Here is a 57,671-nt window from a genome sequence, read left to right as displayed (position 1 = left end):
CAGAGCGTCGAACCGAGGCGGAGCGTGAGTGAAGTCGTCGCAGACGCTTCGGCCGTACTCGCCTTTGCTCTCGGCGAGAACGGTGAGCGCAAGGTGGCGAAGGTTCGCGAGCAGTGCATCGTGGCGACGCCGAACCTCCTTGAGGCCGTATCAAAACTGCTGCGGGCGAATTTTCCGGCCGATCGGGTGCAAATTTTCCTGAAGCAGTTCTTTCCCAGGGTTGCCCATCTCGACCGCGACCTTGCCGAAGCGTCCGGCGCATTGCATGCGACGACCCGTGGACATGGCCTGTCGTATGCCGATTGCGTGTGCCTGATGCTTGGCATGCAACTCAAGGCGACGGTCCTTACTGCGGATCGACGTTGGGAAAAAGTCGGGTTGGATGTAAAGCTGGAGTTAATTCGATGATTTTGGGCTTGGGAACTGCATCGTGGAAATTGTGGGTCATCAAGATGGATGGCCGTGGCCGGATCACGCTGCCTTTGGATGTGAGGGAACACTTGGATGTCCGGCCGGGAGATACGCTTGTCATGCGCGAGGTCGAAGGTGGATTGCGTATCGAGCCAAACAAGAACTGGGTTCGCTCGGGCGAGGGAGAGGCTTCCCGCACAGGTCACACGGCGACGAAGCCGCCGACGGAGGATTGAGCACCGTCTATGCAGGAAGCAGAAGGCGAGCCACTAGCAATTCTCGACAAGCCGGATGATCGCGAGCACGCCGTCCCCCTGCTAATTGTCGAGGCTGGCCACGCGGCAGAATTTGTTTGGGAAGAATTCTTCATTGGTCGCATTCGCAATATCCACACTCGGCGTGCGTATTTGCACGCGGTGCGGCGATTCCTGGAATGGACTGAGCGGCGCAAGGTCGATCTCGCGCGAATCACTCCTGGTCTGGTCGGGCAGTATTTCGATGAGGTAGAGGGAAGTACGCCTACTAAGAAACTTTACTTGGCGGCAATCCGGGCATTCTTCGACGCACTGGTTCAGCGCCACGTTGTTGTGCTGAATCCGGCTCTCTCAGTGAGAAACGAGCGCTATTCAGTAGTCGAGGGGCGCACCCCGGAGATCACAGTGGATCAAGCACGAAAGCTTCTGGCTTCGATCGAGCCGAAGTCCGTTGTCGACCTTCGCGATCGCGCGCTGATCGCCACGCTCATCTATACCGCAGCACGGGCTGGCGCCGTCGCCAAGTTGCGGCTCAAAGACTTTGCAGATGAAGGGACGCAGTGTTTGCTGAAATTCGCCGAGAAGGGAGGCAAGGCCCGCTCGATCCCGGTCCGCGCCGATTTACAGGATTACTTGGATCGGTATGTCCTCGCCGGAAATCTGGAAGGCGATTCAAAGGACGCCCCGCTTTTCCGCACAGCCGCCGGCCGAAGCGCCAAGCTGTCAGTTCGAGCATTGAATGGCGTCGATATTTGCCGTTTATTCAAGCGGCGGCTTCGCGCAGCAGGGCTTCCTCCAAGCCTTTCACCGCACTCGGCGCGGTCCTGCGCTGCGACAGACTTGCTGCTCCAAGGTGTCGCCCTGGAGGATGTCCAGTATCTCCTCGGCCATTCGGACAGCCGGGTTACCAAGCTTTACGATCGGCGCCAAAAGCGCGTGACTCGGAACATCGTCGAGCGGATTTCGGTTTAGCCTTCGAACCGATTTTAGGGGTTCGAAACTGCTGGGACGCCCGTCGTGATTCGTATTTGGGTGGGCGGCGGTCTTTCGCACTTCGATATGTACGACTTCTAAGTCGACCGCTTTGCAAGCGCACGCTCCAGCGCGGTGCCGCGTCAAACGATTTCATCCGTCCAGCGAATGAAGCGTAACGTACTTCTGCAACGTAGTTTGCGCCTGATCTCTACTAGCGTAAGGCTCGCACCGCGGACGCCGGTACCAATGCGACTTTTTTGCATGCTAACGCGATTAGAAGTGCGAATTGGGAATTCAATTGAACCGACGTTGAATCGGCCCTTATTCTTGCAGTCATCATTGGAAACGAACTGGGGCAACACAACGAATTGACGGGTCAAACGGAGGAAACTATGGGTTCGCCTAAGGACTCCCGCCGCGAACAAAACGCTGAGGGATTGGGAAATTCAGATCTCCGGATATCGGAAGTCGGACAAGAAATTATCCATTTGGAACGGCTCCGGCTGCTAGGTCCCACCATGTGGGAAGACGGCCATCTATTCAGGATCTTTTTCGAAGTCGGTAAAGCGTATGCCGAGGGGGCAAAGTCGATGCGACAAGTCGCAGATAGCTTCGATAATCGTATTCGACGAAAGAAACTCCCGGTCGGGATTCCGGCTTCGAAGTCTCGCCTTTCCACGCTGTGCAGCAAAACGTGCGTCGTTGTTGGTCGGCAACTTGAACTAGGGCGCGCAGCCGGCCTATTCATTCATCGGGGATGCGGACGCGAAATATCGGACCTCAGCCCCTTGGGATGGGACGTATGGAGGCGAATACGCTTGGTCTTGCTCACGCACCAACTTATTTCCGAAACAGATTGACATTGCGCTTGAACTCCTTCCAAGTAATTTTCTTGCTTGGAGGGGGCGGAGGAATGATTTCATTGATCACGGGGTCCGATGACTCAGATCAAAGATTTAGGTCGCTCGATTTTGGGAAAGTGTCGTTTCCGAGCGATAATCTTAGCGTTGGCGCGATACGCGCAATGCATGCGGATCTATTTGACAAAGGATTCGCTGAAGAACATGACGCCGCGCAGCCGCAATTCTTCATTGCCTCGGATAAAGCTGGTCACGCCGGCGACGTGATAGGCAACATGCTTTTTATCGAACGGCTCCTAGCGACCGCTGCGTTCGCGCGTGCTCGCGGCATGAACGGCCCTCATGCGGACATCGAGGATTACAAACGCGAGCTAGCCTCGCTCTATCAACGCTATTCGCTCGCCAAGGGCGATAAGCACGCGGCGCAGCTAATTCGGGATATCGAACGCCAAGGCGCTGTCCTCGCTCAAGAGAAAAGCCCGTAAGGCTCTTTTCTTGTCTCCACTATTTTCGTCGCGACACCTTTGCACGCATGCGCCAGGTGTCCCATTTCGCGAACTCGTTGAATCATCTGTATCGCTGCATACAGTGGAGCATGTGAGCACGTAAGTGATGCAAGTAGGCGTGAAGCACCTCTGCTCGCGGGAACCACAAACAAGAGATCCCTCATTTAAGAAAGGAGCCAGCGATGTTGACAGCAGTGTTGGCCCACATAGTGGGCGCGCTGATTGTACTGTGGCTGACTGGGTGTCCGTGTCTGTGATCGACTGTTGCCCGATGGCTTGCGGGCCGGAGGCGGACGCAGTGTCCGCCTCGGCCCGCGGCCCTCTTTCAGGCAAAACGATCAGCGACTGAAATTCATTTTCACACTCCCCTCAGTTTTTGAAGGAGATGGCCATGACTGATCTTGCCAAGGCACTATACGCGGCACTCATCTGGGTGATTTTCGTTTTGAAGAAAAAGTGATGATCTCAGGAGAGAAAACGTGAGTGTGCGGATTCGCGTACGCCTGGATGGTTTCAGCATTAGCGGTAGATGATTTGAGAGGTGACAAATGACGTTCCTTGGACTGATTGGTGTCCTGCTTATTTGCTGCACTGTGCTGCTGGTGACATTGCTGGTACTGGCATGCCTACCCCATAGCCCGATACGCGACCTCCTATTCCAGCTATTTGCGTGGCTCTTTGCCGGATCGTGTGGTGCTTATTTTTTACTGCCGTGCGACCTTTGTCCTGAACTCATACTCGGACCCCTGGGCCTCTTTGACGACGTAATAGCCGTCCTAATGGGAATCGTGTCACTCGTCGCGGCGATCAAGTCGGCGCGAGAAGCAAGATCGCACGCGAGAGCGCGACGGTGGGAAGCTGAGGAGGCAGCGAAGCAGCCGAGCCGGCGGCAGAAGACAATCACGGCTCGAAGCCGGCCTGCGAGACTTAAGGCGTCACGGAAGACATGAGGAGTCGTGCAATGCTGGCGGGGGTTTCTTTGTTGGCCGGAATTGGGATGCTCGGCGCAATAGTGCTAGGCGTCTGCCGATTGAAATTAGCCAACAAGGCACTGGTGAACCGCGAGGAGCAGGCCATGAAATTCGCACAGCGGCTGTTTCACAAGGAATCGGTCGATGAGCTGACGTCAGACGAGGCTGTGCAAGTAAAGCGATTGACGGAGCAGTTCTACTTGTAAGTGAAGCTCTCTGCGATGGGATCAGGACGGACACGTTCAGAGGTGAGAGGTCATGGCAAGAAAACTGGTTGAGCGGCGGCTTGATGAAATAGTCTCCGACATGGGCCTGCGAGGGGAAGTCAACGACGAATCGTTGATCCCGATGGCGCGATCCATTCAAGAGTGCGGCCTGCAAAATCCGGCGACGGTTCACCCTGATGGCCACGTCATCACAGGCCACAGGCGGTTGAAAGCAATGCGGCTGCTGAAAGCGCAGTCGATGCTTGTGATTGAGGACGACGGCGAACTGAGTGAAGCGACCGTCATCCAGCGGGAAGTGGTCGAAAACCGAATGCGCGAGGGTCTCCCGCCGAGCCGGGAGGCTGCCGGTATCCGCCGTTATCTGGAGCTAACTGGCCTGTCACAAAAGGAAGCCGCTGGCAAGTTTGGCATGTCGGGCACTGCGTTGATTCACACGATCGCCATTGCCGCGCTCCCGCCGGCGATGCAAGAAGCGATTGACTCGGGAGCGATTCCTAAAAGTGCAGCTTATTCGCTTGCTCGTATTCCAGACCCAGGTGAGCAAGAGGCGCAAGCCAAGCGGATTATGGAGGGCACGCTCACTCGCGACGGACTCATCGGCGCTCTAAAGAATCGGGGCGGAGGTTCCCCGAATCGACCTGGGCGGAAACTCGCTCGCGGTGTTGCGGTGCTGGGGGACGGCCGGTCGGTAACGGTGAGTGGTGCGGATCTTACTCTTGAGACATTTATCGAGACGATCGAGGCAGTGCTTGGGAAGGCACGGCGCGTTCGTGCTCGCGGGATCGAACTGCGGAGGTTCCTGAAGACGCTGCGAACGGAGTCGAGGGCAGCCGTTGCCACGAGCTAGGTGGACCAACGATGTATCTCGACAACTGGATTATCGGGGTTGGCATTACCGCCATTCTAGTACTCCTGCTGCTGGCACTCCGATTGTTTCGTCGCGCTTCGCAGCACGACGAGCTGGATCGGGTCTTGCTGTACTGGACTCCGAAGGACGGGCTTTCGGTTCGCGACCTGCTCGCCGGAGGCGCCATAATCTTCGGACGCACCAGTAGTGGGAAGACGAGCTCGGCAGGGAGACACATCGGTCGCGCGCTGGTGCGAGACCGCAACACCTACGGCTTAATTCTGGCGGCAAAACCGGAAGACCTGTCCATGTGGCAAGAGTTGTTCCGGTCAGAAGGTCAGAGTCACCGGTTGCTCGTATTTGATGGCGCGGACAGCGCGCTAAGGTTCAACTTCCTTGAAGAGGCGGGGCGGCGCGGCAATGACACAAGGGCCATCACGCAGTGCATTACGACGATTGGCGAAACCCTTCGTTCAGGGAGTCGGCAGAGCAGCACAGACACGGAGGCGTTCTTCGCCACACAAACCGAACGCGCGATTCACAATGCGGTCGAGATTTTAAAGCATGCCCGAGGCAAAGTAACGGCGTCGGATCTACAGCAGTTCATCACGACTTCTGCTGTCTGCAAGCCCCACCTGCTCGCCGACTGCCTATGGCGAAGCGAGAGCGACCATTGCCAGTGGCTCCAGGCGGCGTATGAATCACCGAAGGGACCTCAGGCACAACACGATGTTCAGCAAGCCGTTGATTTCTGGTGCGGCGAATCCCCCAACTGGTCGGGCCGTATGGGGTCGTCGATTTTGGCTGGTGTCTACAGCATTCTGTTTGTGTTCAACAGCGGTCTGGTGCATGAGCGCGTGTCAACGACAAGCAACTTTACGTTTGAGGGCATGCAGCGGAATCGCCAATGGCTGCTCGTCAACTTCCCGCCCTCAGTGTACGGGGATAACGGCCTGTTCATCGGAACAGGCTTTAAGTACCTCATGCAGCGGTTCGTCCTCCGCCAGCACGCGCGGCGCGGCGATCCGATTAATATCTGCTGGTGCGATGAGGCAGCGACTTGGTGGAACACGTTTGATGCCGAGTACAACAGCCAGTCGAGGTCGCATTTCGGAACCACCGTGTTTCTGACGCAGTCGATCGAGAGTTTCTATGCGGGCATGAAAGGGGACGCAGCGAAAGAGCACACGCTTGCGCTCTTGTCGAATTTCTCGCATCGGATCATCCATGCGCTGGGTTCCATCGAAACGGCGGAGTGGGCTAGCCGCACGCTCGGGCTACGGCTGGAAATGCATGTGGGTGGGTCCATGCAGCCGGTGGAAAGCGTCTTCGATGCATTGATGGGGAATTCGGCATTCGCCGGCAGCTTCAGCACCCAATATGAGCCGGTGCTACAACCCGGGGTTTTTCTGACCGGGCTGCGGCGCATGGGCGGCCCCCGTAATGGCTTCATCTGCGACGCCATCCTGATTCGACCTGGTCGGGCGTTCTCAAACGGAGAGAACTGGCTCCGAGTGTCATTTTCACAGAGGTAATCACCATGTTCCACCACCAGCGGAGAGAGGAAGGCGGCTTGGACGTTCGCGGAACCTTCAACATCTTTTACGTACTGGTAAGCGGGTATTCGACCTGTTTCACGGTCTTCACGCGGCGACACTTCGGCAGCGAAGCTCTCGGCATCAACGGTATCGCAGCACTGCTCATTATGTTCGTCTACATGGCGAGAAACCCGGCGAGCGACGGCATGCGGCTGTTGATTCCGTGCTGGCTGGCAATGCTGGTCCTCCAGCGAATCAGCACGGCGATCGCGCGCAGACGTGGCGCAATCATTCATAGTCGATATGTCGGCTATCCCTGGTTCGGTTTCGCGTTTCCGTTCATCAGGGAGTATCGGACCGCGCAGCAGATTGAGGCAGTGGCCTGCATCGCTGTTGGGGGGTTCCTGTGCAAATTCGATCTGCCATTGGGGCAGTTCGTGCTTTTTGGATTCTTCGGCATGATCGCGAAGAACGGGATTGAGGATGAAATCGAGCGGAAGCAATTGCAGCGCATGCACGACGCGGAGATTGAGCAGCAACACCTGATGGATCTGCGGAATCGCCGAGACTTTTAATTACAAAGGAGAATGGTATGGAAAAGAAATCGGAGCAGCCGGCGTTTACTGCGCCGCTGTACGCCACTTTGCGGCAAGGCGACAAAGAGCTTGCCCAAACTCTCCCGGCCACTAAGGAGAGCATCCAGGTTGTTGAGGAGCCGGGCACTATCGCGAACCCGACCCAACAGATGGTTACTGAACAATCGAGATCGCCGGATGGCTTCCATCACGTGATAGATCAGTATTCCAGCCGCTCTCGTGAGCAGAATGAACCTGAGCAGGGAATGGAACGCTAGGCACTTGAACGGTTCGTGGAATTGTGAGGAGATTTGCAATGTCAATTTGGACCCTCCTATGCATCGCGACTTGTTGCGGCATGTACAAGCTGGGCGCGTACAACGCGAGGTGTCCGGGGGAAGCGTGGCGCTTGCTGCGGGAGAACTCCGCCCGAGTCTGGGCTTGGATGCAGACGCACTAAACGAGGATTGGGTCATGAGCACGATTGACGTGCAACAACAACCACCGTTGCTAATCCGGGCTGACGAATTCGCTCGCCTGCTGCAGGTGTCGATGCGGACACTGTGGCGTATGCGAAGCGCAGGAGAGTTGCCGGAGGCGGTCTGTTTGCGAGGTGCCGTACGCTGGCGACGGGACTTAGTTGAAAGTTGGATCACTGAGGGTTGCCCCGCGCCGCAATCGCGCGAAAATGGACGGAGGAGGAAATAACCAATGGCATCGGTATTCAAGCGTACGGACAGAGACGGCAAGACGAGCAAGTATTGGTACTACTGCTACGTCGATGGTGACGGCCGGCGCCGCACGCTGCGCGGCCTCACGGACAAACGCCTGACGGAGCAATTGGCCGCCAAGCGTGAGAATCATGGCGACAGGGTACGTACTGGTCTGGTCGACCGGGCCGAGAAGCAGAGGTCCGAAGCTCGCAAGGCGACAATTTCGTCTCATGTCGGTGCGTACGAGACGCACCTCAACAGCAAGGCGAATACCAACAAGCACAATAAACTGACCCTGAGCCGTATTCGTGCCGTGGTCGAAGAAGCAGGCATGGCTACCCTTGCCGACTTTACGGTTGAGGTGGTCGTCGAAGTTCTTCAGGATTTTCAGCGGGAAGACGATATTGGCAATCGGACGTACAACCACTACGTCCAGGCACTGGATGGATTTGGCCGCTGGCTCGTTGAATCGGACCGGGTGCTAAGTAACCCGCTGAAAGGATTGCCGCGTCTCAACAGCGCCGAGGACGTACGGCACAAGCGACGTGCGCTATCGGCCAAGGATCTGACCTCCCTCGTTTTGTCGGCAGAGACCAGCGACAAGAGCGTCCAGGGTTATCCAGGGTCTTTGCGTGCCCGCCTATATCGCACAGCCTATTTGACGGGTCTGCGTCGCCGGGAACTCGGCAGTTTGTCGGCGGAGAGTTTCGACCTCACGGCCGATCCGCCGACGCTTACCGTCGAAGCCGCATGCTCAAAGCATCGCAAAAAGGACACGCTGCCGATCCATCCGGAGCTATTGCCTTTGCTGAACGAATGGCTGCCCACGTTGGCGCCGGGCGAAGCGCTGTTTCCGCGTCTGGAGCGCAAGAAGACCTGGCGGATGGTCAAGACCGACCTCGAAGCTGCCGGCATCAAGTACGAGACCGCGGAAGGGATCGCCGACTTCCATGCGGCCGGGCGCCACAGCCATGTGAGCGGACTCGTCAACAGCGGCGTTTCGTTGGCCCATGCCCGTCAGCTCGCCCGGCATGGCGACGTTCGCATGACGATGCGATACACCCATGTCGGCCTCGAAGATCAGGCCGAGGCGCTCAAATCGCTGCCCGCTCCTACGGCCGCAGGGCCAACCGTCGAGAGCGGCATAGTGACCAAAGATGCGTCCGTGGCGGAAAACGGTGCTGCGCGCGCGCAGCTCTATTGCAGCACTTCAGAGCCCCCTCAAGGACATTTGGAGTCATCGCCTGTCATCGATGAGCGCGCGGAAGAGGTCGCCACGCCAATAAAAAACCCCTGCGGTAGCAGGGGTTATGACACCGAGGGGCACTCAGTGTCAGCAAGTGGCAATGATGCCACTTTATGGAGGCGGCGGGAATCGAACCCGCGTCCCGTAACATTTCCACGCCTGCTTCTACGTGCGTAGTCGATTCATTTACGCTTTAGCCATTGCGCCCCCAGTCGACAGGGTGCATCGCAGGCAAGCCAGGAACGGTTTTAAGCTCGGACGTACCCGGCAGTGACCCGAGCCGGTTCGGAATTGGTGACTAACTTTTGGGTCTCTCCGACGAAAACCCGCAGTTAGGGCTGTCTATCTCTAGGCAGCCAAAGCAAAGGAATCTTCGGCAATTGAAGATTGTGGTCAGCTATTAACGTGGCCAACTGACCAACCACGGCACGCCGCATGCGCTTCAACCTGTCCGGTCGAACCCTGTTCGCCCCCGGTTGCAGCACGGTCGAATGGCCATTAAGGCATTCGACCCTCGCGACGCTCAATTATACCAGCGCGCATCGCTGGGCAAATGGCTGTTTTTCAGCAGCAGAATACAACGTGAGGCGCATAGTATCTATGCGGCACTGCATCGGTCTGAACGCTGGAACGCCACAGCGGCAATCGTGGCAGAGCCGAGCTGTGGCGATTCTGGCCTGAGTTTTGCCACCCGAGTATCAAAGGACAACACATTCGCCTTGGCCAATTTCGCTGATGCCTGATGCGACCTGCCGCTATCCATGGCTCGTAATGAATTTCAGCCGGCCGAAGCGCAGGATTCACCGCGTTTACCCTAGGTTTTGCCACTTTGAAAGCGCCGGTATTTTTCTTGCTGGCATAGAGTTTGCCGGGTTAGCATAAAAACGTGGTCCTTTAGACACCCCTCTCGTGCGCCAATGTCGAACCTGCAAGTGCGGCCTGTTTCGTCGTGGCTCGATCGGCGCCGCTTCATGCGTTTTCCCTGGTCGTTGTATCGTAACGATCCGCACTGGGTGCCACCGTTGCGATCGTCCCAGGCGCCGCTATTGGGATATCGTGCTCACCCGTTTTTGACCTCCGGCCAGATCCAGACCTTTCTGGCGTGGCGTGACCGGGAAATCGTCGGCCAAATCGCGGCGATCATCAATCACGGACACGATCGAGAATACAACGAGCGGCGTGGCTTCTTCGGCTTTTTCGAGTCGATCAATGATCGCCAAGTGTCGCACGCCTTGTTCGATGCGGCACGCGAGTGGCTCGAAGAGCGCGGCGCCTACGGGCTGCGCGGGCCGGTCAATCCATCGATGAATTACGTCAGCGGTATGCTGGTCAATGGATTCGATAGCCCGCCGACGTTCTCGCTGCCTTATAACCCGGCGTACTATCCCGAGTTGCTTGCCGATTATGGCTTTCGCAAAGCACACGACATGCTGGCCTTTCTGGGCCACAAGGATGAGTTGCCCGAGTTCCAGCACAATCTCGATCCTTTGACGGACCAGGTCGAAGAGCGCTGGCAGCCCGTGATTCGGCCGATGGACACCTCGCGGAATAGCCGCGATATCGATCTATTCCTCGAAGTGTTCAATCGTTCGCTGGAAGGAATGTGGGGGTTCGTGCCACTGGAGCGAACCGAGTTGCAACATCTCGTCGGGTCGTTGCGGCACTTGATCGAACCGCAGTTCGCCCTGATTGCCGAGGTCGAGGGCAAAGTTGCCGGTGCCGTCATCGGCGTGCCGGATTACAACCCACGCATTCGCGAGATTGATGGCCGGTTGTTTCCGTTCGGTTTTCTCAAGCTCTTGTCGCGGCGCGGTCTAAGTCGATTTTGCGTGCTATCGCTGACCGTGGCGCCTGAGTATCAGCGTTGGGGATTAAGCCTGGTATTGCTGCGGGCCTTGTTGCCAAAATCCTTGGAACTTGGCTTCAGCGAAGCGGAATTCTCCTGGATTTCAGAAACCAACACGCTGGCCATTGGCGGCATGCGCAAAGCCGGGCTGCGGCATAGTAAAACCTTCCGCATGTTCGACTTCGGCGAGGCCGCGGTCCAGGAACGCGTGCCGCGAGACCGGCCGATCTCCCTGCCCGACGTTGTTCCCGGGCCTATCGCCGCGCCAGTGCGAGCGAATTGACGGCAGATCCCCGGGGCCGGCATTCTTAGAGCCACGGCGACAACCCTATATAGATGTCGCAAATGGCTTGCCGTGGCAACGGCTGCGGGGCGGGTGCGACGCCCCATCGTGTTGCGAGGCAGTGAGTTACGTCTGATGGCCGCCTCGCGGACGGTTGTCCATCTCTCGGCCAGCCCCATCTCACGGCCAACGCCCTCGCTCTAAATCCCGAAGAACGTCCGCCCCCCGACCACCATTCGCTGTAACAGTTCCCAGCGATTTCCGCTGGTAAGAGCAGACGGGTAACGAATCTGCGGACCTAAGAAAACGGGGAGCACGGCAATGAAGACCGAACTGAAAAACACGAGATGGTTTTTGGCGGTGGTGGCGGCGGCTGGCTTGGCTTTCTCGGCCGCAGAGCCGGCAATGGCTCACGGCGGTGGAGGTGGCGGCGGCGGTGGTGGAATGGGGCACGTAGGCGGCAGTTCATTCGCTCGCTCCTCCTCGAGCGGCATGTCACGAAGCACGTCCAGCTTTAAGGCCAACAACTTTTCGACGAAGAACCTCGGCGCGAGTTCGTTGCATAGCACCAAACTCAATACTACGAAATCGACGAACCTCAATACGCTGAAGAACACCAGTAATCTCACCACCAACAACAATCTCTCAAATTTGAATTCTTCGCTGCTGAAGAACTCGACGTTCAAAGGGCAGGGGACTAACAGCACGATCATCAAACCGGTGAACACCAAGTTCCCAGGCAACGCGTCGTCGATTTCCAAGGTTGGCGTGAATAAGGTATCGCTGCTCAACCCGACGAAAATCAATTCGCCGCCGGGCGGCTTCAAGGCCGGACCGCTGCTTGGTGGAAATGTCCCGCACAAAGGTTGCTTCCCGTACTGCGGGGGCTTCTATCCCTGGTTCGGTTTGTACGGCCTGGGGTTGTGGCCTTACGGCTATGGCAGCTACGGGGCCTTAGGACGGTACTGCGGCAGTAACTACTACGGCGGATACGGCAGCTACTACGGTGGTGGCACAACCTACGTCACCCCCACGACGCTCGTTAGCAGCGTAACGACTCCGGCTGCTTCCCTGGCCTCGACCGTTCCGACTCCGGTGACCGGCGTGGATTTGCAACTGGTCGATGTGCGCCTGCTGGACAACGGTGATGTCGCGAAGCAAATCGGCCCACGGTATCGCGTGACATTCCGCAACGCCGGCCGGTCGCCGGTGGATCGCGACTTCAATGTGGCTTTGGTCGCCGCGGATGACGCGAATTTGACCGCCAATCTGCCGACGATCGAGAGCCGTATCTCCTCGGTACCGACCAGCGACGTCTCCATGGTGGATCTGCGGCTGCCGGCCACGGCCTTCTCGATGGGAGGGGATTCGCACAGCGAATTCGCCAAGCTGTTCGTGTTCGTCGACAGCCACGGCGAGGTGAACGACATCAACCGCGACAACAACGCGACGGGAGTCGACCGCACCGCGGTTCAACCCGCGTCGTGACGAGGAAGAGCCGGACGGAGGTGTGGCCGTCTGGCTCTTCGATTTTGGGGAGTAGGGTGGGATGTGGAAGTAACGCCGCTCCTGTGAAACCCGTTCCACCCGCTCCCGCCTTTTCGCCCCGCGATCGGAGACAATATTCAATAGTGACCGAAGGCGTTGATGATCGAGTAAGAAAAACAAAAGCCTGGTAGGCCGATCTTACGGCTTATCAGGTTTTTGTCTTGCGCGGCGGGCGGATTCGACGACCGATCGCTTCCGCTGCGGCGCGTTCGACGCTCAACTCGCCCGGTCAGCATTAATTCAATGCCGTGCGGTCCAGCGACGCACCCATTTGCTGCAATTTCAGCCGCAAGACGCGCACGGTCTCTTCGGCTTCTTCGATCTCCGCCCGTTGCTGGGCGTCGGCTTTGTGCAGCGAAATGGTATGGAGCAGATCCTTCTTGCTTGCTTGCACGGCCAGCAATTCGGCCAGGTGTCCCTGCCGCACGCACAGTTCCTCGGCAAGGCTCGCCGCATCGCGATCCGTGGCAAGATAGACGCCCACCTGCACCACCGCTGCGCCGGCCGAAACGACGGAAGTCGAAAACGTAGTTTGTTTCGCGCCGCGCGCCGAGCATTCGATCGCACAGACACTGCCTCGCCACGATCGCGGAACGGCGACAGTCAACACGAATTCCTTGCCCCCTTCGAGCGAGGTGGTGCGCGAAGGGCGAATGCGAAAGAAGACTCCATGCTCGCGGTCGATCGTGCCGGCGGCCAGGATAATATCCTTCGCCGCGACCTGCTTGAAATGTGTCGACTCGGATTTTTTCGAGGCCTGATTGTGACCGGCCGTCAACTTCAAAGGCGCCACCACGCCCCCCGCTTCGAGTCCCGTCAATGTCGAGTTCTCGTTGGCGGCGGTGACCTCGATTTGATCGGACGTAACTGCACTTTCCATCGTTGTCTGCGGCGAGTAGTCAACGACCCGCATGCCGGCATCGGTCTTGATCACATAGACGAAGTCGACGATTTCCGTCGGATTGCCGGCCGCGAAGCGAGCTGAAATCGATAGCTTTCCTTGTAGCAACATTGCCTCTGGATGCATCTGCTCGAATTCGCTGGTCGTAACATCGCGGAACTCGATGGCGCTGGGAAAGTCAAAGACAACTTCCGCGCCGTCGCTCGATCGTGCGCTGGCCGTGGTTGCCAAGATCAGAATCGCCGAGGCCCACTTGCGAATGATTGAGTCCTTGTGCAGGTCCATCTGTGACTCTCCCGTCGTGTCCGTGACGTCTATGTAAGAAGTGCCACCGGCGGCGTCACCCCAATGGCTGCTGGCAAGGGACTCGCCCGCGTCAGCGAATAACCTGATAAGCAAAGTGCGGGCCAATCGCGCCGAATCGCAAATCAGGGCGTATGGCTTCACGCCTCTTTCCCAGCTTCCCGAACGAAAGGCAAAATCCATGCTGAAATCGTCGGGATGAGCTAGCGGCCGGCCATCTATGCGCGACCAAAGACAGCCCCGTTGATCGCGCGGCAGCCGGCTTCGGAAATCTCGCGAAACGACTGAAGATTTATCACCGCGCGACCGACGCCAGCACACAGGCGATTCAATCTCAATGACTAGCTGGCCAGGAAATCGACATCCACCCAGTAATTGCTTCCCTGGTACGAATTCGTGGGGAAGCCGGCGCCGTACACGTAGACGCCAGCGTTCGCCGGAGTCTGCAGCAGACCACTTGTCAAAGCGGCTGTGAAGTACGACCGGCTAACGGAATAGTGCCCCGCGGTCGTCGTGTAGCTGGCGACGTAACTTGTGCCTGCCGCGATTGCAATCGGCGTCGCAAACTGCACGTCCTGCCAGCCGCTTCCCGTTTCGCTGGTGAAGGTGGCCGTGCCGAGCAGTTGCCCCGTGCTTGTCCACAAGTTGGCGATGTGCGTCCCCGTGTTCGCGGTGCTCTTATAGAAACGAATCCCTGTGATGTACCCATTCTGCGTGGCCGAAAACGTCACGCCGACCGAAACCGCCTGGGTATCGCCGCTGTCGGCCGTCGCGGGCGTGATCGTCGACGTGAATAGATTGGCCGGGCTAGCGTTCGCCGTGATCGTCGTGAACGACGAGAAAACATTGGACGCCAGCGAATTGCCAGCCAGATCTTTTGCGCCGCTTGCACCACCAACGATGGTCAGCATGTAGGTCATGCCGTTGGCCAGCGCACTAGTGGGCGTTAGCGAGACTGTTTTGTTGGCGGCGTTGTAGCTGACCGTGGCCGCGATCAGATTGCTATTCGAATCGCGCAACTGGAACGTATTGCTTGTAACGCTGGCTACGTTCAAGGGTTCGCTGAACGTCGCGGTGATGCTAGCGCTGGTGGCGACATTCGTCGATGCGCCGGCCGGCGTCACGCCGACGACCGTCGGCGGCGTCGTGTCCGTTGGCGCACTTCCGCTGAACACGACGTCGACCCAGTAGTTGCTCCCCAAGTACGAATTCGTGGGGAAGCCTCCCGAGCCGTAAGAGTAGACGCCGCCGTTCGCCGCGACACTGAGCGAACCGTTGGAATAGCCAGAGCTGAAATAACCGCGCGAAATCGAGTAGTGACCTAGGGTGGCGTGGTAGCTGGCCACATAAGTGACGCCAGCCGAGACAGCCACCGGCGTCGAGAACAAGACCTGCTGCCAACCGCTCCCCGTTTCGCTGGTGAACGTCGCCGTCGCCAACAATTGTCCGGTGCTGCTCCACAGGCTACCGGTATGAGTTCCGCCGTTACCTGCGCTCTTATAGAAGCGGATGCCCGTGATGTAGCCGTCCGTGCTTGTGGTGAATTTCACACCGACTTCGACCGATTGTCCGTCCCCGCCATCGACCGCGGCAGGCGTGTCGCTCGACGACCACAAACTGGACGTCGTCGAGGGAGCCGAGGCCGCGACGGTCGTGAAGGATGAAAAGACGTTCGCGGCCACCGCATTGCCGGCGAGATCTTTCACGCCGCTGGCGCCGCCGACGACGGTCACCATATAGGTCATGCCATTGGCGAGCGCGCTGGTGGGCGTCAGTGTGGCCGTCTTCGTCGAAGCGTTGTAGCTGACCGTGGCGCCGATCAGATTGTTGCTCGAGTCTCGCAACAATACCGTGCTGCTCGTGACGCTCGCGACGCTCAAGGCCTCGCTGAACGTGACCGAAACACTCGCCGTGGTCGAGACCCCCGTCGCGGCGCCGGCCGGGCTAACGCTGACCACCGTCGGCGCCGTCGTATCGGCAGGCGCAATCGAACTGAACAGCGGATCAACCCAATAGTTGCTGCCCTGATACGAGCTGCTGGGGAAACCGCCCGCGCCGTACGAGTAGACGCCGCCATTGGCTGCCACGCTCAACGGGCCATTGGAATAGCCGGAACTGAAGTAGTTAGACGAAACCGAGTAGTGGCCGACATTGGTGTGGTAACTGGCCACATACGTGACGCCGGCCGAAACCGCCACTGGCGTCGAGAACAAGACTTGTTGCCAGCCACTCCCCGTTTCGCTCGTGAAGGTCGCGGTCGCCAATTGCTGGCCGCTGCTGCTCCACAAGCTGCCGGTGTGCGTGCCTCCATTCGCAGCGCTCTTGTAGAATTCAATTCCCGTGATGTAGCCGCTGGTACTGGCGGTGAACTTTACTCCCAGTTCGACCGATTGACCGTCGCCGCTATCGATCGTCGCAGGAGTCGTGGTCGACGGCCACAAGCTGGACGTTGCCGGGGGAAGCGATGCGGCCACGGTCGTGAAGGACGAGAAGACATTCGCAGCCAGGGCATTGCCGGCCACGTCTTTCACACCGCTGGCGCCACCGACGACCGTAATCATGTAGGTCATGCCGTTGGCCAGCGAGCCGGTCGGGTCAAGGACTGCTGTCTTCGTCGAGGCATTGTAGCTGACCGTGGCGGCGACCAGGTTGTTGTTCGAATCACGCAACTGGATCGTGCTGCTGCTGATACTGCCCGCGTTCACTGGTTCGCTAAATGTCACAGTGGCCAGTGCATTGACAGCCACGCCCGTGGACGCCCCGAGCGGTGTAACTACTGTAACCGTGGGGGGCGTCGTATCGGCCGGCGGCAGCACCACGGTCGTGAACGATGAGAAGACGGTGGTTGCCAGAGCGTTGCCGGCCAAGTCCTTAACACCGCTCGCGCCACCGACAATCGCCAGCATGTACGTCATGCTGTTGGCAAGCGGACTGGTTGGGGTGAGCGTTGCTGTCTTTGTCGACGCGTTGTAGCTAACCGTTGCGGCTATCAGGTTGCTATTCACGTCCCGCAGTTGGAAGGTGCTTCCCGAAACACTTGCCGCCGTCAAGGCTTCACTGAATGTCGCGGTGACATTGGCGCTGGTCGCGACTCCTGTCGACGCTCCGGCCGGAGTGACGCTGATTACCGTGGGCGGCGTCGTATCGGTAGGCGGTAACGCCACGGTCGTAAACGACGAGAAGATGTTGGTCGCCAGCGCATTGCCAGCGAGATCTTTGATGCCACCGCTGCCGCCGACGATCGTCAGCATGTACGTCATGCCGTTGGCCAAGGGACTCGTCGGCACGAGCGTCGCGCTTTTTGCCGACGAATCGTAGCTAATCGCGGTGGCTACGAGATTGTTGTTGGAATCTCGTAACTGCAAGGTGCTACTGGTAACGCTGGCCGTATTCAACGGCTCGCTGAACGTGACCGTCACCATGGAGTTGATGGCCACTCCGGTCGAAGCGCCCAATGGCGTGACCGAGACTACGGTCGGCGGCGTCGTGTCGACCTGTGTCGACGCGACCGTCGTAAATGACGAGAACACGTTGGTCGCCAGAGCGTTGCCGGCCAAGTCTTTCAACCCGACGTCACCGCCGACGACCGTCAGCATGTAGGTCATGCCATTGGCCAGCGAACTCGTCGGAGTCAGCGTCGCGGTATCTGTCAGTGGGTTGTAAGTCACCGAGGCCGCGACGAGATTGTTATTTGCGTCGCGCAGCTGCACCGTGCCGCTAGTCACTCGCGCGGCAATCAAGTCTTCACTGAATTGAACCGTGACGACTGAGTTAACCGGGACGCCGGTCGAAGCTCCCCGCGGCGTGACCGAGACCACCGTCGGCGGCGTCGTGTCGGCCTGCGCGATGGCCACGGTCGTAAACGACGAGAACACGTTGGTCCCAAGCGCGTTACCGGCCAAATCCTTCAGTCCGGCGTCACCGCCGACCACGGTCAGCATGTACGTCGTGCCGTTGGCCAGCGGACTCGTGGGGGTTAGCGTCGCGGTATTTGTCGTCGCGTTGTAGGTCACCGAGGCTGCGACCAAATTATTGTTCGAGTCGCGCAGCTGTAAGGTGCTGCCTGTCACCCTCGCGGCAATCAAGGCCTCGCTGAAAGTCACCGTCACGACTGAGTTGACCGACACGCCGGTCGAAGCTCCCACCGGGCTGACGGCGATCACCGTCGGCGGGGTGGTGTCAGGCGGAGGCATGACAAGCGTGGTGAATGACGAGAAGGTATTCGTTGCCAGCGCGTTCCCTGCCAAGTCCTTCACGCCGCTTGAGCCACCGACGATAGTCAGCATATACAGCGTGCTGCCTGCTAACGGACTGGTGGGGGTCAGCGTTGCGGTATTATTCGCGGCGTTGTAGCTAACTGTGGCCGCGACCAGATTGTTGTTCGGATCACGCAATTGCAGCGTGCTACTGGTAACACTGGCAGGGTTCAAGGGTTCGCTGAACGTAACCGTGACAACCGCGGACGTGGAAACCCCCGTCGACGCTCCGAGCGGCGTAACCGCGGTGACGGTCGGCGGGGTCGTGTCGGGCGGAGCCGCAGCGACCGTGGTGAATGACGAGAAAATGTTCGTCGCCAACGCGTTGCCGGCCAGGTCCGTGACGCCCCCCGCACCGCCGACGACCGTCAGCATATAGAACGTGCCATTGGCCAACGGAGCCGTGGGCGTCAACGTCGCCGTCTTGGTCGAGGCGTTGTAGGTAACCGTGGCCGCTACGAGATTGTTATTCGAGTCGCGCAACTGCAGAGTGCTGCTCGTGACGCTGCCCGCGGTCACGGCTTCGCTGAACGTGACCGTCACGGGCGAATTGACCGATACGCCGGTCGAGGCGCCCAGCGGAGTCACAGCGGCGACCGTCGGCGGCGTCAGATCGACGTGCGACAGGTCGATCGTCATTGTCTTGGGCGAAGGATCGGTATCCACCCGGCCGCCGGCCGTCCCACCATTGTCCTGGACCTGGAACGTGAAGCTCGTCGACGCCGCGCCACCGGGAATTGTCGTTACCGAGTACTGCAGCTTGCCGGCTGTAATATCGGTGACCGATACGTATTGCCCAGCGGTTACTGCCACGCCATTGTCCGTCAGATTGCCGATGGCCGGCAGCGTTGTGATCTTGACCGCTTGAAAGCTGTTCGCCGGATTGTCACCGGCATCGCTGAACCCAAAGTCCGCGACGCCGAACGTGTACGGTGCGCCTTGCGATAAAGTGACCGTGTGCGAGGTGCCCGAGGGAGCGTGATTGGCCCCCATCGCGGACAGTATCACATTGCGATAGACCGATAGATCGGCCATGTAAGTAATATCACCGAAAGCCGAGGCGCCGATCGGCTCGCCCGGCAGGGTGCTGATTGAGAACATCAGCCCAACTAATTGCCAATTACCGCTAGCGTCTTTGTGGAACACGCCACCGCCGGAATCCCCCCACGACCCGGTCCCTTCATTGGCGACGTTCGCGGTGAACTGCGTGGCGAAGGCGGTCTCAGAATTGACATCCACCCCTTCCATCATCCCTACGGCGCTGATGATGTTCGTTCCCCAGCGTATATCCTGCGACCCGGTATTCCACAGGTAGCCGGCGTATGTGGACGGCGAACTGGTCTGCTGCCAACTCGAATTCCAATAAACTTCGTTTGCCTGGCGATCACGACCGTTGCCGATCATGGTCACGCTCCAACCGATCGACGGAGCAATGGTGCCGATCGAGATCGAGGGGAGATCGGGCCGGCCGTCGATCTGGTAGAGCGTGAGATCCGTCAGTGCCGTGTAACCGGCGCCGGTAGGGTTGGCGAGCTGAATCGCCGAGTTCGGCACCATGTTGTACCAGGCATTGTCGATGTACGTGGCGCCAGCCCCGACGTGGGTGGCCGTCAGCATCCATCCGTTGCCCAAGTACACGGCCGTGCCGCTACCGCGAATGCCGATGTTCTCGTAGCCGGGGTCGTCAGTAGGCGCTGAGTTATTTTGGGAGCCGTCGCCGCCTGCCACGATCGTCAGCGCGATGCGTTCTTCCAGCGGCTCGAAACTCAGCCTGCGCGATAGTCGGCTTGCGCGTCGATCGATAGCAGCAGCACGCCCGACGGCGGGCTCAGCGCGCCGATCGACAGGCAGGGAACGCGAATGATCGGTGTTGAAGAGCCAATCAAGGAGCATGACGATGTCCGCACAATCGCCCACCAGCGGACACTGCGGCGCACCTGCTGAGCGCGCCGTGAAAAGCGGGTCGACGATCGATTTCTTGTACTGCTGGCGAAAACGCCGTTGATGTGCATCAAGGTGGCGATCAAGCGATCGACTACCTACTCAAGTAATAGGTCACTTTTACCCGACCGCGCTGCGCGAAATCGGGCCATGTGGAGTAGCGAGCTTCGACGCCTAAAACAAAGCCTCGATGAATGTTGTGGCGATTACGCGAATGGCAGGAAGCCCCCCTTTTTGCCGGTAGTAACCGACAGGCCTTGGACCGGCCTGATCGTCGTGGCACGCCCGAGGTGCGGAACCCTCTGGTTTTGCGCGCACTTCTCCGTCTCCGCGACCGCGTTGGGCGAATTCGAGCCACATTCGACGCGACGGCGACCATCGCGCCCGCGCTAGAACGACCGGCGTGGGAAACCGCGCGCGCAAATCCTGAAGAAAACCTTGCACCTCTCGAGCAATAGCGCGCCAGCGAACTCTTTGCAGATCGTCGCGGCACGAACTATGCATGCACGCCCCGTGCTTCAGTGACCTGCACCAGATCCACATCACTAACACGGAGGCTTCAACATGCGTGCATTCACCCTAGCGCTTGCTACTTTGGTGGCTTTTTCGGCCCTTTGTTTCGACACCACCGCCGAGGCTCGTTGCCATCGCCGTTGCGGACGAGCCCGAGCCCGTCAGGCCTGCGGCAGTTGCAATACCGCTTGCGGTTCAGCGTGCCAAGGCTGCGGCACGAACAGCGCTCCTGCCGCGGATAATGGCGCGGCCGAAGCTCCTCCCGCGCCGCCGCAACCGAGCGGCGCCACGACCACCGGCGCGCCCGCGCCGCAAGCCTAGCGCGACGAAACGTCGACGGCTGCGGACGCCGCTTTGCCGAAGTCGAAACGCCCACGTCTGTCCCAACCCGGGCATGCACAACGGTGAAGCGCGTCCGCAGTTTTTTGACTTCCACCCTGGTCGAGGCCCGGACTTATCGCCGTGTTTGCAGATCCGCTATTCGCGGAATGTGCTGCTTGGATTCGCAACAATTGACCGTGCCAATCGTTAAATCGCGCCCAGCCCGACCACGCCGCTGCGCTTATGCGGGGGACGCCGTCTGGTGCGGCGGCGTGCAACCAGGCGAGATTTGACAAGGCTCAGGCAGGCGGCAGAGTTAAGCGGCGGGAATCGATCGCCGATTGTGGCGGCTCTTGGCCGGTGCTGATTTCCGCCTCGTGCCCCCATTTGTGGCGCAAACCGGCGGCGATCGCCCGCGGCGGTCGCGAACATGTTTTCACGTACTTTGTCACTAATACTGCCCCACAGCAGATTTTGGTAATGCAGGAGTTCCCTTTGACGCAGCAGGATACGATGAGCACCACTACAAGCGCAGCCGGACTGGATACGGAATGTGTGCTGCCAGTCCGATCGACACTGATGGTTTTTGATCGCGCCGGAGCGCTTGATGGCATAAACGGGGATAGCGCATTGCTGCGCGAGCTAGCTCGCATGTTTCTCGATCTCAGCCCAGCGATGCTGTCGAAAGTGAAGTTGGCCGTAGCGGATCGTGACTTCGAAGGAACACAGCGCACGGTTCGTGCGTTGAAGGGGGCTGCGGGACATTTCGGCGCGGACAAGGTGGCCGCGGCTGCCTGCGCACTGGCCGGGCGCGCTAAAGCGCGGGACGCCTCGATGGTCGACTCGGTCTACGTCGACCTCGAAGCGGCGGTCGCCGTACTGCAAACGGCGCTCGAGAAGTTCGTCGCTGAGTAGCTGTCGAACTAAAGTCCGGTCGCCAACTGTGGTTTTCCCGAACGGAATCTTCGTGCGAGAAGGCCCTCGGGCGTTTCGCTGTTCGGCCGCCAATTGCGTCTCGACGCGATTCACAAACCTTGGCCCTGTCGAAGCTTGGGGTATTTGCCCTGCGACGTTGCGCGCCTGGTCGAAATACATCCTGTGATTTGACAACGGCCCGAAACAAGGCCAGCCTTTTCTGGGGGTTGGCATTGCGCGATCACCTTCGGCGAGAAAGTTTCGAGGGTCACAAGCCACATGGAAAATGAGCTCGATACAAAGGATCGGCCGGCGCGTTCCACATCGGTGCTGATCGCCTGGCTAAGCGTCTGCATGTTGGCGGCCTCATGGGGTGCCAGGCTGGGGCCGGAATGGGTTAGCCTATGGCGCGAGTGGGGGACCTTCGGTCTGACGGCCGCGCTGGGACTGAATGTCGCGGACCGACTACGAGCCGCACGACGCAGTCGTCTCGAGGCCGCCAGCGCCGACCGACTGCTCGAACGCCGCATCAGCACCGTCATCGACGAAGAATTGCCGGACGAACATGTCACCTGCCGCAAATCGTCCGACCGCGCTCATCAACTGGTGATGTAAGGCCGGGCACCTCGCATACTAGCGCTTCTCCGGCGCGAAGAAAGCGAGCGCGATCTCACTCTTTGCGACAGGCCACGTACAGCCGGCCCTGGACCGGAGCCGGGGCGAGCGCGGCCACGGAATCGGCTAGTGCGCCAGAATCGACTTGCGCGTCCGTTCCGACCCCCAGGACCTCGAAGCCGGCTTCTTCGAACAGCTCGACGGCCTCTTCGTCGCGGATCCAGTACATGTACGGCCCGCGATCGAAAAATGCGCCGATGTTCACCTTGTCGTTGCGGCGCAGCCAAGGCCAATATTGGGTGCTGATCGCGCGGCCGGTTAGTTTGCGAAGCAGGCCTAGATAACCGCGCGCCAGGCGAAAGGCGCCCGACTGAAAGCGGGTCCGGTAGGAAAGAAAGCTGGCAACCAGGACACCGCCTGGACGCAGGATGCGAAATGCCTCGTGCGCAGCGCGGCGCCGATCTTCGGCCGTGGGCAAGAAGCAAAGCACCTGTTGCAAGTAGAGGGCTTGGTCAAAGCTGCTGTCCGCATATTCCAACTGCGTGGCATTCTGCACTCGATAATCAATCGTGCCACCCGGATCGCGCGCTCGTGCTGCCTCGACGAACTGCGGCAGATAATCGAAGCCGTGCAAATCGCGAAAGCCGCGAGCCTGCAGGTCGAGAAGAATTCGTCCGCCGCCGGAACCGGCTTCGACGGTTCGACCGCCGGGAGCGAGAAATCGCTCCAGCAGGAACCGTTCGCCAGGCTCGAGCCCCGAGCGTTGAGCCCAGAGACCAAACTCCGTCTCTCGAAATACTTCATGATTGTCAGCGCGCGTGGGTGCGGCGCCTGAACATGGCTCGGGACCCACCGTCCCCGTTTGATCTGCCCACATGTATTCCTCGACAATTGCCCTTGGCTGGCGGCCAATGGCTCTATACAAGCTGCCCCGAATCCGCAGTCGGTTCATCGTGAGCGATAGCGGCCCGTCTCCGCCTGCCGCGCGAGAGATCGCAGCTCCAACGCTGGCATTTTCACGACCAGATCGATGGCTTTGCATCCACTTTTTCAGCTCAGCAACGGCCGAGCCCACGATGTTGATGACGGATAGCAATTTCTGCGCCTGCACTCGGTGCAAGGTCGCCGCCAGAACGGGATCCGTCCATTTTGGGCCGAAAGTATGCGGGCCAGGTACCGAAATCAGCGGGATTTCCCGGTCGTTGTGGGGTCAGAAAGCGCCAACTAGAATCGGTGCGTCATAGGGGATGCGGCGGCACGCGCGGGAGGGAATTGAGCACAGGCACGGCCGGCTGAACGAGCAGATCGCCTGCAACTGAGGCAGGGACTTCTTTTCGCGTCCGTATTGGTGCATTTTTTGAGAAACGCTGCTTTGAAGGAGCCGGATATGTCTTCGTCTTCACGTCCGGGGTTCGGCACTAGGCGTACTACCTTCGGTTGCGCCGTAATCGCTTGCCTGTGGGCCGTAGGTGCGGGGCCCGCACAGGCTCAGTTCACTTATCTGAACCAGGTGGCGGGCGGGCCTGTGAACAGCCCAGGATACATTCCGCTCCCTTCGATCGTCAGCAACGTAGGACCCGACGGGCAGATTCTTGTCGACGAGGGCTTCTTCGGTAACAGCGAACTGCTAAAGGCGTACTCGGCGGATGGCAATTATTTGCAGACGCTGGCGAATGTGAACCAAACGATCAACACGCCGGAGTTTTCGGCCATCGGCCCCGACGGAACGTACTATGTGTCCGGAAATTCAAATATCGGAGTGTTTAGCTCCACGGGTACATTCCAACGTTACCTTTTGAGCACGGATGGGCGCTTCAACCCTTTGGGCGTAGCGGTGAATTCGACGGGTTCACTCTACCTGGCGAATAGCAGTCAAATCGACGTCTATAGCACGACATTCAATGGTACGAACTATCCGTTGCTGGGAACGATTGGTTCAGCCGGCACCGGACCAGGCCAATTCGGCGGCAGTGGCGTGAGCGCCATAACATTGGACCCGACGGGTGCGAATGTCTATGCCGCCGATGCGTCGGGAAACCGCATCGAAGTATTCTCGGCGGGCGGAACTTATCAGTCCTCGATCGGCGACGCCTCGGGGCCTGGGCATCTGAATCAAATCAGTGGCGTCGGGGTGAGCGGCACCGGACTGCTATACGCTGCCGACTCGGCGAGCGGGATCAAAGTCTTCTCCTCCTCGGGCACCTACTTGCAAACGGTCGCCACGACGGTCAACGGACAAAGCTTTTTGCCTTTCTCGGTTTCCATCGCTCCAACTGGCCTCGTATACGCCGCGGGACAAATTGGCGCAGGAGCGGGAGCGTTCCGCTTCTTCGATCCCGCCTCGTGGTCTTCCGGTACGAACACGTTTACCAACGCCGCGGCGGGGCCGACCAGCGTCACCGTTGGCTTCGGGCAAATGATGGGCGGACAATTGACCTTAGACGCGAACAAGGGGTTAGCCGTCGGCCAGACGACGACCGTCAATAACAGCGGCGTCCTGACCTTGGCCGGCGGTACGCTCTCGACAAACAACCTGGTTGTCGACGGTACCTCGAGCAGCGCCAGCTTCACGATGACCGGCGGCACGCTCACGGCCAATAACATCACTGTCAGCGGCGGCGGTGTCGCGGATTTCGTCGGGCCCCCGCTCTCTGTCAACCTGAATGGATTGGTCTCGGTAACAGACGCTACTTCGCAGTTCAAGGTCGAACAAGGAACAACGTTCACCGCGGCGGCTCTCAATAACAACGGCAACGTCGTGCTAGGCAACAATGCGAATTTTGTCGTGCTGAGCAACTCGTTCAACCTGGGCACGGCAACGCTCAACGGCGGCGAACTCGACATTCGCGGATTGTTCGGCAACGGTCCGGCAGGTTTGATTCAAGGGGCCGGCACGCTGAGCACCACGTCCGGCCTCTCGAATAACGGTACGATTCAATTCACCGGACAGTCGAGCGTGATGGGCGTCGTTAATAATCTGTCGAACGGCGTCATCGAAGTATCCGGTGGTCAGAGCCACACCTTCTTTGGCGGTGTGAGCAACGACGGTCTGATCAAGATTGACCCCGGATCGAGTGCGACATTCCAGGGGAATTTCACCGGGGCACACGGCACGAGCGGTACCGGGACAGTTACTTTTGCTGGCGGATTATCGCCGGGCGACCCCGTCAGCTTGAGTTTCGGCGGCAACGTCGTCCTGCAACATTCGAACGTTACGCTGATGAATCTGGCCAGCGCCACGCCCGGCACCGGTTATGACCAAATCAACGTGGCCGGCCAACTGAGTCTCGACGGAACGTTGCAATTGCTGCTACAGAATTTCACGCCCCAGGTGGGGCAGAGCTTTCACCTGTTCAACTGGGGAACCGAAACGGGATTGTTTTCTCAATTGACGCTGCCGGCGTTGCCGGCCGGCGAGTCATGGAATGCATCGCATCTTAATACCGACGGCACGATCAGCGTAACGATCTCGGGGGACGTGAACGGCGACGGTATTGTCAACGGACAAGATTTGGCGCTGGTGTCGAGCAATTATTTGCACACCGGCACGGGCCAGTCCGGCGATGTCAATAATGACGGCATCGTCAACGGGCAGGATCTGGCTCTCGTTTCGTCCAACTGGCTGCACTCTGCGCCTGCGATGTCTGCGACGGTATCGACCCCTGTGCCTGAGCCTGCCACAGCAGTTTTGGTGCTGTTTTCGATTGCGGGCTTGGCTATCGCCCGGCTAAGACTCTTTGGCCGATAGCACTGAAACCGCCGCTACCAAAAGCCGTCGAGTTCAAGCTTTCAGACGACTGCTTTCAGCGCAGAAATCAACCGGTCGAGATCTTTACCGTTAGTGTAAACGTGCGGGCTGATACGCAATCGGCCAGCGCGACACCCGAGTGCGACGTGATGATTGAGTAGTTCTTTCTTGATCGCCAAGGAATTACGGTCCGCGAACTCGAAGGCCACGATGCCACTGGCTCGGCCTGGTTCGCGGTGGCTGGCAACTTTCGCCCCGCAGCGCGCCAGACGCTCGCAAGCGTCGTCGGTAATCGTCAGGATTTGCGTCGCGATTTGTTCGCTGGTGTAACGCCCGAGCAATTCGAGACTTGCTCCCAGCCCTAGGAAGCCGGTCACGTTGTAGCTTCCTCCTTCATAGCGGGCGGCGGAATCTTTGACATTCAATTCGATCCGGCTGTAGTCGTTTCCTTGGCGGACGCTGTTCCAGCCCAGGCCCAGCGGGCGCAACAGATCCAAATGTTCGCGTCGCAGGTAGAGCAGGCCGGCTCCCTCGGGACCGAGCATCCATTTGTGCCCGTCGGCGGCCAGGAAGTCGATCGGCGTACGGCGAACGTCCAGCGGGAAGACTCCTAACCCCTGAATCGCATCGACGAACAAGTACGCCCCGCGGCGGTGCGCCATGTCGGCCAACGCGTCGAGATCGTTGCGCCAACCGTGTGCATAGTTCACCCAACTAACCGCAATCAGTCGGGTGCGGCTGTCACATGCCTGTTCGATCGCGGCCTGATCGACCCGCCCGTCGACCGTCGCAACGCGACGGCACTCGACGCCACGACTGGCAAGGTTCATCCACGGGTATTGGTTGGACGGAAATTCGTCGGCCAGCGTGACCAGATTGTCCCCGTCGCGCCACGGAAAGCCTTCGGCGACGAAATTGATCCCTTCGGTCGTATTTCGCACGAGCGAAATCTCGGCCGGCTCGGCCCCCAGCAAGGCAGCGCCGCGACGCCGCACGTCTTGTAATTGCGCGGACCAGCTGGTCCAGCCGGTGTCGCCGTTTTCGGTCATGTCGTCGGCCCAGGCGACCATTGCGGCGCGCGCGGGCTCAGAAAGCGGGGCAACCGCCGCATGATCGAAATAGGCCCAGCGGCGCGCGACCGGCATCGCCTGGCGGAATTCTTCCCAGCTTCGAGGCGGCGTGTGCGGATCAGCCGTCATTCAAAACGATTCCTTCGCGGCTCTGTGAACTTTGGCGATTCTGCGACCGCTTCATCTTCGCCGTGGTCTAACGGTTTAATACCAGTAGGTCGGCCAATGTTGAAACGTCTCGATATGCGCTTTGTCGAGCGCCTCGCGGGCACCGGACGGATCATAGGTCGGCAGGTTCTTGATCTGATCCTTTGTCAGGTGTACGTGGACGGTCGATTTTGCCCAATCAATCCGATCCGCGGCGCGCGGGTCGACCAGCACCTTTTTACCGGGCAGCCATTTGCCGGTGTCGACGACCAGGTATCGCACGTCCCAAGTCGTCTCATCGATCAGGAAATCCGCTACATGCCCCAGATCGCCATCCTGGGCATGCACATGATATCCCCTGACCTCACCGGCACCGCGAAGGTTCGCATCGCCGGGCTGCGGCTCGTCGGTATCCGGCGCCAATGCTCCCTCGGCAGGCCAATAAACTGGCCAGCCGTAATACTTCGACATGTGCATTTCGTGCTGGCGCGAGACGGTTTCATGGGTCTCGATCCCGGGGCTTTGCTCGACCTGCTGTTTGGTGAGTGTCACGTTCAACTGCCGGCCGGTCGCGTCGGCACTGGCGACCGAGGCCGGAGAAATCAGCACCAGCCGGCCCGGCAGCCAATGGCCGGTATCCACGACGAAATAGCGAACGTGCCAGTGAATGTCATCGAAGTAAATGTCCGCCAGCGATCCCATATTTCCGTCCGTGGCATGGATCACAAGTTCTGCCAGGTCCGCGGTACTTCGCAACATATTCGCAATCTCCAATCGGTTGAGCGTAATGCGCTGGGCGAGATTTCTGGTCATCATCCGTTCGAAATCGGGCTGATTTCCCGGCCCAAGCCGCGACGGCGCACGGCGAATAATGCCAACCGTGCCGAACGCGTCGCGATCCTTGGTAATTGTATCGCATCTTTTCGAAGGGGCACCCCAGTCGTTTCCCGGCGGGGCCGTTCCTGCGACACTTTTCCGCGTCGGGACTTGCCTGCCGCAACGGCGCCGGTCTAATCAATCGTATGGCCGAAAAGCTCGATCAACTGATGCGTACGCTGTTTTCCTCCGGCGCGAGTTACGAACCCGCCGTGTGGAAACCTCGCTGCGACGTGTACCACGGCCCGCACGGGTGGTTGCTGAAATTCGAGCTGGCCGGAGTTCGGCCCGAGGATTTTCAGCTCTCCCTTGCCGGGCGGCGTCTGATCCTACGCGGCGTGCGCCGCGATTGGGCCATCGAGGAAGGGGGAAACTGGTACGCGATGGAGATTTCCTATAACCAATTCGAACGCGTCATCGAGCTTCCCGATGACGTTGAGCATGCGGATATTACGAGCGAGTATCGCGACGGAATGTTATTGGTTTGCTTGAAGTCCCATTGAGTGACCCCGCGCAAGGAAAGCAATCGCATGACTGATGCTCCGCGGTCGACCGTGCTGCCGACGTTACCGCTGAAGAACAACGTACTGTTTCCTCATCTATTGCTTCCGTTGGCGGTGGGGCGTGCCGCATCCGTGGCCGCGGTCGAGGCTGCGCTTCTGACCGAGGACAAGCGTCTGCTGATCGTGGCGCAGCGAGACGCGCTAGTCGAAGAGCCCACGCTCGACGATCTGTACCGCGTCGGCACGCTAGCGTCGATCAAGAAAATGGAACGCGGCGATGTGGGCCCGCAGATCATCGTCCAGGGCATCGAGCGCGTCGAATTGATCGAAGCCGTGGACACGAAGCCCTATTTCAAGATCCGCGCGCAGCAATTGCCCGAACCTACGGATGACGGTACCGAAGTCGAGGCGCTGGGCCGGGCGATGATCGATCAGGCAGCGGCCGTGCATGCCCTGCTGCAGCCCGAGGCTCCCTTCACAATCCAGCAGATGTTTGCGCAGGTGCCGGACGTTTTGCACCAAGCGTATCTGTTGGCCTCGATGTTGAACCTGGACATTGCCAAGTCGCAGGCGCTATTGGAAGCGAACACCCGCGCCAAAGTGCTGCGATTAGTGATGGAGCACTTGACGCACGAGCTGCAAGTGCTCGAGCTGCGGCACAAGATCACGAGCCAGGCACAGTCCGAGTTGAGCCGCGAGCAAAAGGAATACCTGCTGCGGCAGCAGTTGCGCGCTATCCAAGAAGAACTCGGCGAACGCAGCCCCGAGCAAGCCGACGCAGCCGAGATGCGGCGCCGGCTGGACGAAGCGGACTTGCCTGACGAGGTGCGCAAAGAGGCGACGCGCGAATTGAATCGCTTGGAGCGGCTCCCCACGGCCGCGCCCGACTATCAACTCACGCGATCCTATTTAGAGCTGCTGCTGGAACTGCCCTGGAAAGCAACGACCGAGGATGTGCTCGATCTACCGCGGGCCCGGCAAGTGCTCGACGAAGATCACTACGACCTGAAGGAAATCAAGCAGCGCATCATCGAGCACCTGGCAGTGCTAAAGCTGAATCCAAACGCCAAGGCGCCCATCCTGTGCTTCGTTGGCCCGCCGGGGGTTGGCAAGACGTCGTTAGGGAAATCGATAGCGCGCTCGCTGGGAAGGAAATTCGAGCGGATGAGCCTGGGCGGCCTGCACGACGAATCCGAGTTGCGAGGCCATCGCCGCACCTATATCGGGGCGATGCCCGGTCGGATCATTCAGGCCGTACGCCGGTCGGGCGTTAAGAATCCGCTTATCATGCTCGACGAGGTCGACAAGCTAGGAAGCGATTTTCGCGGTGATCCGGCGGCGGCGCTGCTGGAAATACTAGATCCGGCTCAGAATTTCGAATTTCACGACAATTATCTCGACTTGCCGTTCGATCTGTCGAAGGTTTTCTTCGTAGCCACGGCCAATACGCTCGATCGCATTCCGCAGCCTTTGCTGGACCGCATGGAACTCTTGCGGCTTGCCGGATACTCGGACGAAGAAAAGGCGCAGATCGCAAGGCACTATCTGATCCCGCGCCAATTGAGCGAGGCAGGCCTGAAGCCGGATCAGTTAGTGATTGCCGACGACACCCTGGCGCGGCTGATTCGCCGCTACACGCGCGAGGCGGGCGTGCGCGAATTGGAACGGACACTGGGGCGACTGGCGCGTAAAGTAGCGGTCCGTTTCGCCGAAGGGCACACCGAGCCTGTCGTGGCACGCCCGCAGGACTTGAACGAGCTCCTCGGCCCGGAACGCTTCTCGATGGAAGAAATGCGCCGACAGTTGCCCCCCGGCGTCGCAGCCGGGATGGCGTGGACCGAAGCCGGCGGCGAGATTCTCTATATCGAGGCGGTCCTCCTGCCCGAAGGGCGGGGGCTAACGCTCACCGGCCAACTGGGCGAGGTCATGCAAGAATCGGCCAAGACGGCCCAGAGCTATATCTGGTCAAAGGCGGCCGAACTCGGAATCGATCGCGAAGTGATCCGCACCTCGGGCGTTCACATTCACGTACCGGCCGGCGCGATTCGCAAGGACGGTCCCTCGGCCGGCGTAACGATGGCCACGGCCTTGGCCTCGGTCTATAGCGGCATCGCGCCGCGCAGCGACACAGCCATGACCGGCGAAATCAGTCTCACGGGATTGGTCCTTCCCATCGGCGGCGTCAAGGAGAAAGTGCTGGCCGCGAACCGTGCCGGCATTCGCCGAATCATCTTGCCGCGCGAAAATGGTAAGGATCTGAATGACCTGCCCGACAACGTACGCTCGCAGCTCGAAGTGATACTGACTGACCGTATCGAGGATGTATTGAACGCCGCGGTCCCGGAATTGATGGAACGCGCCGCGGCTGAAGCGAAATAGATTCTTCTGGTGCGCATAAAAAGAGCCGTCAGGCGGGGCAGGAACCTGACGGCCTTCGCACGTGACCGTTGTTATGCTGGCCACGTACAGTGCGGGTAGCTTAAAGTCACGGCAGAGGTCGGCCCGTGTCGGACACGGCCTCTACCGCATAAAGTGGCCGCTTGCACGGCTACTTGTTCTGGTCCTGAGACGCACGCTGGCCGGCGTTCTGGCCTTGCGTATGACATTGCTCCTCGGCCTTCTTCTGCTGGCCTTGTTGTCCTTGTTCGGAGCCGCAAGCGTCGCCCTCTTCCTTCATGTTCTGACCACGATGCTCTTGTTGCTTGTGCATCGGATTCTGGCCCTTCGACGCGTTCGGATTGCCCTGGAAGTCCTGTCGATTCTTGTCATCCTGGCGCTGCGTGTTTTGGCCAGTCTGTTGATCTTTACGCGTATCGTTTGCTGGCGTTCCCATGATGCACTCCTTCTTTTTGTGCGATGTTTACTGCGCCCCCGCAATCACTTGACTTTCTTCTATGCACCTCGCGTGCCGCGTTCGTTACAGACCGCTTAACGACCCGCTTGTTCGCCGATCGCGCAGAATGATCGAGGGATTTGGCCGAGGTTCGACCAACTGCCGATGCACAGCCCCCGACGAGGGCATTTTTCGAGTTGATAGCAAGCGTCCGCAAAAGCTCGGAGATGGCGATTCATCTACCACTCCGGCCGGCGGTAGAACAGCGACGCAGTTGCGCCTTCCGCGATTCGCAAGGGGCGATTGAGGAGGGCGCAGGAACTGAATGTGGTTTTCTACGCGCGCCTTAACATCCTGGCGAGCGCGCCGCGCGGCAGATCCGGCGTCAATAATTCAACGGACGCATTGAACCGCTGCAAGACGGATTCCGCGGCCAGGTAACCGCTGCGCACGGCCCCTTCCATCGTCGAAGGCCAGCCGGTCTTCGTCCAATCTCCGGCCAGGTATAGCCCCGCGATGCTGGTCTTTTGCGTAGGACGCAGCTCTTCGATGCCCGGCCGGACCGAGAATACCGCCAAAGGATCGGCCACCATTTTCCATCGCAGCAGTTTTGCATCACGCGCCGCGGGAAAGACGTCGCGAAGTTCGTTGCAAATCTCGGCGACGACTTCCGCCCGATCGCGACCGGCAATGTGCCGCGACGCGCTGATCACGACCTGGTAGTAGAATTCTCCTCCCTGCTGCCCGGCGTCGAGATCCGTACGGCGAAACAACCATTGGCTGAGCATGTCCACCATCGCGGCATGCTCAAGCGTGGTGATCTGCCGATCGAACCACAGGTGTACGCCGGCAATCGGCGCGGCGTCAATTTGTTGCAGGCCGGCGACTTCGGGAAGTGCTGCAAGTCTTGGCGCCAGCAATGAGCTCACGCGCTGCCAAGGAACGGCGACGATTACGGCGTCGTATTCCTGTGTCGTCGCACCCGACGTAAGCGTGATGCCGTCGTTCGCAAGGTCGATCATGTCGACAGGCGTCCCCAGCGTCAGCTTCACTTGCTGCTGCGCGAGCCATTCCGTGAGTCGGACGTCGTATAGCTCGCTGAGCGAGACGCGCGGCACGTGCAGTTCATAGGCTTTAGAGTTCGAGAGGTATGCATCGACGAAAACCTTCTGGGCGTGCAGCATCGAGGAGCGGTCGACAGATTCCCCTAGGGCGCTGACCAGCACGGCCCCCCAAAAGCGCTCGATCGCTCGCGGCGTCTGACCATGCGCCGCGAGCCATTGCGACACCGTGCATTCAGCAAGCGTCTCGGGCTTCGCCCGGGCCAATTGCAGCATCGCGCGACCGATCGCGAAGCGCTCCTTCCACGACAAAAAGTGCAATCGCAACAGCGCCGGCGCCAGGTGCAAAGGAGCAGGCAGCAGCGGCACGCCACTCAACCGCGAGCAACGACCATCGCGCGTGAAGAGATTCAGTACGCGATCGGCACGAAACAGGTCGGCCGTGCCCGTGCGACGGCAGAAGTCGGCTAGGTTCGTGCAGCAGCCCATGCTGATGTGCTGGCAATAGTCGACGGCCTCGCCGCTCGCGGCATCGGCGAACGAGGCGGCGCGTCCCCCCAGCCGGCGTCGCGCTTCGATCAACTCGATCGAGAGCGGCTGTCCGTCGATGATCTGGCCTGCAAGCCCCACGGCCGCGGCCAGGCCGGCCAAACCACCACCGACGATCGCCACGCGTCGCGGCTGCGCGGGCTGCGGTTGAGGAATAATGGACGGCGCTGGCACAGGCTCGATCATCCTTCCAGCGTTCTAGCAGCACTCGTGGGCGCAGGTACGGATCGAGGCAGCAGCGAACGCGCCGCGATCGCGACCTTGCGCCAGGAGCTTAGCCGAACGCGCTCGCTGAAGACGTCGCCGTCGCGGCGCTTAATCTCACCCAGCAGACTGCCGTAGATGCCGACCATCGCCCGTAGTGCCGCACGGCTATCGCGCGACAGATACGGCTCAAGCTCGATGGCCGATTTGTAGAGTTCTTCGGCTCGGGCGATTTCGAACCGCATCAACTCGCGAAATTGCGAGTTGCGGACGCCTCGCTCGATATCTTGGCGCGAGTAGTTGAATCGTTGCAGGTCTTCTTGCGGCAGATAAACGCGCCCGCGCTCGGCGTCTTCCTTCAGGTCGCGCAAGATGTTCGTCAGTTGAAACGCGATGCCCAAACGACGAGCGGGCGCTAGCGCGGCACGATCGCTAAAACCCCAGATGTGAATGCATGCCAGCCCAACCACGGACGCCACGTGGTAGCAATAATCTTCCAGGTCGGCGAATGTCTGGTAGGTGCGTTCCGCAAGGTCCATCTCGACGCCATCGATACAATCGAAAAGATATTCGTGGGGAATCTCGTACCGCGATGCAGTATCGAGTAGCGCCGGCATCATGATCGCGTTGTGTCGTCCAGCAAATGCCTCGCTCAGCGAGTACCGCCAAGCGGTAAGCTCTTCGCGGCGGATTGCGAGCGTCTTGTTGCTGTCCCCCACGTCATCCGTGGCGCGCAGAAAAGCGTATAGCGCGCACATGGCGCGACGCTTCGCGCTCGGCAGCAGCAAGAACGAGTAGTAGAAATTGCCGGCCCCACGCCGCGCGATATCGCGGCAATAGGCGTAGCTTGCCTCGAGCGTCGCGGTCATGCGCGCCTCGCAGGGGCATCTGCTGCGGAGGACGATGAAGGTCGGCCGGCACCTAGAAGATTGCGCCACACAGCCCCGGCCAACAGCCGTAGCTTGCCGGCGCGCGTGATCGAAGGGCGCCGTCGCCAGACGTCGTATTTGACCTGGTGAATCCGATCGAGAATGGCCAGCCCGCCGTTGGCAAACAGCCACACGTCGCCCCGCAGGCCGCGCGGCATCATCTCGATCAGCGGCAACCCGTCGCGCAAATACTTTCGGGCTCGCTCGACCTCACTCGCCATCAGCAGGCGAAAGCTCTCATTGTAAGTGTGGCAGGCGAAATCGACCTCGCTGTATCCGCAGCGGCGACATTCGGCTTGCGGCAGATAGACGCGTCCCCGTTCCCAATCGCCGGCAACGTCCTGGCAAAAGTTCGCCAGTTGCAGGCCGGTGCAGATCGAATCCGCCAGCCGGCCACGCCGCTCGTCATGCGCGCGAGCCAAATACAACACCAGCCGGCCAACAGGATTCGCCGAGTAGCGGCAGTAGTCGAGCACATCGTCGGCCGTTTCGTAGTGCTGAACCTGCTGATCGCGACGAAAGGCAATCAGCAAATTGGCAAATGGCTCGATCGGGATTGCGAATTCCGCGATGGTCTCGTGCAGCGCGACAAAGACGGGATGCCGCACGATGCCGGCATAACAGTTTTGCAATTCACTTTCCCACCAGGCGAGCAGGTCGAGGCTGCGCTGGTGGTCGTGAATCTCATCGGCCAGATCATCGGACCACCGGCAATAGGCATAGACTGCTTGGAAATGAGGTCGCAAGTAACGCGGCAGCAGCAGGCTGGCCACGTGAAAATTTTCGTAGTGGCGATTCGCCAGATCACGGCAATACTCGCGGCCTTCCTCAAGCGTCGCGGCGCGCGCAAATTGTCCTGCGGGACCATAGTTGGCCAGATCCACATTGAATGACAAGCTGGCCATGATCGTTAAAAACGGATTTCCCAGTGCGGTTAATAGCAAGGCATGCGCGAGGCCGATCACCGCAAGCCAGCCAGAGCGAAAGCTAGCCGACTATTCGGCCGCTCGGGCATACATTATGATAAGGTTCCCTTAAGAGGCCAACCATGCGAATCATACTCGCCGCCCCGCGCGGCTTCTGTGCCGGCGTCAACATGGCGATCGAAAGCCTGGAGCTGGCCATCAAGGTGTACGGCACGCCGATCTACGTCTATCACGAAATCGTCCACAACAAATACGTGGTCGATCGATTTCGCGAAGAGGGGGCCGTGTTCGTCGATTACCTGGAAGAAGTGCCCGAGGGGGCGACGCTGCTCTATTCAGCGCACGGGGTTTCGCCCGAGATACGTCGCATGGCCCAAGAGCGGCGCCTGCGAACGATCGATGCCACTTGTCCGCTGGTGACCAAGGTGCATCTCGAGGCGATTCGCTACGCACGCGACGGATATACCATCCTGCTGATCGGCCACGAGGGGCACGACGAAGTCATCGGCACGATGGGCGAGGCTCCCAACGCGATGCTGCTGGTGGAAACGCCCGAGGATGTCGACAGGCTGGAAATCGCGGATCCTTCGCGGCTGGCTTACCTGACCCAGACCACGCTCTCGGTCGACGATGCCAATCGCATCATCGAACGGCTGCGGGCCAGGTTTCCCCAGATATCGAATCCCCCCAAGGAAGATATCTGCTACGCCACGCAAAATCGTCAGGAAGCGGTGAAGCTGCTGTCGAGCGACGCAAACCTGGTGCTGGTGCTCGGCAGTCAGAACAGCTCGAATAGTCAGCGGCTGGCCGAGCTAGCGCGGGAGAGCGGCGTGCGCGCCTACTTGATTGACGGTTCGGCCGATATCGACGTGGGCTGGTTCAACGGAGACGAGACGGTCCTCATCACGGCCGGGGCCAGTGCTCCGGAATTGGTGGTCGAGGACTGCGTCGAGTTCTTGCGAAAGCGCTTCGGAGCCACGGTCGAGACGAGCGTCGTTCGCGAAGAGGAAGTTTATTTCCCACTGCCGCGTGAGCTGCGGTCACTGGCCGCGGCGGGCGGCGTACCGCAGGCCGACGGATGATCCTCGGGCGTGCCGATATCCGGCACCCTTAACCCCCGGGCAGCAGATTTTCTTGCTTTCATCAGCGGCATCGCCCTGCGAGTTAAACTTACGTAGCTGTGCGCGGCGAATCTCACCGAGCAAGAGTCCTCTACGTTTGCCATGAAGATCGCGGACCTCGATTTTTTTCTGCTCGATCCCACGGCACGCGGCGCTGAAGGCGCCGAGCGCCCACTACTGGTGCGCCTGGCTACCAGCAACGGCCAGGAAGGTTGGGGCGAGGCTCATATTGCCTGGCGTGCCAGCGAACTGGCTCTGCGCCGCGAGCACGTGCTGCCGCTGCTGGCCGGACATAATGTTGTTGACGTAGAAGAGTTGCTTACGAAAGAGGCCCTGGCCCCGGCGGGGCTTCGCGCGGCCGTCGAGATGGCCTGCTGGGACTTGATCGCCGGTGCCGCGCGCCAACCACTGTACCGGATTTGGGGGGGCGAGTATCGGCCGCGCGTGCCATTGGCGATTCGATTGCCGTTTGGTTCGGCCGAGCGAACGGTGCAGTTGTCGCGCGATCTTGCGGCCCGCGGTTTTCATACACAGTCCGTTACCGCTTGCGGCGAAATCGACGACGACGTAGCCCTGGTCGACGCCGTGCGTCAGGCAACGTCGCAACGCGTCGCTCTACGCTTCGACGCTGCGGGGCGATACTCGGCCGTGGCCGCACGCGAACTTTGTCGCCGCCTCGAGGGGAAGGGGCTGCAACTTATCGTCGATCCTCTCGAAACTGGGCTCGACGGTCTTTTGTCGCTGGTCAGGCAAACGACGGTTCCGATGGCAGTTTGTTCGCCGGTTCGTTCGCCCGCGGATGTGTTGTCGCTTGTGCGCAGTGGTGCTGCCGCTCACCTGGTGATCGACATCGGCGCGGTTGGCGGACTGTGGATGGCGCGAAAATGCGCGATCGTGGCCGCGGCCGCGCAGTTGCCGGTTTCTCTGCGAGGCGGCGCGGGGCTGGGCGTGGCGCTGGCAGGAGTGCTGCACCTGGCGGCAGCGACGCCCAACCTGGGGCTGGCGCACGAGTGTGCGTCGTACCAGTTGCACCAGGACATCTTGCGCGAACGACTGACCATCGTCGACGGCACAATCTCGGTTCCGCAAGCCGCGGGATTAGGGATTTCTGTCGATCGGGCGCGGCTCGAATCCTACCTGGCGGCGTAGTAGATTCGCACCTCGTCTCGCTCGTAATTCTCGCTGTCGCCGTGCGGGACGTAGCGTTTCTGCCGCTTCTACCGGCCAGTCACTTGCCTGACCAATCTTTGCACGGGGCACTGCATGCACTGGCCGACAATCCAGTCATCCCGCGCGACCTATATATAGAGTGCGCACGCGCCTAGAACGCGTACTTAGACCTGCAGTACCAGCAACGCGCAAGCACGTGATTTTTCGGTCGGACACTCGAACGACGCATCCTACGAGGTTGGCGCTTTGTCCGTAGAACCATCGATAGAAACGTGTCCGGAGAGCACCGAGCTGGCCGCTTTGTTCGCGGGTCAGATGCCGGCTGCCGAGATGGCGCAATTGCTGCGGCACGCTGCCGGCTGCGATCGTTGCCTGCCACTATTACGTAGTGCAGGCCTGTCCATGTCGCTGGCGGCCGATGCGCCGCGCACGCCGGGGAGTGATACCGTGAAGGGCGAAAGGGCAATGTGGTCGTCATCTGCCACCGGGACACATCCCGAAGTCCGCAGCGCCAGTGTCGCAGATACGCCGACCTGTGACAGTCCCCCGCCGACCTGGCGTGGGCTGCTCGCGGCGCCGCAAGCAGATGACGAATTAGGACGCCTCGGCGGCTATCGCATTTTGCGCGTGCTGGGCGAAGGGGGCATGGGCATCGTCTTCGAGGCCGAGGACATCAGCCTGGGCCGCCGCGTGGCCATCAAAGTCTTGCGCTCCGCCGAGATCGATCAGGCACAGCGCAAGCGGTTCCTGCAAGAAGCACAGCTCGTGGCCTCGCTGTCGAGCGACCACATCGTCACGGTGCATCAGGTCGGCGAAGAAGCCGGTTGCATGTATATCGTGATGGAGTTGCTGCGCGGCGAGACGCTCGACGCCCGACTACGGCGCGACCGCTCGTTGCCGCTGGCAGAAATGCTGCGAATCGCGCGGGAAGTAGCCGAGGGGTTGTCCGCCGCACATGAAAGGCAACTGGTACATCGCGACATCAAGCCCGCGAACATTTGGCTCGAAACGCGCCGCCCTGACGAGCCGGCACGGCGAGTAAAGCTGCTTGACTTCGGCGTTGCGCGGCCACTCGCGGTACACGAACATCTGACGATGGGCGGACAGATCATCGGCACGCCTGCCTACATGTCTCCCGAACAGGCCTGCGGAATGCCGATCGACCAGCGTTCGGATCTGTTTTCGCTGGGCACGATCATGTACGCGATGCTGGTCGGCAAATCCCCTTTCGATCGCGCTAGCTATTTGCACGTGCTGAAGGCCGTAGTCGAAGAGCCGCACGCGCCGCTAACGGAATGGGTTCCCGGCGTGCCGACGCATTTGACACAACTCGTCGACCGATTGCTGGCAAAAGATGCCAAGGCCCGACCCGTCTCGGCCCGAGCCGTGGCGGACGAAATCCGTCGCATAGAACAAAGCCTGACGAGCACAGGTATGGTTCCGCCAGAATTCTCCTCGACCACCGCGACGCGGCCCACACAGTTTCGCAAGCGGCTGGGATGGGGCGTCTGGGCGGGCGCCGTGGCCATTCTGGCGGCGGCGGCGCTCGGGCTGTTGTCGCAATATCACCACCTCCTTGAATTGAAACATAGCAACGCGATTGAAAGCTCGGTTATGGCGGCGCTGGGCGAGCATTCGCCGAGCGTTTCACAATCGGCAGCTCCTGCCAAGCCGACGAGCGATCCGCCAGCCGCGTCCGCACCGGCGAACGAAGTCGCGTCAAGCGACGCCGCAGCGCCACCCGCCACGGATCTACCCCCCATCAAAATCGGCATTATTCACTCGCTATCCGGCCCGATGGCGACGAGCGAGCGGTCGATCGTGGATGCGTTCCTGATGGCGGTGAAGGAGATCAACGAATCTGGCGGCTTGCTAAATGGCCGCGAGGTGCAAGCGATCGTCCGCGACGGCAAGTCGAACGAATATATCTTTGCCGAACAGGCCGAGGATTTGATTACCAATGAGCATGTCGTCACGCTCTTTGGCTGCTGGCGCTCGCCGTGCCGAAAGATGGTCGAAGAGGTTTGCCGTCGGCATGACCACTTGCTCGTCTATCCCACGACTTACGAAGGAATGGAAGAGTCCCCTTACGTCATTTATATGGGGGGCGCGCCGAATCAGCAGATCGTGCCGGCTACCAAGTGGGCGTTTGCCTTTCTCGGCAAGCGTAAATTTTTCTTGATCGGCGCCGACGGCGTCTACTCGCACTGTGCCCACGAAATCATTCGTGACGAGGTGGCCGCGCTCGGCGGGCAAGTCGTCGGCGACGGCTACCGGCCCTTGGGAGATACCAACTTTGGCGATCTGGCCCGGCAAGTCGTCGAATCGGGTGCGGACGCGGTTATGAATACCGTCAGCGGCGCGGGAAACATCAGCATGTTCAATCATTTGCGCGAAGCGGGCGTGACATCGGAATCCGTGCCCACGATCTCGTTTAAGGTCACGGAAGAGGATTTGCTGAACATCTCGGCGATGGGGCACGACCTGGCCGGGGACTATGCTGTCTGGAGTTATTTCCAGAGCGTGAATACGCAGGACAACATCGATTTTCTCGATCGTCTGCGACAGCGCTACGGACCGGCGCGCGTGGCCACGGATCCGATGGCGGCCGCTTATGCCGGCATGCACATGTGGGGTTACGCCGTCGACGAATGTAAAACGGATCGCGTGTCCGATATTCGCGCGGCGATGATCCACCAAACGCTTAACGCGCCCGAAGGACCCGTGGAAATTGAAGCAGATAACCACCACGCGTGGCGGCAGGCATTGATTGGCCGAATCGACGACGATTTGCAATTCGACATTGTGTGGAGTTCGCCAAAACCGATCGTGCCCGAGCCGTTTCCCGCCTCGCGCACGCGCGGAGAATGGCTGCAATTCCAGAAAAAGCTCTATCAAAAATGGGGGGGGCAGTGGCGGGCCAATGCGCCGGCCAAGCCACGCTAGCCCAAACGCCTAACCGTTCTCTTTTCGCTTTGAAGCGGTCGACACTCTCATGATCGAGTATCAATCCGAACGCTGGTGGCGCACGACTTGCGCCTTTTATGGCACGGTGCTGCCAAACGTTCTGGGCCGGGTCGGGCTGCTCACCTGTTTCAGCCTGGTGCTGTGTGTACTCGACGAGTACGTGTTCCGCCGTTACGGATTTCCGCTGCCTTCGCTCGATCAGCTTGGACATTCGGTACTCGGCGTGGCAATGAGTATGTTGATCGTCTTTCGCACCAACTCGTCGAACAATCGGTACTGGGACGGACGAACATTCTGGGGCGTACTGGTCAATGGCTCGCGCAATCTGGCCCGATTGGGCTCACGCTACGCGGGACCTGCCGAAGACCTGCCGCCGCTGATCACGGCGTACGCGACGGCGGTGCGCGAGACTCTGCGCGGTGGCTTCGAGTACAAAAGCATCGCCAACCTCGTGCCGGGGCGTCTGGCACGACAAGCGGCTGCCGCCTCGAATCCTCCGACGGTCCTGGCCGGCGCGATCAGCGATTGGATCAATCACCGCCGCATCGATGGACAGCTCGATAACTACCAGGCCATGGCGATGGAACAGGTTCTCAGCAGCATGGTCGACGCGCAGGGGGGGTGCGAGCGCATTCAGAAGACCCCCCTGCCGTTTGTGTACGCCTCGCTGATTCGGCAGTTGCTGTTGATCTATCTCGGTTCGTTGCCGTTCGTGCTGGTGGGCCGAATGGGATATGCCGCGCCGCTGGTTGTCGCGGTGGTCTCGTTCGGCATGCTAGGCATCGAGGAAGCAGGAGCGGAAATCGAACGTCCGTTCGGCGTCGATCCGAATTGCCTACCGCTTGAACGTATCTGCGGCACCATCGCCCGCGACACAAAGACGCTATGTGTCCCGTACGAAGCGCAGACGGTCTAAGCGATTGCCAGCCGAGAGCGCGGATTTCTCGCCGGGCGATATAATCGTGCGAACCTGTCGCCCCCGTTTGTGGTCCAGCAAGAAGCAGCCCGGGGATTTGCAGGTAGAGCCCCATACGGCCGTGCTCGGGGAGGCCCTGATGGCCACGCCAAGGATGTTGACGATTCGGGAAATGGAAGCCGGCCTGGACCTGATTCGTCGATCGCCACAAGGGACGGGCAGGGTCGAGATGATCGTCCGCCGCCCGCAAATCGGCGCGCGCGAGGTCATTACCGAGGCGACGCTCGACACCCATGTCGGGCTGGTCGGCGACAATTGGTTGGCGCGCGGTTATCGGCGCACCGCCGATGGCTCGGCGCATCCTGACATGCAATTGACGTTGATGAACGCGCGGGCCATTGCGCTGGTCGCGCAAACGAAAGACCGCTGGGCACTGGCCGGCGATCAACTGTTCGTCGATTTTGATCTCAGCGACGCACACATTCCGCCGGGCACGCAACTGCGGATCGGGACGGCGCTGGTCGAGGTAACCGCCGAACCGCACACGGGCTGCCGGCAATTCGCGGCACGCTTTGGAAAGGATGCCGTGAAATTCGTGAATTCACCGATCGGCAAGCATTTGCATTTGCGTGGCATCAACGCGAAAATCATTCGGAGCGGACGATTCTGCCTCGGGGACACCATCAGCAAAACCGATTCCTGACTTTGCTACAGCACGTCCGGCGGACGTCCGATCATACTGGCAGCGCAACGACCGGCGAGAGTGTCATAATGCGGGGCGTGTATGCCCAGAGCCGTCGCTGGCGCGATAAATGCAGACTTAAATGATCGATGAAGCATCCAGGCGCCCTTGGAGCGAGGGAACCATGACCGCTCGAAAGCATCCGCAGGCCTCGCAAGAACCGACGTCAAATAAGCCCAACTCGCCCAGCGATCAGGATCCGAAAGTCCCGCGTCCCGAAGTAGGTAAGCCGGAAAGAGCCGAGCCGCCGGTTCCCGAAGATCCCGTGGACGAGTCCTCCTGGGAGTCATTCCCGGCCAGCGACTCGCCAGCTCATTGAAAGCAAAATGCTAAGCGGCGACTAAATGCTGCAGCATTTCTCCCCGCGCCCAGGGTGCGCACGCCCCTTTTTGGCTGTTAAAATCGGCCAGTCGAATCATTAACTCGTCCGGTGAATTCGCAAAAGGGGTAACGCATGGTGCGCTCGCTGAACTCTTCGCTGCCACTCACTGCGCTGTTAGTGACGATGGCGAATCTCGCCTGTTCGGCGCACGGTGCTGAATATCAGCTCGACCGCTTCAAGGTGATTCCTCTAACGGATACCTATTACTCGGAAGGGGCCAATGTCGGCGATCTCGATGGCGACGGCGTCATCGATGCGGTTTACGGTCCATACTGGTTTGCAGGGCCGCTGTTCACCGAGAAGCACGAGATCTTCGCCGTGAAGCCTCAACCGGTCGAAGGTTACGCGAACCACTTTTTCTCCTGGGTTTACGATTTCAATGGCGACGGCCGTCCGGACATCCTCACTGCGGGATTTCCGGGAACGCCCGCCTTCGTTTACGAAAACCCAGGCTCGGCCGGATTCGACAAGCATTGGCCGCGTCGTAAGGTGCTCGACTCGGTCTGCAACGAATCACCGCAGTTGTTGAACATCGTGGGAGACGAGCGGCCGGAACTTGTTTGCACGCACGATGGCTATTTCGGCTATGCCACGATCGATTGGAACCAGCCATTTCAAGAGTGGCAGTTCCACAATGTGTCCGAACGCAACGCGCCAAAACCTTTTGGCCACGGTCTAGGCGTGGGCGATATCGACGGCGACGGTCGGCAGGACATCATTACCAAGGATGGATGGTTTGCTCAACCTTCGTCGCTCGACGCCGGGCAGTGGGAATTCCATCCGGTCGAGTTCGCCGGTCCCGGCGGCGCCGAAATGTACGCGTATGACGTCGACGGCGACGGCGATAGCGACGTGATCACGAGCCTCGCGGCGCATGAATTCGGCCTCGCTTGGTACGAGCAGAAGCGGCAGGGTGACCGCATCGAGTTTACGCCGCACGTCATCATGGGAAGCGAGGCGGCTGCGAACCGTTACGGTCTGCTTTTCAGCGAACCACACTCCGTGAATTTGGCCGATATCGACGGCGACGGTCTGAAGGACATCGTCACCGGCAAGACGTACTATTCACACCACAAGCAAAGCCCGCTGTGGGACGCAGGTGCCGTGGTCTTCTGGTTCAAGCTGGCCCGCACCAAGGACGGCATCGATTGGATTCCCTATCGGGCCGCGGATGACACCGGCATCGGCCGGCAATTAACGGTGGCCGATATCAATGGTGATAAGCTGCCAGACATGATCGTCGGAGGGATGAAGGGCGCGCATGTGCTGCTGCATGAACGTGCGACTGTCAGCCGCGACGAGTGGGAGGCGGCGCAACCCAAGCCCGTCGCACCAGCCGAAAAATAAAGCGCGGGCGAGAAATAGCATGGCCTGCGGTTTACTTGTCGAGCTATTTATCCAGCGCGACAGTATTCGAAACTGAGTTGCCAAATGTGTCATAACCGTCGAACTGCCAGACGACTTTTTTCGAATTCGGTTCGACCTCGACGACGAGCGGCTGTCCCGGCCCGGCATGGCAGTTACCGATCAGGTAGTTGCCGTTCGGTAGCACGGCCAACGTCGTGACCCAAGCTAGCGTGATGCCGGCCAGGTCCTTTTGCCCGATCTGCCAGACGATCTCCTTTTTCGGCGTAACTTCCAGAACGCCGTGACCATTGCCCGTCGAGATCAGCGTGTTGCCGTTGGCCAGTCGCAGCGCGGCGAAGCATTTGTTTCCAAAGCCTTCAGGCCCGTGCCCATCCTTTTTTTGCTGACCAAAGAGTGGGACTTCGTAATCCCACACAATCTTGCCTGCCGCGTCATATTCACGCACCACGCCATCCCCTTCGTGGCAGACGAGGTAGTGGCCGTCAGGCAGCTTTCGCGCCAGGCGCGTGTCGGTGTGCGGATGGGGATGGTCGACTTTCAGCTTGAGTTCGTGAATCAGGTGCCCGTCCCGATCCACTTCGATGATGCGACCCGGCCCGCTTTCGGCGATCATCACTCGCCCGTTACCGAGCGGCTGAAACGCATGAACCTCGACCGGCTTGCCCTGATTGCCGTTGGCCGTGGCGGAATCGTACGACCAGACAACCTTTTTCGTCGCGGGGTCGATCTCGACGACTTTGTTCGCCCCTTGCTGCATCATGAAATGTCCGTCCGGAACCACGGCCACGTCATGAATGCCGCCTCAAGGCATTTGCCACTCGATCGTGCCATCGCGGTCGACGATCGCGAGCTTGTCATTTCCTTGCACAAGCAAACGCTGGGCATGGGCTGTCCCTGTCGCAGCGAGAAGAATTGCACAGAACGCCGAGATAAATACCGCCCGCAGTGGGTGCTGTCGTCGCATGTGTCTCTTTCTGATTGAACGTGCCGCGTTTTATTGGCGTTCCAGGCCCTACGGTAAGGCGATTTACCGGCATGCCGGGGCCTTCCATACGTGGGCAATTCCCTTCAGATTTGTGTATACTGTACCCTGACTTTTGCTTCCTGCCTGCCTGGGTTCCTCGCCTTCTTCGAAATCAGCATTGCCACGCTGGATGAATTCTCATTTCGACAAGTTGCGACTGCCGGCAACCCGGCGTGTCATCGGTGCGTTAACCGCGCTTTTATGCCTGACGCCCTTCGAGTTTTTGCGCGCGGCCGAAGCAAACGCCCCCTCGGCGCCGGTGGTAGATTTCCGCACGGTTATCCAGCCCATCCTGGCCCAACGTTGCTACCGCTGTCACGGGCCTGATCAGGCCAAGGGGGGCTTGCGACTCAATAGTCGCGATGGAGCGTTTGCCGAGTTGGAATCCGGTGGTCACGCGATCGTCGCCAACCAGCCAAGCGAGAGCCTTCTTTTGGAGCGCATCACCGCGACCGAAGAGGGCGTGCGTATGCCCCCCGAGGGCAAGCCCCTAACGGCCGATCAAGTGCGGGCGCTCAACGATTGGATCGCGTCCGGTGCCAAATGGGAAAACCATTGGGCGTTCGAGCCCGTCATGCGCCCGACTCTTCCACAAGTCGACAACGAGGCATGGAATCATAATCCCATCGATCGTTTCGTATTCAGCAAGCTTGCGGCCCATGGTCTCGCACCAGCGCCGCCGGCCGAAAAGGCATCGCTCTTGCGACGGCTCTACTTCGACCTGACCGGGCTACCTCCGTCCCCCGAGGAGATCGACGCGTTCCTGGCGGACACGACGGACGACGCCTACGAAAAGGTCGTTGATCGATTGCTGTGCTCTCCGCGCTATGGCGAACGTTGGGGGCGTCATTGGCTGGACCTGGTTCGCTTTGCCGACACGAACAGCTTCGAGCGCGACGGCGTGAAACCGAACGCGTGGCGGTTTCGCGATTATGTGATCCGATCGTTCAACGACGACAAACCCTACGACCGGTTTCTGCGCGAGCAACTGGCTGGCGACGAATTGCCCGATGCTTCTAACGAATCGCTGACCGCGACCGGCTATTACCGTCTTGGGTTGTGGGACGACGAGCCGGCCGATCCGCTGCAAGCCCGCTACGACGAGCTCGACGACATCGTAGCCACGACCGGGCAGGTCTTCCTTGGGCTGACAATCAATTGCGCCCGCTGCCACGACCATAAGCTCGACCCGATTCCGCAGGCCGACTATTACCGCATGGTGTCGTTCTTTAACGAGATCGACCGTTACAACACCAAAACCTGTCAGGTCGACATTTCTCCCCCCGAAATCGCCGAGCAATATCGCGACGTTGAGGCGCGCAAGGCAACCCTGCGCGAAGCGATGCTGCTGCTCGAACGCACAGGCATCGAGAAAATGTCTGCCGAGGATCAGCGCCGGACCGAAGGGCCCGAGCGCGATGCCGTTCTGAAGAAGAATCTGCAAAGCTGTCTCAGCGAGGAATCGTGGCAAGAGTACAGCAAGCGCAAGGACGAACTAACCGAGGTGGAAAAGACCGTGCTTCCGCCGCGCGAAACGCTGTTGGGGCTCGGCAAAACTTTGGAGGGTCCACCGCCGGCTTTCATTCTTGCACGTGGTAATCCGCATGTGCCGGGGGCCGAGGTGCAGCCCGCCTTTCTGACCGCGCTCGGCGGTGGCGAACCATCGATCACCGATCGTGGCCGCGCGTCGAGAACGTCAGGTCGTCGCACGGCGCTAGCAGACTGGATCGCCTCGCCGACGAATCCGCTCACCGCGCGGGTCGTTGTGAATCGGGTCTGGCAGCATCATTTCGGCCGCGGCTTGGTCCGCTCGTCGAGCAATTTTGGCAGCCTGGGAAATCCTCCCACGCATCCGGAACTGCTCGATTGGCTAGCGGCAGAGTTCGTCGATCTTGGTTGGCATTTCAAGCCGCTGCACCGGCTGATCGTCACCTCGAACGCTTATCGCATGTCGTCGGCCGGGAATTCGCAAGCCCTGGCCAAGGATCCTGAGAATGATCTCTTGTGGCGCTTCGACATGCGCCGGCTGGGGGCCGAAGAGGTTCGCGACGCCATGCTCGCCGCCACCGGTCAATTGAACTTGAAGATGTTCGGTCCAGGCACGTACCCCAAGATGTCGCAGGAAGTGCTGCAGACTCAGTCGATCCCCGGCAATGGCTGGGGTGACTCTTCGCCCGAGGAGCAAAATCGGCGCAGCATTTACATTCACATCAAGCGGTCGCTGGTTTTGCCGATCCTGGCCGAGTTCGATGTTTGCGATACCGACGGCAGTTGCGCGGTGCGGTTTGCCACGACTCAGCCGACACAGGCGCTAGCGATGCTCAATGGCGAATTCGCCCACGAGCAGGCCGCGGCGCTGGGCCGGCGCGTAAAGTCCGAAGTGGCCGAGGGGCTCGACGGTCAGATCGCCAGGGCCTTGCGATTGGCGCTGGCCAGGCCCGTCGAGTCGCGGCAAATCGAGCAAGGGGCGCGATTGATCGAGCGGCTGCAGACGCAACATGGGCTGACCGCCGACAAGGCCTTCGAGTATTACTGCCTGACAGTGCTTAATCTGAACGAATTCGTTTACCTGGATTGACCAGACATGGCTAACGACATACCGCATGGATCGTTTTGCCGCCGCACCCGGCGCGAATTCCTCTGGCAGGCGGGCGGGGCGTTCACATCGGTGGCCCTGGCCGGCATGCTCGGCCGAGACGGTTTTCTGGCGTCGCAATTACGCGCGGCCGATGGCGTGACACCATTTGCCAATCCGCTCGCACCCAAGCCGGCGCATTTCGCTCCGAAAGCGAAAAGCGTGATCTTCTTGTTCATGTACGGCGGGCCGAGCCACGTCGATACGTTCGATTACAAGCCGATCCTTTACAAGCTCGACGGACAGACGATCCCGGTTAAGACCAAGGGACGCGGCGGCTCGAAAAACGAAGGGCGCGTCGTCGGGCCGAAATGGACGTTCAAGCAATACGGGCAGTCGGGCCAATGGGTCTCGGAGCTGTTTCCGCATCTCAGCGGACACGTGGACGATATCGCCTTCATCAAATCGATGACGGCCGATTCGCCGATTCACGGTTCGGCGATGTTGCAAATGAACTCAGGCAAGATACTCAGCGGCAGCCCAGCGCTAGGGTCCTGGGTGAACTACGGCCTGGGAACCGTAAATGAGAATTTGCCAGGCTTCGTCGTGATGCTTGACCCCAGCGGCGGTCCGATCAGCGGCGCCAAAAACTGGTCGAGCGGTTACATGCCGGCCACATACCAAGGAACGCTATTGCGCTCCAAGGGAGCGCCGATTCTCGATCTGAATCTGCCGGAAGGCATGACTCAAGGAGTCGAGCGCGATTTATTGGATGCATTGCACACGGCCAACAGCGATCACCTGGCCGGGCATGCCGACAATAGCAACCTGGCGGCGCGGATCGCCAGTTATGAGCTGGCGTACAAGATGCAACAGTACGCACCCGATGCGATCGATCTTGGGCAGGAAACGCAACAAACGCTCGACATGTACGGCGTCAATCAGGAACGTACACGCGACTTTGGTCGCCGCTGCCTGTTGGCGCGGCGGTTGGTCGAACGCGGTGTCCGCTTCATTCAGCTCTATTCCGGCGGATCGCACAACGACGCCAATTGGGACGCGCACGGCGACCTGGAAAAGAACCATAATTTCCACGCCGGCAATACCGATCAACCCATCGCGGCGCTACTAGCGGATCTCAAGCAGCGCGGCCTATTGGACGAAACGTTGATCGTCTGGGGTGGTGAGTTCGGTCGCCAGCCCACGGCCGAATATGCCAAGGGGACCGGCCGCGATCACAACGCTTACGGCTTTACAATGTGGATGGCCGGCGGCGGCATCAAGGGGGGGCAAAGCGTCGGCACGACTGATGAACTAGGTGCGGCCGCCGTCGAGCACCCCTTCCACGTCAAGCATCTGCACGCCACGATCCTGAACCAAATGGGATTGGACCCCAACGCGCTCTCGTACTTCTACGGTGGGCTGGATCAAAAACTGGTAGGGGTCGAGCAGGTCGAGCCGATCCGGCAGATTATCTAAGCGGTCGCCCGCGGTCACCGGATCACACGGCGCATAGCTTCCAAATCTCGTCGCCGATCTTGCTGCCTGCCGTGGTGCAACGCATCATGGAGTGAATCGTTTTCTCGGCCTCTACCGCCTCCGCAGTCGGCTGCCATTTATGTCCGCATCGAACGAACTTTTGGCAGCCGCGATCGAGATGCATCGCTCGGGCAAGCTGGCCGCGGCGCTCCCTCTGTATCAGGCGGTGCTCGCGCAAGAAAGCGATAACGCCGATGCCCTGCATTTGCTGGGGGTCTTGCATCACCAGCAAGGGGATCAGCCCAAGGCAATCGAATTGATCGGCCGTGCCGTGGCCCTGCGTCCCAGCGCTTACGCGTTTCACGCCAACCTGGCCGAAGCGTACCGCGCGCAAGGGCAATTCGAGCGCGCCATCGGCTGCTGCCGCATGGCTCTGTCGATGCGGTCCGACTATCCCGAGGCGCTCTGTAATCTCGGCGCCTCGCTGCAGGGATTGGGAAAGCAGGCCGAATCGATCGAGCATTTTCGCCATGCACTCGAACTGTGGCCCGATTTCGCCGTGGCGCACAATAACCTCGGCATTGCCCTGCGTGAGACAGACGCGTGCGACGAGGCGCTCGAACATTTTCGCCGCGCCGTCGAATTAGATCCGGCATTTGCCCCGGCCCAGACGAACTTGGGGCAAATGCTGCTCGACCGTGGCGACGCCGAAAAAGCCCTGCCGCATTGCCAGGAGGCCGTTCGGCTGCAGCCAAACGTCGCGGCCATGCATCACAATCTGGCCAATGCGCTGCGTGGGCTCGAACGTTTCGTCGACGCACGCGTGGCCTACTTCGAGGCCTTGCGCCTTGATCCCAACCTAGCCATGGCGCATGCCCACCTGGGCCTGACGCTAGTGCGCGAGGATAAACCAGCCGAGGCCTTGCAGTGGCTCAAGAAAGCCACCGAACTCGAACCGGAAAACGCCTCGTTCTGGGAATACCTGGCCGAAGCGTACGACGAGTGCGAAGACCCAGCGCAAGCAATTCCGTGTTGGCGCCGCGTGCTCGAACTCGGAGAGGACCGTGCCGGACCGCATCTGGCACTCGGCTGGGCCCTGCAAGAAGAAGGGAAAGTCGACGAGGCCGTCGAGCATTATCAGGCGGCCGTTCGGTTGCAGCCCGAGGGGGGCATGGCGCCGATGAGCATGGCCGGAGTCTATGAGGAACAAGGCAAACTGCCCGAAGCCGAGGCAGAGCTGCGCGAGGCAATCGCGTTACAGCCGACGTTCGCGCTACCTCACGCTCGCCTGGCGACGCTCTTGCGCGGCAAGTTTTCCGATGCGGATCTCGCCGCGCTCGAAGAGCGCATTGCCGACGAGAAAATCGGTAACGGACCTCGTGCGCGGATGTTCTTTGGCCTAGCGCACGTCCTGGACGCTCGCGGCGATTTTGTGCGGGCCGCTGAATGTCTGCGGCAGGCCAACGCCCTGACCTTGGAATTGAACCGCACGCGTCGCGAATACTCCGCCGACGAGCATCGGCAATTCGTCGACATGGTGCTCACGCAGTTCAGCAGCGACTTTTTTTCCCGGCTGCGCGGGGCAGGATCGGATTCACTGCGTCCCGTATTCGTATTCGGGCTTCCCCGCTCTGGCACAACTTTGACCGAGCAGGTGCTGGCCAGCCATCCCGCGATTCATGGCGCGGGAGAGTTACGGCATGTGCGCCAATCGTTCGAGTCGTTGCCCGCAGCGACGGGGCACGCCGGTCCGCCACGTGAATGCGTCGCCAGGCTGACACCGACGATCATCGCACGCATCGCCGAGAAGCATTTGCAGAATCTGGCCACGCTCGACGGTGGGCAGACGCCGCGCATTGTCGACAAGATGCCCGACAACTATATGTACCTTGGATTCCTGGCCGCACTGTTTCCCCGGGCCACGTTCATCCATTGCCGGCGCGACCTGCGCGACATCGCAGTCTCGTGTTGGATGACCGACTTCCGCAGCATTCGTTGGGCCAATGCGTCTGAGCATCTCACGACGCGGTTCGAGCAATACCGCCGCTTGATGGAGCACTGGGGCTCGCATCTACCCCGACCGGTTCATCACGTCGATTATGAAGAGACCGTCGACGACCTCGAGGGCGTGGCCCGCCGGCTGATCGCAGCCTGCGGATTGGAGTGGGACCCGGCCTGCCTGCAGTTTTATACGCATAAACGGGTGGTGCGGACCGCCAGCGTGACGCAGGTACGGCAGCCGGTTTACCGGCAGTCGGTCGCCCGCTGGAAAAACTACGAAGCGGACCTGGCCGATGTCTTTGCGTCTCTCACCCCCGCGGCTCCCGCAGACGAAGCAAGCTCGAAACCCGGATAAGCGTTGACACGGCTTCGCCAAGAGCATAGTTGTGATGAGGAAAATCCGGCAAACTATCTGCGTTGCCGCCGCGGGCGACGTCGATCGGCGTGCCGCGACGAATGGTCTCGAACGGTCGTGTCAGCAAGAGGGTAACCATGCGTTTCCAACGAAGGGTCAAGCCGCGCGAGTTGCACCCGGTGCGCGCCGCGCTCGCACTCGAACCGCTCGAGTCCCGCCGCATGCTGGCGGTATTTGCGCCGCTCGACGGTACCGACCTGGCCGCTGACATTTTGCTGGCCAGCAGTAATGGCGACAGCTCGAATACGATACAGCTCGGCGCCGGAACGTACACAATGCCCGCCAGCGGCGCGGGAAACAGTTCCGGAACGATCGCCAATGCTCTTGTGGCGCCCGGCGCCCTGCACATCGTGGGCACGAGCGCGGCCGACACCATCGTGACAGCCGACGCAGGCAGCCGCGTCTATCAGTTCGTCAATCAGAACGTGTTGTTGAAGGACATCACGATCCAAGGCGGATACGCCTTCGATGGCGGTGTGCTTGGCGGAGGCGATGCGCTCGGGGGCGGAATCCTTATCGATGGTGGGCAAGTCACGCTCAGCAATGTCATTGTCAAAAGCAACAGTGCCGTCGGCTTCAGTGGATTCGGTGGACAAAACGGCTCACTCGCGCAAGCCGGCGGCAATGGCCTCGACGGCGGCAACGCCTACGGCGGCGGAATCTATCTCGCAGCCGGCACGCTGAACCTCGTCAACTCGACGGTCGAGAATAATCGCGTCAAGGGTGGCATCGGGGGTTATGGAGGCGCCGGCGGTTGGGCCAGCGCCTCAGGTGCGACGGGCGCAGCAGGCGACAACGGCGACGACGGTGAGTTCGGCGATCCCAGTTTCGAGACCGGCGAAGTTGGCGGCCGCGGCGGCGATGGCCGCTCGGGTCAGCCGGGCGACGACGGCGAAGAGCCAGCTACCGAAGGAGCCAAGGGAGGCGACGGCGGTGATGGCGGCGATGCGGGGGGCGGTGGCATCTATGTCGCCGGCGGACAACTAACCATTAGCCATACGACGATCACCGCCAATACGGCCACGGCCGGCGCCGGCGGCGCGGGGGGCGGCGGTGGTGGAGGAGAACGCGGCGGCGCCGGTGGACACGGCGGCATCGGCGGTGATGCCGGCCAAGGTGGCTTCGGCGGCGACGCCGGAGGGTTCAACGCGACCGATCCCATGGCCAGCACCACTGCGGGAACGCCCGCCGCCAATGGCGGCGCCGGTGGCAACGGTGGCCGCGGCGCCAAAGGGGGCGACGGCGGCGATGGTGGTGACGCGGGCGAAGGAGGCGATGGCGGCGACGGTGGCAGCGCGCAAGGTGGAGGCATCTTCGTCGCCGACGGCACCGTGAATCTCGTTCAGCCGACGTTGACCAACAATCAGGTATTCGGCGGCGCCGGCGGTGGTGGTGGCTTCGGCAACCTCGGCGGCGATGGAGGGCTCGGTGGCCACGGCGGCGGCGGCGGCAGCGGTGGAGGCGGTGGGCCCGGCGGATGGGCCGGAGGATCGTTCTCCTACTATCACCCGATTCGCTGGGGCCAGCTCGGCGGAGTCGGCGGTGACGGAGGAGCCGCAGGTCACGGTGCATCAGCCGCGCCTGGCGGAGCAGGGGGCGGCGGCGCGGACGGCGCGGACGGTGGCAATGGCGGTGATGGAGGAGACGGGCAGGGGGGAGCGATCTTCATCGCGGCCGGCAGCGTGACGTTCAATGGCGGCGGCATTAACAGCAATAGCGCCGCAGGAGGCGAAGGAGCCCGCGGTGGCGAAGGTGGCACGGGCGGCGGCGGTGGATCAGGCGGGGACGGAGGCATTGGCGGCGGTGGCGGTGAAGGGGGCGGCGGCGGAGATGGTTGGGACCCGCAATTCCGAACAGGATCGCATGGCGGCAACGGTGGTCGCGCCATGAAAGGGGGCGCCGGAGGACGCGGGGGATCAGGGGGCGTTGGTGGTACTGGGGGCGGAGGCGGTAATGGTGGCGACGCAGGCGCCGGCGGCAATGGCCAAGGGGGCGGCATCTATCTCGCCGGTGGCACGCTCGCGCTAACGAGCGTTTCGCTCGACGCGGATCAGGTCTTCGCGGGCGCGGGGGACGATGGTGGCGACGGCGGTCGCGGTGGCTCGGGCGGATCAGGCGGCAGTGGCGGCGCCGCAGGACTTGGCAGCCATGGCGCCGGCGCGATTGTCACAGCGCAGAGCGGTTTGACTGCCGCGATACGGAGTAGCGGTGATCTTTCCTTCAGCCCAGCAGCCGATCGCGCTACGCGCAATGGTGGTCGCGGAGGAGTTGGGGGCGCTGGCGGAACGGTTCACAAGGGCACGCCCGGCGATGGCGCTGACGGCGCCGACGGCGGCACCGGCGCTGATGGCGGTCGTGGTGGCGACGGTGCATCGGGCGGGGCAGGGGGGAATGGCGGCGCCGGAGGCTCCAGTGGTACCGCACTAGGCGCGGGCATTTTCCTCGAGGGAGGAGCGCTTACGTTTTCGCCGTCGCTCACGATCACCAACTCGCAGGGATTTGCTGCGGCGGCAGGGGGCGGTGGTGGAGGGGGTGACGGAGGAGATTTTGGCCTGCACGGCACGGGGGGCTCGGCAGGGCAGGGGGGTGGACTCGGCACCGGCGGATACCCCGGCCACGATTGGGATTACACGGCCCACGGCGGCACTCACGTGATTGCTTCTGGCAAAGCAGGCGCGAACGGAAACAAAGGGGCCACCGGCGCTTCGGGACTCGATGGACAGGATGGCAATACGGGGGCGCAAGGTGGCGAAGGGATGTTCGGCATCGGCGGCCAGGCATCGAACGCTGGCATCTTCATTCTCGGCGGCACGATCACGCACGCCCAAGCCACGACGCCCACGGTCCAGGTCACCTCGGGGACGAATCCTGTCGGCGCGGGCCAGGATGTCACCTTCACCGCTCGCGTAATTTCCAACAGCGGGACCTCGACCGGCGCGGTCATGTTTATGGATGGCACGACCATTCTTGGGACCGCGCAACTGACACCCGTCATCGCCGGTGTGCCGCAGGCCGTCTTCACGACGCAACTGCGCGCTGGCACCCACAACGTCACAGCCGTGTACTCCGGCGACTTGAACTTCAATCCCGCCACATCCCCGCCCCTCACCGAGCAGGTGGCCGATCCGCCCGAGGTGACCAGCGTCATCGTTGCTGGCACGTCGTGGTCCAGCAGCTTCCGCAATACGCTGGTCACAGCCGGAACGGGCAACGGCACCGGCTACGAGATTCCCGGTGGCGCCGCGCAGCTTGCGCCTCTAGGTTGGGGCAACGTAAACCAGGTCCAGATCGCTTTCAACACGGATGTCACGCTCAGCGCCAGCAGCTTATCCGTGACGGGCGACACCTCGGGCGCGTATGCCATCTCCGGCTTCACCTACAGCCACACAACGCACATAGCGACGTGGACTCTTGCGCGGCCGCTGTCACACGATACGATTCATTTGGCGTTGCAATCCACCGGAGCGAACGGCGTTGATGATTCTCTTGCCAATCCGCTGGACGGCGAATGGTCGGACGGTGCGAGCAGCTATCCCTCGGGGGATGGCTTCGGCGGAGGAGATTTCAATTTCGCACTGCGTATTCTGCCCGGCAACGCCAACGGCGATAACATCGTGAATGCGCAGGACTTGGCGCTGGTTTCCTCGAATTGGTTAAAGGCCGGCCCTACGGGGGATGTCAACGGCGACGGGATCGTCAACGCTCAGGACCTGGCGATCATTTCCTCGACATGGCTTTCGAGCCTACCGGCTGCCCCGGGAGGTGGAGCAAACTCGCTCGTTCAGAATGCAACCGCAGTCCCCTCGACCAGCGTGGCGACAACACCTGTGACGGTGATTGCCACGGTAGCCACGACTGTCGAATCAGTGATTCTGGGACCGTTCGACCCAAGCCTGTTGGTTTCGGCCGGGCTGCGGGAGGCCGGCTCTGAGGCAGCTCGAGTCGTATCGTCCATTGCCAGTGCGAACTCACCTTCCACCGGCAATTCGCTAGTCGGCCCGTCGGAGCAGAGTCGGGTAGCACCGTCCGCCGCGCTCGTTGCAACAACGAACAACGCTGTGAACGTTTCGGCGCCCGAGATCGTGCCAACATTAGAGTCAGGTGGTTCCCGCGCGATCGCTTGGGGACCATTGGACGAATGGAGTGCGACGGTGGACGAAGAGCTGATTTCGCTCTTGGCCGCTGCGGCATCCAGGCCACGGTAGCGCGGTCGTCTCGCGGGTTGCCGCAATCCTTCGAAACCGCATGCATGATCGTCGCGCGCGATTTCATGACGACCATGTCGCTTTCGATTCAGCCACAGCAATCCGTCCCGGGTCTGCAGTAACCCCGAAAAACTCGGGAAGTTAATTGATAAAGATTCTTGGCCCACGATTTGCTTTACCCTCAGAACAGAGCCGCCGACGGTTGCAAAGGCGAAGCGGGTTCGACGTAGGTCGGATGAGCCGAGCCGGAGCGAAGAGTCGACGGCTCGATTTTTTTTGCTCTGATGAAACCTCACGGTGATTAGCAACGGACGAATCTTCCCTCAACGCCTATAATGTCTGGGCAATAGATAGCGGGCGAATCGTTAGAAGTCGCCGCTGTTCAGGGCCGCGACGCGAGGGAAACACCTGTGGCCAATCGCCTCAATGCGGTTTCGCAAAACGTGCCGGGCACATTCTTCGTCGATACGACGTGCATTGATTGCGATGCGTGCCGGCAACTAGCTCCGACGGTGTTTGGTGATACTGGGGAGTATTCGTTCGTCGCCTCCCAGCCCTCCTCGCTCGAAGAAAACCGCGCAGCGCTGCGGGCTCTCTTGACCTGCCCTACCGGCTCGATTGGAAGTTCGGACACTGGAATGTTGGGCGAGGTCCGGCACGATTTCCCTTTACCACTGGCGGAGGACGTCTATTTCTGCGGTTTCAATTCCGCCAAATCGTACGGCGGCAACAGCTACCTGGTGCGTCACCCGGCCGGCAACTGGCTTGTCGATTCGCCCCGATACCTCGAGAGCCTGGCAAGGCGGCTCGACGCCCTGGGAGGCATCAGCCATATCTTCTTGACGCATCGCGACGATGTTGCGGATGCCGCCAAATACGCGCGGCGTTTCGGCGCGCAGCGCATCATTCACCGTCGAGAACTCGCGGCACAGCCCGATGCCGAGATTGTGCTGGACGGGTTCAGCGACCAGACATTGAACGACAATTTTGTCGCCATCCCCACGCCGGGACATACTGCGGGGCACTGTGCGCTACTGTATCAGCAGAAATTCCTTTTCACCGGAGACCATTTGTGGTGGGACAACTCGAAACACCGTCTCGGCGCGTCGCGCGACTACTGCTGGTGGTCCTGGCCTGAGCAGGTACGATCGCTCGCGCGCCTGCGCGCATTGAACTTTTCGTGGATTCTGCCCGGGCACGGCGAGCGTTACACGTGTTCCGCCGACGAAATGCAGAAGCATTTGGACCAATTGCTCGCTCGTCTCGGTGCCGAGGATCTGTCCCCTACAAGTTGATTGCTTCTCACGGTTCTCATTGCGACACAATTCAGACGCTCCCCGCACGTTAAATACCGCCGCACATTCATTGATTACAGGTGATGACATGACCGAGCCGAACCGTCGTGATTTCCTCCAAGTCGGTGCCGCCGGAGTGGCGGCCGTGGCTCTATCGAACACCGCGCACGCCGAAGACAAGAAAAACAGCGGCGATATCCCCCTGCGTCCGTTCGGACGAACGGGAGAAATGGTCAGCGCAATGGCCCTTGGGGGACACGCCTGCTCGAATCCCAAGAAAATGGACGAGGCCGCAAGCCTGCGCCTGATTCGCCGCGCCGTCGATGAAGGGATCACCTTCATGGACAACAGTTGGGATTACCACGATGGGCTAGCCGAAGAGCGCATGGGCAAGGCGTTGTCCGAGGGAGGCCGGCGGGACAAGACCTTCCTGATGACCAAGGTTTGCGGCCGCACTGCCAAGGAAGCGCAGGCCAACCTGGAAGACAGCCTCCGTCGGCTGCAAACCGATCGCCTGGATCTGTGGCAATTCCACGAGATCGTCTACGACAACGATCCCGATTGGATCTTTGCCGACGACGGCGCCATTCACGCGGGACT

Annotated in this window: 45 protein-coding genes and 1 other RNA gene (2 of these 46 cut by a window edge); 32 read left to right on the top strand and 14 right to left on the bottom strand. The window is 60.4% G+C overall.

Annotation, left to right across the window (positions count from 1 at the left end):
• The 10 genes from VGN12_06085 to VGN12_06040 all read left to right on the top strand — a co-directional run.
• On the top strand, positions 1-32 hold the 3' end of the coding sequence (locus VGN12_06085) for a hypothetical protein (GenBank protein HEY4309003.1). It extends 223 nt beyond the left edge of the window; the window shows 32 of its 255 coding nt (coding positions 224-255); its start codon lies beyond the left edge, outside the window; it ends in the stop codon at positions 30-32.
• On the top strand, positions 25-408 hold the full coding sequence (locus tag VGN12_06080) for a PIN domain-containing protein (protein HEY4309002.1): 384 nt from the start codon (positions 25-27) through the stop codon (positions 406-408). Before VGN12_06085 ends, VGN12_06080 begins: the two co-directional genes overlap by 8 nt.
• On the top strand, positions 405-647 hold the full coding sequence (locus tag VGN12_06075) for an AbrB/MazE/SpoVT family DNA-binding domain-containing protein (GenBank protein ID HEY4309001.1): 243 nt from the start codon (positions 405-407) through the stop codon (positions 645-647). The genes VGN12_06080 and VGN12_06075 overlap by 4 nt, the downstream gene beginning before the upstream one ends.
• Positions 648-656: 9 nt before the next feature.
• Entirely contained in the window at positions 657-1,637 is a 981-nt protein-coding gene (locus VGN12_06070) for a tyrosine-type recombinase/integrase (GenBank protein ID HEY4309000.1), read from the top strand.
• A gap of 916 nt (positions 1,638-2,553) precedes the next feature.
• Positions 2,554-2,985, top strand: coding sequence for a hypothetical protein (locus tag VGN12_06065; protein ID HEY4308999.1), 432 nt, complete (start codon positions 2,554-2,556; stop codon positions 2,983-2,985).
• Between the two features lie 967 nt (positions 2,986-3,952).
• Complete coding sequence (locus tag VGN12_06060; protein HEY4308998.1) at positions 3,953-4,183, top strand: hypothetical protein; 231 nt, start codon at positions 3,953-3,955, stop codon at positions 4,181-4,183.
• 52 nt (positions 4,184-4,235) lie between these two features.
• Positions 4,236-5,051, top strand: coding sequence for a ParB/RepB/Spo0J family partition protein (locus tag VGN12_06055; protein ID HEY4308997.1), 816 nt, complete (start codon positions 4,236-4,238; stop codon positions 5,049-5,051).
• Between the two features lie 11 nt (positions 5,052-5,062).
• On the top strand, positions 5,063-6,586 hold the full coding sequence (locus VGN12_06050; protein ID HEY4308996.1) for a hypothetical protein: 1,524 nt from the start codon (positions 5,063-5,065) through the stop codon (positions 6,584-6,586).
• Between the two features lie 209 nt (positions 6,587-6,795).
• On the top strand, positions 6,796-7,164 hold the full coding sequence (locus VGN12_06045; protein ID HEY4308995.1) for a hypothetical protein: 369 nt from the start codon (positions 6,796-6,798) through the stop codon (positions 7,162-7,164).
• Between the two features lie 17 nt (positions 7,165-7,181).
• A complete protein-coding gene (locus VGN12_06040) occupies positions 7,182-7,442 on the top strand; it encodes a hypothetical protein (GenBank protein HEY4308994.1) in 261 nt (86 codons plus the stop codon).
• Between the two features lie 358 nt (positions 7,443-7,800).
• Here VGN12_06040 and VGN12_06035 read toward each other — a convergent pair whose 3' ends face one another.
• The 3 genes from VGN12_06035 to ssrA all read right to left on the bottom strand — a co-directional run bounded on the left by VGN12_06035 (position 7,801) and on the right by ssrA (position 9,597).
• Positions 7,801-8,304, bottom strand: coding sequence for a hypothetical protein (locus VGN12_06035; GenBank protein HEY4308993.1), 504 nt, complete (start codon positions 8,302-8,304; stop codon positions 7,801-7,803).
• A 369-nt stretch (positions 8,305-8,673) separates the two neighbouring features.
• Complete coding sequence (locus VGN12_06030; GenBank protein HEY4308992.1) at positions 8,674-8,943, bottom strand: hypothetical protein; 270 nt, start codon at positions 8,941-8,943, stop codon at positions 8,674-8,676.
• A 291-nt stretch (positions 8,944-9,234) separates the two neighbouring features.
• Positions 9,235-9,597: a transfer-messenger RNA gene (ssrA, locus tag VGN12_06025) on the bottom strand.
• Between the two features lie 17 nt (positions 9,598-9,614).
• On the opposite strand from ssrA, the gene VGN12_06020 reads away from it, so the two are divergent.
• The 3 genes from VGN12_06020 to VGN12_06010 all read left to right on the top strand — a co-directional run bounded on the left by VGN12_06020 (position 9,615) and on the right by VGN12_06010 (position 12,740).
• The gene (locus VGN12_06020; protein ID HEY4308991.1) at positions 9,615-9,866 is read left to right on the top strand and encodes a hypothetical protein; all 252 of its coding nucleotides are present in this window, start codon (positions 9,615-9,617) and stop codon (positions 9,864-9,866) included.
• A 174-nt stretch (positions 9,867-10,040) separates the two neighbouring features.
• Entirely contained in the window at positions 10,041-11,252 is a 1,212-nt protein-coding gene (locus tag VGN12_06015; protein HEY4308990.1) for a GNAT family N-acetyltransferase, read from the top strand.
• Between the two features lie 321 nt (positions 11,253-11,573).
• Positions 11,574-12,740 carry a hypothetical protein gene (locus VGN12_06010; GenBank protein HEY4308989.1) on the top strand — a complete coding sequence of 389 codons (1,167 nt, stop codon included), beginning with the start codon at positions 11,574-11,576 and terminating at the stop codon, positions 12,738-12,740.
• 295 nt (positions 12,741-13,035) lie between these two features.
• Here VGN12_06010 and VGN12_06005 read toward each other — a convergent pair whose 3' ends face one another.
• Together VGN12_06005 and VGN12_06000 are read right to left on the bottom strand one after the other, a co-directional pair.
• Entirely contained in the window at positions 13,036-14,187 is a 1,152-nt protein-coding gene (locus VGN12_06005) for a hypothetical protein (protein ID HEY4308988.1), read from the bottom strand.
• A 158-nt stretch (positions 14,188-14,345) separates the two neighbouring features.
• Positions 14,346-20,153, bottom strand: a complete 5,808-nt coding sequence (locus VGN12_06000) for an Ig-like domain-containing protein (protein HEY4308987.1) — start codon at positions 20,151-20,153, stop codon at positions 14,346-14,348.
• A gap of 612 nt (positions 20,154-20,765) precedes the next feature.
• Between VGN12_06000 and VGN12_05995 the strand changes: the two genes are divergently transcribed.
• From VGN12_05995 to VGN12_05985, 3 genes are all read left to right on the top strand, one after another.
• On the top strand, positions 20,766-21,035 hold the full coding sequence (locus VGN12_05995) for a hypothetical protein (protein ID HEY4308986.1): 270 nt from the start codon (positions 20,766-20,768) through the stop codon (positions 21,033-21,035).
• Positions 21,036-21,548: 513 nt separating this feature from the next.
• Complete coding sequence (locus VGN12_05990; GenBank protein HEY4308985.1) at positions 21,549-21,950, top strand: Hpt domain-containing protein; 402 nt, start codon at positions 21,549-21,551, stop codon at positions 21,948-21,950.
• A gap of 279 nt (positions 21,951-22,229) precedes the next feature.
• On the top strand, positions 22,230-22,565 hold the full coding sequence (locus tag VGN12_05985) for a hypothetical protein (protein ID HEY4308984.1): 336 nt from the start codon (positions 22,230-22,232) through the stop codon (positions 22,563-22,565).
• 55 nt (positions 22,566-22,620) lie between these two features.
• Here VGN12_05985 and VGN12_05980 read toward each other — a convergent pair whose 3' ends face one another.
• A complete protein-coding gene (locus tag VGN12_05980; GenBank protein ID HEY4308983.1) occupies positions 22,621-23,442 on the bottom strand; it encodes a methyltransferase domain-containing protein in 822 nt (273 codons plus the stop codon).
• 510 nt (positions 23,443-23,952) lie between these two features.
• Between VGN12_05980 and VGN12_05975 the strand changes: the two genes are divergently transcribed.
• A complete protein-coding gene (locus VGN12_05975) occupies positions 23,953-26,313 on the top strand; it encodes a dockerin type I domain-containing protein (GenBank protein ID HEY4308982.1) in 2,361 nt (786 codons plus the stop codon).
• Positions 26,314-26,354: 41 nt separating this feature from the next.
• Here the strand turns inward: VGN12_05975 and VGN12_05970 are convergent, their stop codons facing one another.
• Both VGN12_05970 and VGN12_05965 read right to left on the bottom strand, forming a co-directional pair.
• Entirely contained in the window at positions 26,355-27,512 is a 1,158-nt protein-coding gene (locus VGN12_05970) for an aminotransferase class V-fold PLP-dependent enzyme (GenBank protein HEY4308981.1), read from the bottom strand.
• Between the two features lie 75 nt (positions 27,513-27,587).
• A complete protein-coding gene (locus VGN12_05965) occupies positions 27,588-28,289 on the bottom strand; it encodes a PRC-barrel domain-containing protein (GenBank protein HEY4308980.1) in 702 nt (233 codons plus the stop codon).
• A 149-nt stretch (positions 28,290-28,438) separates the two neighbouring features.
• Here VGN12_05965 and VGN12_05960 point away from each other — a divergent pair, with 149 nt between their 5' ends.
• Positions 28,439-28,909, top strand: a complete 471-nt coding sequence (locus VGN12_05960; protein ID HEY4308979.1) for an Hsp20/alpha crystallin family protein — start codon at positions 28,439-28,441, stop codon at positions 28,907-28,909.
• A gap of 27 nt (positions 28,910-28,936) precedes the next feature.
• Positions 28,937-31,288, top strand: coding sequence for an endopeptidase La (lon, locus tag VGN12_05955; GenBank protein ID HEY4308978.1), 2,352 nt, complete (start codon positions 28,937-28,939; stop codon positions 31,286-31,288).
• A 169-nt stretch (positions 31,289-31,457) separates the two neighbouring features.
• Here the strand turns inward: lon and VGN12_05950 are convergent, their stop codons facing one another.
• The 4 genes from VGN12_05950 to hpnC form a co-directional block, all read right to left on the bottom strand.
• Entirely contained in the window at positions 31,458-31,742 is a 285-nt protein-coding gene (locus VGN12_05950) for a hypothetical protein (protein ID HEY4308977.1), read from the bottom strand.
• Between the two features lie 335 nt (positions 31,743-32,077).
• Complete coding sequence (gene hpnE / locus VGN12_05945) at positions 32,078-33,538, bottom strand: hydroxysqualene dehydroxylase HpnE (protein HEY4308976.1); 1,461 nt, start codon at positions 33,536-33,538, stop codon at positions 32,078-32,080.
• Positions 33,535-34,425 (bottom strand): phytoene/squalene synthase family protein, encoded by an 891-nt coding sequence (locus tag VGN12_05940; GenBank protein HEY4308975.1) that lies wholly within the window; start codon positions 34,423-34,425, stop codon positions 33,535-33,537. Before VGN12_05940 ends, hpnE begins: the two co-directional genes overlap by 4 nt.
• A complete protein-coding gene (gene hpnC / locus VGN12_05935; protein HEY4308974.1) occupies positions 34,422-35,450 on the bottom strand; it encodes a squalene synthase HpnC in 1,029 nt (342 codons plus the stop codon). The genes VGN12_05940 and hpnC overlap by 4 nt, the downstream gene beginning before the upstream one ends.
• Positions 35,451-35,533: 83 nt before the next feature.
• On the opposite strand from hpnC, the gene ispH reads away from it, so the two are divergent.
• The 7 genes from ispH to VGN12_05900 all read left to right on the top strand — a co-directional run bounded on the left by ispH (position 35,534) and on the right by VGN12_05900 (position 44,056).
• Positions 35,534-36,493, top strand: a complete 960-nt coding sequence (ispH, locus tag VGN12_05930) for a 4-hydroxy-3-methylbut-2-enyl diphosphate reductase (GenBank protein HEY4308973.1) — start codon at positions 35,534-35,536, stop codon at positions 36,491-36,493.
• Positions 36,494-36,634: 141 nt separating this feature from the next.
• Complete coding sequence (locus VGN12_05925) at positions 36,635-37,681, top strand: enolase C-terminal domain-like protein (GenBank protein HEY4308972.1); 1,047 nt, start codon at positions 36,635-36,637, stop codon at positions 37,679-37,681.
• Positions 37,682-37,948: 267 nt separating this feature from the next.
• Positions 37,949-40,648 carry a transporter substrate-binding protein gene (locus VGN12_05920; GenBank protein HEY4308971.1) on the top strand — a complete coding sequence of 900 codons (2,700 nt, stop codon included), beginning with the start codon at positions 37,949-37,951 and terminating at the stop codon, positions 40,646-40,648.
• A 49-nt stretch (positions 40,649-40,697) separates the two neighbouring features.
• Positions 40,698-41,585, top strand: a complete 888-nt coding sequence (locus VGN12_05915; GenBank protein ID HEY4308970.1) for a bestrophin family ion channel — start codon at positions 40,698-40,700, stop codon at positions 41,583-41,585.
• 139 nt (positions 41,586-41,724) lie between these two features.
• Positions 41,725-42,288, top strand: coding sequence for a hypothetical protein (locus VGN12_05910; GenBank protein HEY4308969.1), 564 nt, complete (start codon positions 41,725-41,727; stop codon positions 42,286-42,288).
• Positions 42,289-42,451: 163 nt separating this feature from the next.
• A complete protein-coding gene (locus VGN12_05905; protein HEY4308968.1) occupies positions 42,452-42,646 on the top strand; it encodes a hypothetical protein in 195 nt (64 codons plus the stop codon).
• 135 nt (positions 42,647-42,781) lie between these two features.
• On the top strand, positions 42,782-44,056 hold the full coding sequence (locus VGN12_05900; protein ID HEY4308967.1) for a VCBS repeat-containing protein: 1,275 nt from the start codon (positions 42,782-42,784) through the stop codon (positions 44,054-44,056).
• A 43-nt stretch (positions 44,057-44,099) separates the two neighbouring features.
• On the opposite strand, the gene VGN12_05895 is transcribed toward VGN12_05900, so the two are convergent.
• Positions 44,100-44,864 (bottom strand): PQQ-binding-like beta-propeller repeat protein, encoded by a 765-nt coding sequence (locus VGN12_05895; GenBank protein ID HEY4308966.1) that lies wholly within the window; start codon positions 44,862-44,864, stop codon positions 44,100-44,102.
• Between the two features lie 15 nt (positions 44,865-44,879).
• A complete protein-coding gene (locus VGN12_05890; GenBank protein ID HEY4308965.1) occupies positions 44,880-45,041 on the bottom strand; it encodes a hypothetical protein in 162 nt (53 codons plus the stop codon).
• Between the two features lie 190 nt (positions 45,042-45,231).
• Between VGN12_05890 and VGN12_05885 the strand changes: the two genes are divergently transcribed.
• The 6 genes from VGN12_05885 to VGN12_05860 all read left to right on the top strand — a co-directional run.
• A complete protein-coding gene (locus VGN12_05885; GenBank protein HEY4308964.1) occupies positions 45,232-47,679 on the top strand; it encodes a PSD1 and planctomycete cytochrome C domain-containing protein in 2,448 nt (815 codons plus the stop codon).
• A gap of 6 nt (positions 47,680-47,685) precedes the next feature.
• Positions 47,686-49,155, top strand: a complete 1,470-nt coding sequence (locus VGN12_05880) for a DUF1501 domain-containing protein (protein ID HEY4308963.1) — start codon at positions 47,686-47,688, stop codon at positions 49,153-49,155.
• 139 nt (positions 49,156-49,294) lie between these two features.
• A complete protein-coding gene (locus tag VGN12_05875) occupies positions 49,295-51,511 on the top strand; it encodes a tetratricopeptide repeat protein (GenBank protein ID HEY4308962.1) in 2,217 nt (738 codons plus the stop codon).
• A gap of 137 nt (positions 51,512-51,648) precedes the next feature.
• Complete coding sequence (locus tag VGN12_05870; GenBank protein HEY4308961.1) at positions 51,649-55,776, top strand: Ig-like domain repeat protein; 4,128 nt, start codon at positions 51,649-51,651, stop codon at positions 55,774-55,776.
• Positions 55,777-56,186: 410 nt separating this feature from the next.
• Positions 56,187-57,071, top strand: coding sequence for an MBL fold metallo-hydrolase (locus VGN12_05865; GenBank protein ID HEY4308960.1), 885 nt, complete (start codon positions 56,187-56,189; stop codon positions 57,069-57,071).
• A gap of 88 nt (positions 57,072-57,159) precedes the next feature.
• Positions 57,160-57,671, top strand: partial view of an aldo/keto reductase gene (locus VGN12_05860; protein HEY4308959.1) — the 5' portion only. 511 nt of this gene lie beyond the right edge of the window; only the first 512 of its 1,023 coding nucleotides appear in the window; it begins with the start codon at positions 57,160-57,162; the stop codon falls past the right edge of the window.

The sequence above is a fragment of the Pirellulales bacterium genome (genome assembly GCA_036499395.1).
Taxonomy (GTDB): Bacteria; Planctomycetota; Planctomycetia; order Pirellulales; family JACPPG01; genus JACPPG01.
Note: the sequence above shows the minus strand (reverse complement) of the source record. Positions and strands in the feature narration are given on the sequence as shown.

Excerpts from the sequence above, each read along its gene's own strand:
- VGN12_06075 (HEY4309001.1), top strand. The coding sequence starts at position 405 with ATGATTTTGGGCTTGGGAACTGCATCGTGGAAATTGTGGGTCATCAAG.
- VGN12_06070 (HEY4309000.1), top strand. The coding sequence starts at position 657 with ATGCAGGAAGCAGAAGGCGAGCCACTAGCAATTCTCGACAAGCCGGAT.
- VGN12_06065 (HEY4308999.1), top strand. The coding sequence starts at position 2,554 with ATGATTTCATTGATCACGGGGTCCGATGACTCAGATCAAAGATTTAGG.
- VGN12_06060 (HEY4308998.1), top strand. The coding sequence starts at position 3,953 with ATGAGGAGTCGTGCAATGCTGGCGGGGGTTTCTTTGTTGGCCGGAATT.
- VGN12_06055 (HEY4308997.1), top strand. The coding sequence starts at position 4,236 with ATGGCAAGAAAACTGGTTGAGCGGCGGCTTGATGAAATAGTCTCCGAC.
- VGN12_06050 (HEY4308996.1), top strand. The coding sequence starts at position 5,063 with ATGTATCTCGACAACTGGATTATCGGGGTTGGCATTACCGCCATTCTA.
- VGN12_06045 (HEY4308995.1), top strand. The coding sequence starts at position 6,796 with ATGCGGCTGTTGATTCCGTGCTGGCTGGCAATGCTGGTCCTCCAGCGA.
- VGN12_06040 (HEY4308994.1), top strand. The coding sequence starts at position 7,182 with ATGGAAAAGAAATCGGAGCAGCCGGCGTTTACTGCGCCGCTGTACGCC.
- VGN12_06030 (HEY4308992.1), bottom strand. The coding sequence starts at position 8,943 with ATGGGTGTATCGCATCGTCATGCGAACGTCGCCATGCCGGGCGAGCTG.
- VGN12_06020 (HEY4308991.1), top strand. The coding sequence starts at position 9,615 with ATGGCCATTAAGGCATTCGACCCTCGCGACGCTCAATTATACCAGCGC.
- VGN12_06015 (HEY4308990.1), top strand. The coding sequence starts at position 10,041 with ATGTCGAACCTGCAAGTGCGGCCTGTTTCGTCGTGGCTCGATCGGCGC.
- VGN12_06010 (HEY4308989.1), top strand. The coding sequence starts at position 11,574 with ATGAAGACCGAACTGAAAAACACGAGATGGTTTTTGGCGGTGGTGGCG.
- VGN12_06005 (HEY4308988.1), bottom strand. The coding sequence starts at position 14,187 with ATGGATTTTGCCTTTCGTTCGGGAAGCTGGGAAAGAGGCGTGAAGCCA.
- VGN12_06000 (HEY4308987.1), bottom strand. The coding sequence starts at position 20,153 with ATGCTCCTTGATTGGCTCTTCAACACCGATCATTCGCGTTCCCTGCCT.
- VGN12_05995 (HEY4308986.1), top strand. The coding sequence starts at position 20,766 with ATGCGTGCATTCACCCTAGCGCTTGCTACTTTGGTGGCTTTTTCGGCC.
- VGN12_05990 (HEY4308985.1), top strand. The coding sequence starts at position 21,549 with ATGAGCACCACTACAAGCGCAGCCGGACTGGATACGGAATGTGTGCTG.
- VGN12_05985 (HEY4308984.1), top strand. The coding sequence starts at position 22,230 with ATGGAAAATGAGCTCGATACAAAGGATCGGCCGGCGCGTTCCACATCG.
- VGN12_05980 (HEY4308983.1), bottom strand. The coding sequence starts at position 23,442 with ATGTGGGCAGATCAAACGGGGACGGTGGGTCCCGAGCCATGTTCAGGC.
- VGN12_05975 (HEY4308982.1), top strand. The coding sequence starts at position 23,953 with ATGTCTTCGTCTTCACGTCCGGGGTTCGGCACTAGGCGTACTACCTTC.
- VGN12_05970 (HEY4308981.1), bottom strand. The coding sequence starts at position 27,512 with ATGACGGCTGATCCGCACACGCCGCCTCGAAGCTGGGAAGAATTCCGC.
- VGN12_05965 (HEY4308980.1), bottom strand. The coding sequence starts at position 28,289 with ATGTTGCGAAGTACCGCGGACCTGGCAGAACTTGTGATCCATGCCACG.
- lon (HEY4308978.1), top strand. The coding sequence starts at position 28,937 with ATGACTGATGCTCCGCGGTCGACCGTGCTGCCGACGTTACCGCTGAAG.
- VGN12_05950 (HEY4308977.1), bottom strand. The coding sequence starts at position 31,742 with ATGGGAACGCCAGCAAACGATACGCGTAAAGATCAACAGACTGGCCAA.
- hpnE (HEY4308976.1), bottom strand. The coding sequence starts at position 33,538 with ATGATCGAGCCTGTGCCAGCGCCGTCCATTATTCCTCAACCGCAGCCC.
- VGN12_05940 (HEY4308975.1), bottom strand. The coding sequence starts at position 34,425 with ATGACCGCGACGCTCGAGGCAAGCTACGCCTATTGCCGCGATATCGCG.
- ispH (HEY4308973.1), top strand. The coding sequence starts at position 35,534 with ATGCGAATCATACTCGCCGCCCCGCGCGGCTTCTGTGCCGGCGTCAAC.
- VGN12_05925 (HEY4308972.1), top strand. The coding sequence starts at position 36,635 with ATGAAGATCGCGGACCTCGATTTTTTTCTGCTCGATCCCACGGCACGC.
- VGN12_05915 (HEY4308970.1), top strand. The coding sequence starts at position 40,698 with ATGATCGAGTATCAATCCGAACGCTGGTGGCGCACGACTTGCGCCTTT.
- VGN12_05910 (HEY4308969.1), top strand. The coding sequence starts at position 41,725 with ATGGCCACGCCAAGGATGTTGACGATTCGGGAAATGGAAGCCGGCCTG.
- VGN12_05905 (HEY4308968.1), top strand. The coding sequence starts at position 42,452 with ATGACCGCTCGAAAGCATCCGCAGGCCTCGCAAGAACCGACGTCAAAT.
- VGN12_05900 (HEY4308967.1), top strand. The coding sequence starts at position 42,782 with ATGGTGCGCTCGCTGAACTCTTCGCTGCCACTCACTGCGCTGTTAGTG.
- VGN12_05890 (HEY4308965.1), bottom strand. The coding sequence starts at position 45,041 with ATGCGACGACAGCACCCACTGCGGGCGGTATTTATCTCGGCGTTCTGT.
- VGN12_05885 (HEY4308964.1), top strand. The coding sequence starts at position 45,232 with ATGAATTCTCATTTCGACAAGTTGCGACTGCCGGCAACCCGGCGTGTC.
- VGN12_05880 (HEY4308963.1), top strand. The coding sequence starts at position 47,686 with ATGGCTAACGACATACCGCATGGATCGTTTTGCCGCCGCACCCGGCGC.
- VGN12_05875 (HEY4308962.1), top strand. The coding sequence starts at position 49,295 with ATGTCCGCATCGAACGAACTTTTGGCAGCCGCGATCGAGATGCATCGC.
- VGN12_05870 (HEY4308961.1), top strand. The coding sequence starts at position 51,649 with ATGCGTTTCCAACGAAGGGTCAAGCCGCGCGAGTTGCACCCGGTGCGC.